General features: G+C 70.1%; 44 protein-coding genes and 2 pseudogenes (2 of these 46 cut by a window edge). 17 read left to right on the forward strand and 29 right to left on the reverse strand.

Annotated features, from left to right (window positions below):
- Positions 1–308: the 5' portion of a LacI family DNA-binding transcriptional regulator gene (locus ABT137_RS23985; RefSeq protein ID WP_351712081.1), read on the reverse strand. 715 nt of this gene lie to the left of the window's left edge; only the first 308 of its 1,023 coding nucleotides appear in the window; it begins with the start codon at positions 306–308; its stop codon lies off the left edge, out of view.
- Between the two features lie 313 nt (positions 309–621).
- On the opposite strand from ABT137_RS23985, the gene ABT137_RS23990 reads away from it, so the two are divergent.
- From ABT137_RS23990 to ABT137_RS24020, 7 genes are all read left to right on the forward strand, one after another.
- Positions 622–2,565 (forward strand): glycoside hydrolase family 127 protein, encoded by a 1,944-nt coding sequence (locus ABT137_RS23990; protein ID WP_351712083.1) that lies wholly within the window; start codon positions 622–624, stop codon positions 2,563–2,565.
- Between the two features lie 57 nt (positions 2,566–2,622).
- The gene (locus ABT137_RS23995; RefSeq protein WP_351712085.1) at positions 2,623–3,837 is read left to right on the forward strand and encodes a sugar ABC transporter substrate-binding protein; all 1,215 of its coding nucleotides are present in this window, start codon (positions 2,623–2,625) and stop codon (positions 3,835–3,837) included.
- Between the two features lie 7 nt (positions 3,838–3,844).
- Positions 3,845–4,804, forward strand: a complete 960-nt coding sequence (locus tag ABT137_RS24000) for a carbohydrate ABC transporter permease (protein WP_351712087.1) — start codon at positions 3,845–3,847, stop codon at positions 4,802–4,804.
- Positions 4,805–4,848: 44 nt separating this feature from the next.
- Positions 4,849–5,610: a carbohydrate ABC transporter permease gene (locus tag ABT137_RS24005; RefSeq protein WP_351712207.1), complete on the forward strand. Its 762-nt coding sequence runs from the start codon at positions 4,849–4,851 to the stop codon at positions 5,608–5,610.
- A 38-nt stretch (positions 5,611–5,648) separates the two neighbouring features.
- Positions 5,649–7,382, forward strand: a complete 1,734-nt coding sequence (locus tag ABT137_RS24010; RefSeq protein ID WP_351712089.1) for an RICIN domain-containing protein — start codon at positions 5,649–5,651, stop codon at positions 7,380–7,382.
- 222 nt (positions 7,383–7,604) lie between these two features.
- Positions 7,605–9,125 carry a serine/threonine-protein kinase gene (locus ABT137_RS24015; RefSeq protein WP_351712091.1) on the forward strand — a complete coding sequence of 507 codons (1,521 nt, stop codon included), beginning with the start codon at positions 7,605–7,607 and terminating at the stop codon, positions 9,123–9,125.
- A gap of 41 nt (positions 9,126–9,166) precedes the next feature.
- A complete protein-coding gene (locus ABT137_RS24020) occupies positions 9,167–10,132 on the forward strand; it encodes a pirin family protein (protein WP_351712093.1) in 966 nt (321 codons plus the stop codon).
- A 360-nt stretch (positions 10,133–10,492) separates the two neighbouring features.
- Here ABT137_RS24020 and ABT137_RS24025 read toward each other — a convergent pair whose 3' ends face one another.
- From ABT137_RS24025 to ABT137_RS24045, 5 genes and pseudogenes are all read right to left on the reverse strand, one after another.
- On the reverse strand, positions 10,493–11,308 hold the full coding sequence (locus ABT137_RS24025) for an ISAs1 family transposase (RefSeq protein WP_351712095.1): 816 nt from the start codon (positions 11,306–11,308) through the stop codon (positions 10,493–10,495).
- Positions 11,305–11,463 (reverse strand): hypothetical protein, encoded by a 159-nt coding sequence (locus ABT137_RS24030; RefSeq protein WP_351712097.1) that lies wholly within the window; start codon positions 11,461–11,463, stop codon positions 11,305–11,307. Before ABT137_RS24030 ends, ABT137_RS24025 begins: the two co-directional genes overlap by 4 nt.
- A gap of 125 nt (positions 11,464–11,588) precedes the next feature.
- A pseudogene (locus ABT137_RS24035) lies at positions 11,589–11,849 on the reverse strand (transposase family protein); the annotation flags it as partial.
- 99 nt (positions 11,850–11,948) lie between these two features.
- Positions 11,949–12,248 carry a macro domain-containing protein gene (locus ABT137_RS24040; protein ID WP_351712099.1) on the reverse strand — a complete coding sequence of 100 codons (300 nt, stop codon included), beginning with the start codon at positions 12,246–12,248 and terminating at the stop codon, positions 11,949–11,951.
- Between the two features lie 24 nt (positions 12,249–12,272).
- Positions 12,273–12,845, reverse strand: a complete 573-nt coding sequence (locus ABT137_RS24045) for a TetR/AcrR family transcriptional regulator (RefSeq protein WP_351712209.1) — start codon at positions 12,843–12,845, stop codon at positions 12,273–12,275.
- A 122-nt stretch (positions 12,846–12,967) separates the two neighbouring features.
- Here ABT137_RS24045 and ABT137_RS24050 point away from each other — a divergent pair, with 122 nt between their 5' ends.
- Complete coding sequence (locus ABT137_RS24050) at positions 12,968–13,864, forward strand: SDR family oxidoreductase (RefSeq protein ID WP_351712101.1); 897 nt, start codon at positions 12,968–12,970, stop codon at positions 13,862–13,864.
- A 929-nt stretch (positions 13,865–14,793) separates the two neighbouring features.
- On the opposite strand, the gene ABT137_RS24055 is transcribed toward ABT137_RS24050, so the two are convergent.
- The 10 genes from ABT137_RS24055 to ABT137_RS24100 form a co-directional block, all read right to left on the reverse strand.
- A complete protein-coding gene (locus ABT137_RS24055; protein WP_351712103.1) occupies positions 14,794–15,444 on the reverse strand; it encodes a CoA transferase subunit B in 651 nt (216 codons plus the stop codon).
- A 2-nt stretch (positions 15,445–15,446) separates the two neighbouring features.
- Positions 15,447–16,223, reverse strand: coding sequence for a CoA transferase subunit A (locus ABT137_RS24060; protein ID WP_351712105.1), 777 nt, complete (start codon positions 16,221–16,223; stop codon positions 15,447–15,449).
- Between the two features lie 11 nt (positions 16,224–16,234).
- A complete protein-coding gene (locus tag ABT137_RS24065) occupies positions 16,235–17,005 on the reverse strand; it encodes an SDR family NAD(P)-dependent oxidoreductase (protein ID WP_351712107.1) in 771 nt (256 codons plus the stop codon).
- A complete protein-coding gene (locus ABT137_RS24070) occupies positions 17,002–17,754 on the reverse strand; it encodes an SDR family NAD(P)-dependent oxidoreductase (RefSeq protein ID WP_351712109.1) in 753 nt (250 codons plus the stop codon). Before ABT137_RS24070 ends, ABT137_RS24065 begins: the two co-directional genes overlap by 4 nt.
- Positions 17,751–18,722 carry a fumarylacetoacetate hydrolase family protein gene (locus ABT137_RS24075; RefSeq protein ID WP_351712111.1) on the reverse strand — a complete coding sequence of 324 codons (972 nt, stop codon included), beginning with the start codon at positions 18,720–18,722 and terminating at the stop codon, positions 17,751–17,753. The genes ABT137_RS24070 and ABT137_RS24075 overlap by 4 nt, the downstream gene beginning before the upstream one ends.
- Positions 18,723–18,825: 103 nt before the next feature.
- A complete protein-coding gene (locus ABT137_RS24080; RefSeq protein WP_351712113.1) occupies positions 18,826–19,764 on the reverse strand; it encodes a VOC family protein in 939 nt (312 codons plus the stop codon).
- 4 nt (positions 19,765–19,768) lie between these two features.
- Entirely contained in the window at positions 19,769–20,767 is a 999-nt protein-coding gene (locus ABT137_RS24085; protein WP_351712115.1) for an amidohydrolase family protein, read from the reverse strand.
- Entirely contained in the window at positions 20,764–21,888 is a 1,125-nt protein-coding gene (locus tag ABT137_RS24090) for an FAD-dependent oxidoreductase (protein ID WP_351712117.1), read from the reverse strand. The genes ABT137_RS24085 and ABT137_RS24090 overlap by 4 nt, the downstream gene beginning before the upstream one ends.
- 23 nt (positions 21,889–21,911) lie before the next feature.
- The gene (locus ABT137_RS24095) at positions 21,912–22,868 is read right to left on the reverse strand and encodes a cyclase family protein (protein ID WP_351712119.1); all 957 of its coding nucleotides are present in this window, start codon (positions 22,866–22,868) and stop codon (positions 21,912–21,914) included.
- Positions 22,865–23,860, reverse strand: coding sequence for a fumarylacetoacetate hydrolase family protein (locus tag ABT137_RS24100; RefSeq protein WP_351712121.1), 996 nt, complete (start codon positions 23,858–23,860; stop codon positions 22,865–22,867). Before ABT137_RS24100 ends, ABT137_RS24095 begins: the two co-directional genes overlap by 4 nt.
- Before the next feature lie 131 nt (positions 23,861–23,991).
- On the opposite strand from ABT137_RS24100, the gene ABT137_RS24105 reads away from it, so the two are divergent.
- The 4 genes from ABT137_RS24105 (at position 23,992) to ABT137_RS24120 (ending at position 27,647) form a co-directional block, all read left to right on the forward strand.
- Positions 23,992–24,930: a LysR family transcriptional regulator gene (locus tag ABT137_RS24105; protein ID WP_351712123.1), complete on the forward strand. Its 939-nt coding sequence runs from the start codon at positions 23,992–23,994 to the stop codon at positions 24,928–24,930.
- Between the two features lie 293 nt (positions 24,931–25,223).
- The gene (locus ABT137_RS24110) at positions 25,224–26,543 is read left to right on the forward strand and encodes an MFS transporter (RefSeq protein WP_351712125.1); all 1,320 of its coding nucleotides are present in this window, start codon (positions 25,224–25,226) and stop codon (positions 26,541–26,543) included.
- 147 nt (positions 26,544–26,690) lie between these two features.
- Entirely contained in the window at positions 26,691–27,212 is a 522-nt protein-coding gene (locus tag ABT137_RS24115; RefSeq protein WP_351712127.1) for a nuclear transport factor 2 family protein, read from the forward strand.
- 39 nt (positions 27,213–27,251) lie between these two features.
- Positions 27,252–27,647, forward strand: coding sequence for an SRPBCC family protein (locus ABT137_RS24120; protein WP_351712129.1), 396 nt, complete (start codon positions 27,252–27,254; stop codon positions 27,645–27,647).
- An 87-nt stretch (positions 27,648–27,734) separates the two neighbouring features.
- Here ABT137_RS24120 and ABT137_RS24125 read toward each other — a convergent pair whose 3' ends face one another.
- From ABT137_RS24125 to ABT137_RS24160, 8 genes are all read right to left on the reverse strand, one after another.
- Positions 27,735–30,359, reverse strand: coding sequence for an RICIN domain-containing protein (locus ABT137_RS24125; RefSeq protein WP_351712131.1), 2,625 nt, complete (start codon positions 30,357–30,359; stop codon positions 27,735–27,737).
- A 112-nt stretch (positions 30,360–30,471) separates the two neighbouring features.
- The gene (locus ABT137_RS24130; protein ID WP_351712133.1) at positions 30,472–32,532 is read right to left on the reverse strand and encodes a beta-galactosidase; all 2,061 of its coding nucleotides are present in this window, start codon (positions 32,530–32,532) and stop codon (positions 30,472–30,474) included.
- 40 nt (positions 32,533–32,572) lie between these two features.
- Positions 32,573–34,546, reverse strand: a complete 1,974-nt coding sequence (locus tag ABT137_RS24135) for a hypothetical protein (protein WP_351712135.1) — start codon at positions 34,544–34,546, stop codon at positions 32,573–32,575.
- A gap of 32 nt (positions 34,547–34,578) precedes the next feature.
- On the reverse strand, positions 34,579–35,466 hold the full coding sequence (locus ABT137_RS24140) for a carbohydrate ABC transporter permease (RefSeq protein ID WP_351712137.1): 888 nt from the start codon (positions 35,464–35,466) through the stop codon (positions 34,579–34,581).
- Positions 35,463–36,449 (reverse strand): carbohydrate ABC transporter permease, encoded by a 987-nt coding sequence (locus ABT137_RS24145; protein WP_351712139.1) that lies wholly within the window; start codon positions 36,447–36,449, stop codon positions 35,463–35,465. Before ABT137_RS24145 ends, ABT137_RS24140 begins: the two co-directional genes overlap by 4 nt.
- Positions 36,449–37,849, reverse strand: coding sequence for an ABC transporter substrate-binding protein (locus ABT137_RS24150; protein ID WP_351712141.1), 1,401 nt, complete (start codon positions 37,847–37,849; stop codon positions 36,449–36,451). The genes ABT137_RS24145 and ABT137_RS24150 overlap by 1 nt, the downstream gene beginning before the upstream one ends.
- A gap of 276 nt (positions 37,850–38,125) precedes the next feature.
- Positions 38,126–39,289, reverse strand: a complete 1,164-nt coding sequence (locus ABT137_RS24155; protein ID WP_351712143.1) for a LacI family DNA-binding transcriptional regulator — start codon at positions 39,287–39,289, stop codon at positions 38,126–38,128.
- A gap of 439 nt (positions 39,290–39,728) precedes the next feature.
- Complete coding sequence (locus ABT137_RS24160; RefSeq protein ID WP_351712145.1) at positions 39,729–41,837, reverse strand: alpha-galactosidase; 2,109 nt, start codon at positions 41,835–41,837, stop codon at positions 39,729–39,731.
- Between the two features lie 227 nt (positions 41,838–42,064).
- On the opposite strand from ABT137_RS24160, the gene ABT137_RS24165 reads away from it, so the two are divergent.
- The 4 genes from ABT137_RS24165 (at position 42,065) to araD (ending at position 48,094) form a co-directional block, all read left to right on the forward strand.
- The gene (locus tag ABT137_RS24165; RefSeq protein ID WP_351712147.1) at positions 42,065–43,135 is read left to right on the forward strand and encodes a LacI family DNA-binding transcriptional regulator; all 1,071 of its coding nucleotides are present in this window, start codon (positions 42,065–42,067) and stop codon (positions 43,133–43,135) included.
- A gap of 953 nt (positions 43,136–44,088) precedes the next feature.
- Positions 44,089–45,771 (forward strand): ribulokinase, encoded by a 1,683-nt coding sequence (gene araB / locus ABT137_RS24170; protein ID WP_351712149.1) that lies wholly within the window; start codon positions 44,089–44,091, stop codon positions 45,769–45,771.
- Between the two features lie 50 nt (positions 45,772–45,821).
- A complete protein-coding gene (gene araA, locus ABT137_RS24175) occupies positions 45,822–47,339 on the forward strand; it encodes an L-arabinose isomerase (RefSeq protein WP_351712151.1) in 1,518 nt (505 codons plus the stop codon).
- A gap of 29 nt (positions 47,340–47,368) precedes the next feature.
- Positions 47,369–48,094 (forward strand): L-ribulose-5-phosphate 4-epimerase AraD, encoded by a 726-nt coding sequence (araD, locus tag ABT137_RS24180; RefSeq protein ID WP_351712153.1) that lies wholly within the window; start codon positions 47,369–47,371, stop codon positions 48,092–48,094.
- 552 nt (positions 48,095–48,646) lie between these two features.
- On the opposite strand, the gene ABT137_RS24185 is transcribed toward araD, so the two are convergent.
- Positions 48,647–52,390: an nSTAND1 domain-containing NTPase gene (locus tag ABT137_RS24185; RefSeq protein WP_351712155.1), complete on the reverse strand. Its 3,744-nt coding sequence runs from the start codon at positions 52,388–52,390 to the stop codon at positions 48,647–48,649.
- Between the two features lie 146 nt (positions 52,391–52,536).
- Positions 52,537–53,919, reverse strand: a complete 1,383-nt coding sequence (locus ABT137_RS24190; RefSeq protein WP_351712157.1) for a hypothetical protein — start codon at positions 53,917–53,919, stop codon at positions 52,537–52,539.
- A 677-nt stretch (positions 53,920–54,596) separates the two neighbouring features.
- On the opposite strand from ABT137_RS24190, the pseudogene ABT137_RS24195 reads away from it, so the two are divergent.
- Positions 54,597–54,768 (forward strand): annotated as a pseudogene (locus ABT137_RS24195) (salicylaldehyde dehydrogenase); the annotation flags it as partial.
- 105 nt (positions 54,769–54,873) lie between these two features.
- On the opposite strand, the gene ABT137_RS24200 reads toward ABT137_RS24195, so the two are convergent.
- The 3 genes from ABT137_RS24200 to ABT137_RS24210 form a co-directional block, all read right to left on the reverse strand.
- Positions 54,874–56,586 carry an FAD-dependent monooxygenase gene (locus ABT137_RS24200; RefSeq protein WP_351712159.1) on the reverse strand — a complete coding sequence of 571 codons (1,713 nt, stop codon included), beginning with the start codon at positions 56,584–56,586 and terminating at the stop codon, positions 54,874–54,876.
- Between the two features lie 101 nt (positions 56,587–56,687).
- Complete coding sequence (locus ABT137_RS24205) at positions 56,688–57,029, reverse strand: DoxX family protein (RefSeq protein ID WP_351712161.1); 342 nt, start codon at positions 57,027–57,029, stop codon at positions 56,688–56,690.
- A 1-nt stretch (position 57,030) separates the two neighbouring features.
- Positions 57,031–57,671, reverse strand: the 3' end of a protein-coding gene (locus ABT137_RS24210) for an acyl-CoA synthetase (protein ID WP_351712163.1). It continues 1,267 nt past the right edge of the window; only the last 641 of its 1,908 coding nucleotides appear in the window; its start codon lies off the right edge, out of view; its stop codon occupies positions 57,031–57,033.

A 57,671-nucleotide genomic window follows, 5' to 3' on the forward strand; every position in this document is an offset into this window, starting at 1 on the left:
ACCGAGATCTTCCCGGCGCCCAGCGCGTCCTCGGCACCCAGTAGCACCGGGGTGCTGAAGCGGCCGATGCCGTCCGTCGTCATCAGGCCGACCGTCCAGCTACGGCCGCTGTGCAGGCTCTGCGCGTGCTGGTTGGGCCGGAACCCGAGCGCCGCCACCGCGTCCAGCACCCGCTGCCGGGTTTCCGGGCGCATCCGGCCGGCGCCGTTCAGCGCCTTGGACGCCGTACCGACGCTGACACCGGCGAGCGCGGCGACATCGGCGAGCCGCGCCCGGCTGGCGGGCGGAGAGCCTGGAGCAGAGGTCACGGGCAAACCTTTTCCTGGACGGATCCTCGACACCGCCGTCGGCCTCCCGACGGCAGAGCCGCCCCACATCGTCGCAGCCGCCCACCCGAAGTACCAGTCCTGCCGGGCAACTTGAAAAAACTGCGCCGGGCGTCTTGACCCCTCCCTCCGGCTGCCCTGTACTTCTCAGCGAGAAAACGGTTGCTCAAAACGGTTGCCCGAAGCGGTTTCTCACCGCCCCTCCTCGCCGCCTTGTGTGCGACATTCCAAACAGCGTTCGGTATTTCGAAAGAGCGTTGCCCAGGCACCCCGTCCCTCCCCACCCCGGAGAACCATGCCCCGCACCCGTTCCGCCCTGCCCTCCCCCGCCGGCCCGGTCCGTCTCACCCCCGATGCCCGCACCGCGCTGCGCCCGGCGGCCGTCACCGTCGACGGTGGCTTCTGGCACGACCGGCGCGCGACCAACGCCCGTGTCTCCCTCCCGCAGGGCCCGGACCTGCTGGAGTCCGCCGGAAACCTGCACAACCTGCGACTGGCGGCCGGCACCGCCGAGGGCACGTTCCAGGGCGCGTACCCCTTCGTCGACACCGACGTCTACAAGTGGCTGGAGGCGGCCTCCTGGCACCTCGCCCGGAACACCGGCGGAGACACCGGCGAAGGCGCCGAGGCGGCTCTGGCCGCGGACGTGGCGCGGATCGCCGCCCTGGTGGCCGATGCCCAGCAGCCCGACGGCTATCTCAACACCTGGTTCCAGCTGGTCAAGGGCGGTGAGCGGTACCAGGACCTGCGCTGGGGACACGAGTTGTACTGCGCCGGCCATCTGATCCAGGCCGCCGTGGCCCACCACCGCTCCACCAGCCGCCCCGAACTCCTCGACGTCGCCCGGAAGTTCGCCGATCACATCGACTCGGTGTTCGGCCTCCCCGGCAGCGGCAGGCCCATCGACGGCATCGACGGCCACCCGGAGGTCGAGACGGCGCTGGTGGAGCTGTACCGGGAGACCGGCGAGCGCCGCTACCTCGACCTGGCGGGCTACTTCGTCGACCGGCACGGCCACGGCCTGCTCGGCGGCGATGCCTACTGCCAGGACCGGGTGCCGCTGCGCGCCGCGAGGAACGTCGAGGGCCACGCCGTACGGCAGTTGTACCTGCTGGCGGCGGCCGCGGACCTGGCGGCGGAGGCCGGGGACGCCGAACTCCGGGCGGCGGGCGAGCGGTTGTGGCACGCCATGACGACCACCAAGACCCACCTCACCGGCGGGCTCGGCGCACACCACGACCAGGAGGACTTCGGCGACCCCTACGAACTCCCCAACGAGCGCGCCTACTGCGAGACCTGCGCGGCGATCGCCTCCGTCCAGTGGAGCTGGCGCATGGCCCTGCTCACCGGCGAGGCCCGCTACTCCGACCTGATCGAGCGCACCCTCTACAACGGCTTCCTGGCCGGGGTCTCGCTGGACGGCGAGCGCTGGCTGTACGTCAACCCGCTCCAGGTCCGCGACGGCCACACCGACACCGGCGGCGACCAGTCGGCCCGCCGCACCCGCTGGTTCCGCTGCGCCTGCTGCCCGCCCAACGTGATGCGGCTGCTGGCGAGCCTGGAGCACTACCTCGCGTCCGGCGACGGACAGGGTCTGCAGATCCACCAGTTCGTCACCGGGACGTACGCGACCGACCGGGTCCGGGTGCGGGCCGAGACGGACTATCCCTGGCACGGCACGATCGCGTTCACCGTCGAGGAGACCCCGTCCGACGGCCCCTGGACGCTGTCGCTGCGCATCCCCGAGTGGTGCCGGGAGTTCCGGGTGCGGTGCGGCGCGGACACGTACGACTCCGCGGCGGACGACGGCTGGCTGCGGCTGTCGCGGAGCTGGACACCGGGCGACCAAGTGGTGCTGGAACTGGCGATGGAGCCCCGGCTCACCGCCGCCGACCCGCGCGTGGACGCGGTACGCGGCTGTGTGGCGATCGAGCGCGGGCCGCTCGTGCACTGCCTGGAGCAGGTCGACCACCCGGGCGGCGGTCTCGACGACATCGTCCTCGACCCGTCCCGGCCGCTCGCCGTGAAGCACCGCCCGGACCTGCTCGGCGGTGTCACCACGGTGGTGGCGGCGGGCCGGCGGCGCCGCGTCCCCGACCGGGGCTGGTGGCCGTACGCCCCCGCGACCGGTCCGGAGAGCGAACTCGACGGTGAACCGGTCGAGTTGACCGCGATCCCGTACCACGTCTGGGCCAACCGCGAGGACGGCAGCATGCGCGTCTGGCTCCCCACCTCCTGAGACACCCCCGTCCTACGACAACGAGGTCACCCCGTGATACCCACCCGCCGTACTCTCATGGCCCTCACCACGGCCGCCCTGCTCCCCCTCACCGCCTGCGGTGGCGGTTCCGGCTCCTCGGGATCGTCGTCCTCGGCCGGCGGGACGTACACCTTCTGGGACCCCTACCCGCAGTTCGACGCCTCCTCCGACTGGGGCAAGCGGGTCACCGCGTGCGGCACCGCGGCCGGGGTGAAGCTCAAGCGGACCGCGTACGACACCACCGACCTGGGCAACAAGGCGCTGCTGGCCGCGCAGCAGGGCAACGCGCCGGACGTGATGCTGGTCGACAACCCGGTGGTCTCCACGCTGGTGGAGGCGGGGATCCTCAACAAGACGAGCGACCTCGGGCTCGACACCTCGTCGATCCAGAAGAACATCATCGGCGCCGGCACGATCGACGGCGCCTCCTACGGCGTCCCGATCGGCGCCAATACCCTCGCGCTCTACTACAACAAGAAGGTCCTCTCCGCCGCCGGCGTGGACCCGGCCTCGGTCAAGGACTGGGCATCGCTCACGGCCGCGCTGAAGAAGGTCACGGCGGCCGGGAAGAAGGGGATCACCTTCTCGGCGATCAACACCGAGGAGGGCAGCTTCCAGTTCCTGCCGTGGTTCTGGGGCGCGGGCGGCGACCTCACCGAGCTCGACTCCGCCGAGGGGGTTGCCGCGCTGTCGCTGTGGAAGCAGTGGGTGGACGCGGGGTACGCGCCGAAGGACGTGCTGCAGAACACCCAGACCACCAGCTGGCAGGAGTTCGCCACCGGCGACTACGCGTTCAGCGAGAACGGCACCTGGCAGCTCGGCAACGCCGACAAGGCCGGGTTCTCCTACGGCGTCATCAACATCCCGGCAGAGAACGGCGGTTCGGCGCCGGTGCCGACGGGCGGCGAGTTCGTCACCGTGCCGGTGCAGAAGGACAGCTCGCGCTACGACGTCAGCAAGAAGATCGTCAGCTGTCTGACCATCGACTCCAGCCTGCTGGCCACCGACACCACGCTCATGTACGTGGCGCCGACCTCGGCCGTGCAGACCCAACAGGTTGCGAAGAACACGGAGTTGAAGCCGTGGGTGGCGGCGGTCGCGGCGGCCCGGGGCCGGACCAGCGGCGGTCTCGGCACCAAGTACCCGACCATCTCACAGCCGATGTGGACGGCCGTCCAGGCGGCGCTCTCCGGCAGCAAGAACCCCCAGGACGCCCTGGCCGCCGCCCAGTCCAGCGCGCAGAAGGGCTAGGCCCGCAATGACCGTCGCCCGGGTCGACCGACCGCGGCGAGCACCGGCCGCCGCGGCGCGGGCGAGCGACACCGGCGCCCGCTCCCTGCGCCGCAGGCGGCGGCTGACCGCGCTCGCCTTCGTGGCCCCGCTGATCGCCTACCTCGCCGCCTTCTACGTGTATCCGCTCTACCGCAACCTGGACCTCAGTCTGCGCGACTACACCGTGCGCTCCTTCGTGGCGGGCGACGCGCCGTTCTCCGGCTGGGACAACTTCCGGACCGTGCTGGACGATCCGACGTTCGGGCCGGCGATGCGGCACACCATGGTCTTCACCCTCGTGTCGATCGCCTTCCAGTACGTCATCGGGCTCGCCCTCGCGGTCTTCTTCAACCGGCACTTCCGGCTGTCGGCCGTGCTGCGGGCACTGTTCCTCATCCCCTGGCTGCTGCCGCTGATCGTGTCGGCGTCCACGTGGTCGTGGATGTTCAACAGCGAGTCGGGGGTGGTGAACTACTTGCTGCACTTCCTCGGCGTCGCCCCGGTCGGCTGGCTGACCTCGCCGGACTGGGCGCTGGTCTCGGTGATCGTCGCCAACATCTGGATCGGCATCCCCTTCAACCTGGTCATCCTGCACAGCGGCCTGCAGAACATCCCCGGTGAGCTGTACGAGGCGGCGGCGCTCGACGGGGCGGGCGCCTGGCAGCAGTTCCGCCGGATCACCTTCCCGCTGCTGCGCCCGGTGTCGGCGATCACCCTGCTGCTGGGGCTCGTCTACACCCTCAAGGTGTTCGACCTGATCTGGATCATGACCAAGGGCGGCCCGGGCGACGCCTCCTCCACCCTGGCCACCTGGTCGTACCAGCTGGGATTCGGCACGCTGCTGCCCAAGTTCGGCCCCGGCGCCGCGGTCGGCGACATCCTGATCCTGATCGCCCTGGTCTTCGGCCTCCTCTACATCCGCGTCCAGAGGAGGCAGGAAGCGTGAAGTCGCGCGGCTACACCCTGATCGGCCTCTGCCTCACCGCGCTGATGCTGTTCCCGGTGTACTGGATGGTCAACGTGTCCCTCACCCCGCAGCAGGACATGCGCAAGGACCCGCCGGACCTGGTCCCGCTGCACCCGACCTTCGAGGGCTACCGGGCGGTCCTCGACGACCAGCTCCCCTACCTGGGCACCAGCCTGCTGATCGGCATCGGCACGGTCGCCCTCACTCTCCTGATCGCCGCCCCGGCCGGCTACGCACTGGCGAAGCTCCGGCCGCGCGGCGGCGGGGCACTGAGCCTGGCCCTGCTGATCGCCCAGATGATCCCGGGCATCGTCATGGCGATGGGCTTCTACGGCATCTTCCTGGACCTCGGCCTGCTCAACTCCTGGTGGGGGCTGATCGTCGCGGACTCCACCATCGCCGTGCCCTTCGGCGTCATGATCTTCACCGCGTTCATGTCGGGCATCCCCGGCGAACTCGTCTCGGCCGCCCGGATCGACGGCGCCGGCACCTGGCGCACCTTCCGGTCGGTGATCCTCCCGCTGAGCCGCAACGCGATCGTCACCGTCTCGCTGTTCGGCTTCCTGTGGGCCTGGTCCGACTTCGTCTTCGCCAACACCCTGGACGGCGGCGGCAGTTGGAAGCCGATCACGCTCGGCATCTACAAGTACATCGGCAACAACAACCAGGAGTGGAACGCGATCATGGCCACCGCCGTCGTCGCGTCGGTCCCCGCGGCCGTCCTCCTGATCCTCGCCCAGCGCTATGTGGCCGCGGGCGTGACCGCGGGCGCGGTGAAGGACTGAACCCTCCCACTCGCTTACTTTTCGAGGAGATCCATGCCATGAGCCGCATCCCCCGCAGAGCCGTCCTCGGTGCCGTGGTCCTCACCGCCGCCGCCCTCGGCACCGCCGCCCCCGCCCAGGCGGCCCCCACCTCCGCCACCACCCTCGTGGTGAGCGCGAACCAGACCCTGCGCTCGGTCACCCACGTGGCCTCGGGCAGCCTCTACGGCCTGGACACGGCGAGCGTGCCGGCCGACAGCCTGGTCGAGCCGCTGAAGCCGAACACCTTCGTACAGATGGCGCCCGGCGGCAGCCAGTTGCCCAACGGCGAGTCCAGCCCCGGCGGTGACGCCCTGACCGTCGCCCCCGAGGCGGCCAAGGCCGGCGCGAAGGTCGTCGTACGAATGCCGGACTGGTACCCGGACTTTCCCTACAAGTGGGTGAGTTGGAGCGACTGGCTGTCGGCCGTGGACAAGCAGGTCGCGTCCGTGAAGTCCTCCGGGACCACCAATATCGCCGCCTACGAGCTGTGGAACGAGCCGGACTGGACCTGGAACACCTCGGCGGCCGGCAGCTTCGACTCCGGGTGGGCGACGACGTACAAGGAGGTCCGTGCGAAGGACGCCACCACCCCGATCCAGGGCCCGAGTCATTCGGCGTGGAACCAGAGCTGGATGAGCACGTTCCTGACGGACGCCAAGGCGAGCGGCACGGTGCCCGACATCATCTCCTGGCACGAGTTGCAGGGCTCGCAGGACATCGCCGCCCATGTCGCCGCCTACCGCGCCCTGGAGACCAGCCTCGGCATCAGTGCCCGCCCGATCGCCATCGAGGAGTACGGCACCACGAGCGAGGTCGGCGTCCCCGGGCCGCTCGCGAGCTACGTCGCCAAGTTCGAGCGGGTCGGCGTGCACGACGCCGAACTGGCCTTCTGGAACCACTACGGCACCCTCGGCGACACCCTCACCGACACCGGCGGCTCACCCAACGGCGCCTACTGGCTGTACAAGTGGTACGGCGACATGTCCGGGACCATGCTGGTCACCACGCCTCCGGCGCAGACCGGCATCGACGGCTTCGCCTCCCGCAACGGCGCGGGCAACCAGATCAGCGTGGTCACCGGCGGCTGCACCGGTTCGTGTGCCGTCACCGTCAACGGGCTGTCGTCGCTCTCCGCCTTCGGCAGCACCGTGCACGTCAGGCTGGAGTACACGCCGTCCAAGGGCCGGACGACCGCCGTCTCCGGGCCGGTGACGATCTCGGACACCGACTACACGGTCAGCGGCGGGTCGATCACCGTACCGGTGACGATGAACGCCTCCGACGGCTACCACCTGACCATCACCCCGAGCGGCACCGCCACCTCGCTGGCCGGCCGCTACCAGATCACCAACAGGAACAGCGGCCTCGCCCTGGACACCAGCGGCGCGGGCACCGCCCAGGGCACCGCCGTCGTCCAGGCCACCTCCACCACGGGCACCGACCAGAACTGGACCCTGGTGGCCGCGGGCAGCGGCCTCTACAAGATCAAGCAGCAGGCGAGCGGCCTGCTCCTCGGCATCACGAACGCGGGCACAGGCGACGGTGGCACCGCCCTGATCTGGGGCGACAACGGCACCGCCGACCACCTCTGGCAGCTGATCCCGTCCGGCGACGGCTACTACAAGATCGCCAACTACAACAGCGGCCTGCTGCTCGGGGTGACCGACATGAGCACCTCCTCCGGTGCCCAGGTCCTCCAGTGGGACGACAACGGGACCGCCGACCACCTGTGGAAACTGACCGCCCGCTGACGTACGCCACAGTGAACCCGAGCACACCCGTGCGGGGCGACGACCGGCATTCGTTGCCCCGCACGACCCTTTCCGATTGATTTGCAGCCGAGAAGACCAACCCGTCCCCATCTTCCCAGGAGCCCAGGTCGGGCGGCCGGCAGATCCGAACAGGTGCCCAGCAACGCGCGGTTATCGTGACGGGACTCATCGAACGCGGACAGAGCTGGCGGAGGACGGGCGGTGTCGGACGAGGGGCGGCTGGTCGCCGGGCGGTACCGGCTGACCGAGCGGATCGGACGCGGCGGCATGGGCACCGTGTGGCGGGCCGAGGACGAGGTGCTGGCCCGGCAGGTCGCGCTCAAGCAGCTGCACCCCCGCCCGGACCTGTCCGACGACGAGCTGGCCACCCTCTACGAGCGCACCCGCCGCGAGGCCCGCAGCGCCGCCCGGGTCGTCCACCCCAACGTGGTCGTCGTGCACGACGTGGTGGACGACGACGGCCGCCCCTGCATCGTCATGGAGTACGTCCCCGCGCCCACCCTCGCCGACCTCCTCGACGGCGGCCGTACCCTTCCGCCCGAGGAGGCCGCCCGGATCGGCCTCGGCATGACCGGGGCGCTGCGCGCCGCGCACGCCGCCGGTGTCCTGCACCGGGACGTCAAGCCCGGCAACGTGCTGCTCGGCCCGGGCGACCGGGTCGTGCTCACCGATTTCGGCATCGCGCTGACCGCCGGCTCGTCGACGCTCACCCAGACCGGCCAGATGGTCGGCTCGATCCCGTACATGGCCCCGGAGCGGCTGCGCGGGCTGACCCCGGGACCGGCCTCGGACCTGTGGTCACTGGGGGCCACGCTGTACCAGGCGGTGGAGGGCCGGCCGCCGTTCCGGCGCGAGACCGCGATGGAGACGGCGTACGCCATCGTCACCGACCCCGTCGAGCCGATGAAGCAGGCGGGCCCGCTGGAGCCGCTCGTCCAGCTGCTGCTCGCCAAGGACCCGGCGGACCGGCCCTCGGCCGAGCAGACGGAACGGGCGCTGCTGGCGACCTGGTCGGGAGCGGTGACGGTGGTGGCCCGGCGCCCGCCGACGGAGCCGCCACCGGCCACGGCCCGGGCGGCGGCCGCCGGCGCCGGGCGCCGGGGGCGGCGCGCCCGGCGTGGCCGGCTCGCCCTGACGGCCGGGGCGGTCGCCCTCGTGGCGGCCGCCGCGGTCACCGCCGCCCTCACGCTCCCGCGCACATCCGCCGGCAAGCACGACAGCCGTCCGTCGTCCTCGTCGGCGTCCCCGTCGACGACGGCGAGCTCGGCCGCCTCTCCCCTCCCCCAGGGCTACCGCCTCGTCACCGACAAGGCCCTCGGCGTCGCCTTCCCCGTCCCCGACGGCTGGACGGCCGCCACCCGCGCCACCGACGAGGTCACCTACAAGGACCCGACCGGCCTGGCCGGCGTCACCATCGGCATGGTGGAACCGGCCGGCGCGAACCCCGTCACGCACTTCGCCGACATCGAGGCCAACACCAAGGTCAACTACCCGACCTACCGGAGGCTGCGCATGCAGCGGACCGCCTTCCGCGGGCAGCCGGCCGCGGTCTGGGAGTTCACCTTCCGGGGCCGGGCCCGCGTCTTCCGCGCCATCGACCTGGGCTACGGCAGGGAGGGCGGCCGGGAGTACGACATCTACCTCTCCGCGCCGGACGCGACGTGGTCCGGCTACCGGCCGGTCTTCGACAACGTGAGGGACGGATTCCGTACGACCGGCTGACCGCTCGGCAACGGGGACCTTCGGCCGCTAAGTTGTCCGACATGAGCAACCTTGACCGCGCGCCCGTTCCGAGCGTGTGCGGCGGCCGCGGATTCGTCGTCGCCGAACCCGTCCGCGAGCTGCTGAGCCCCCGCCACGTGAAACTCGGCGAGTCGACCGAGGTGCGCCGGCTGCTGCCGAACCTCGGCCGCCGCATGATCGGTGCCTGGGCGTTCGTCGACCACTACGGCCCCGACGACATCGCCGACGAGCCCGGGATGCAGGTCCCGCCGCACCCGCACATCGGGCTGCAGACGGTCAGCTGGCTGCACCAGGGCGAGGTCCTGCACCGCGACTCGACCGGCAGCCTCCAGACGATCCGCCCCCGCGAGCTGGGGCTGATGACCTCGGGCCGGGCGATCAGCCACTCCGAGGAGAGCCCCAAGTCGCACGCCCGGTACCTGCACGGCGCGCAGCTGTGGGTGGCCCTCCCGGACTCCCACCGCCACACGGACCCGAGGTTCGAACACCACCCCGACCTGCCGACGGTCACGGCCCCCGGCCTGACCGCCACGGTCATCCTCGGCTCCGTCGACGGCGCGACGTCCCCCGGTACGACGTTCACCCCCATCGTCGGCGCGGACCTGGCCCTCGCCCAGGGCGCCGACCTGCGCCTGCCGCTGCAGCCGGACTTCGAGTACGGCGTCCTCGCGATGTCCGGCGAGGTGCACGTCGACGGCGTGCCGGTGCTCCCGGGCTCGATGCTCTACCTGGGCTGCGGCCGCACCGAACTCCCCCTGCGCGCGGAGTCGGACGCGTCGATCATGCTCCTGGGCGGCGAGCCGTTCGAGGAGGAGCTGATCATGTGGTGGAACTTCATCGCCCGTTCCCAAGAGGAGATCGTACAGGCCCGAAAGGACTGGGCAAAGGGCACCCGTTTCGGCGAGGTGAAGGGGTATGACGGGGCCCCACTGTCGGCGCCGGAGATGCCGCCGACACCGCTCAAGCCACGCGGACGGGCGCGCTGACCTGCGCATACGCCAGCTATCCCACCCAAGAGCCGAAGACCGCGCAACCACCCTCCACCTAAGGGTGATCATCGGAGGCAAGGGGCCTCGGGAGGTGCCTCAGCGGCACCTCCCGGGACTTCCTCGATTCCAAGGTGTGGGCATCTGTGGGCGGCTTTGCCAGAACCAATGCTGACCTAATGCTGACTTTCCTGACGCCACGTCAGCCTGACAGGAAGTCAGCTTGCCCAGCCTGCGCTGTCGGCACAGGCTGGGCCAGTTTGATGAGTTCGACGCCGGATCCCGCCCGGCCGGACGGCTGACACGGCCAGACAGGGGCGGTTAACGCCGCCGGAAGACGTTTGTCGGAACCCGCCAACTTCAGGGCCGGGGACAGGCCTCCTCCGGTGCACTCGGGAAGGTCGGACGCGCCGAGAAGAGCGGGTTCTCTTCACTGGCACCGGCCGGAGCGCCAGCACCTCTCGGATCGACGTCGCCACTGCCGAGGACGGCGAACGCTCCCGCCTGGTACGAGGAGCGGCACGAACTACAGCGCAAGGCGCAATCCTCACGGCGTATCCGCGTCGAGCACGGCATTGCCCACCTGAAGAACTGGCGGGCTCTCGCCCGCCACCATGGCCGACGCGAACACATGAGTGACATCGTCCAAGCCGTCGCCGGTCTGCTCTCACACCAGCGGACCGCCACCCTCGACCACGCCCTCCGAGCGTGAACACCAACAACGCCACACACCTCGATGTGCCACGGCCAACCGTGCACGAGGTCGTTAGTAACCGCGTAGACGGTCTTCGTCTCGACCTTGCTGGTCTTGCGGTGGGTGCGGCGGCGTTTGATCTCCATGGCCTGGACGGCGTGGGGGAAGAGCAGGCCCGGCTGGACGGTGCAGACCTTCAGGCGACGGACCTCTCGGCGGCCGTGCCCCGCCCCAGTGGTGCGGGCCTGGAGAGGGATTTCCCGCCAGGGCAGGCGCCGCAGTTGCCGACGCAGCTTCTTCTGGTTCCCTTTGACGACCAGGAGGTAGTGGCCGCCAGCCGTGATGACGTGCTCGGCGCGGGCGCGCTGGGTGTGCATCGCGTCGGCGGTGACGACGACGCCGCGCAGGTCGATCCGGTCCAACAGCGGGGCGAAAGCGGGGATTACGTTGCTCTTCGTGGCGACCTGGCGCTGGGCGATCACGGTCTGGCAGGAGTGCAGCGCGGCAGCCAGCAGGTGGACGCGCTGCTGTCGGTGCGGGATCCTCGCACGGTCTTGCCGTCGACGGCCAGGCCGACCAGCCTGTCGCCGAGTTCGTCGACCGGGTCGGCGGCGTACCGGGCGAGCCAAGCGCCCACGGCGTCGTCCAGGGCGTCGCCGTCCAGGCGGGACAGTCGTCCCAGCGTGGAGGCGTTCGGTGTGCTGGAGTCAAGTCCGAGTCGTTCGCGCAGACTGGAGTCGGCATCGACGGAAAGCGGGAGATGGCGGCCAGGGACGCGGCTCCGCCGAGGACGGCGACCAGACACAGCGCGAGCAGGGAGTCCAGGCGGTAGCGGCGGCCCCGGACCCGGCGGGGATCAGGTATCCGCTCCAAGACCTGGGCCAGGGAAGCGAACTGCGACGGTTCCGGATCCGGGCAGGCGGAGTCGATGCCCTCGTAGTGGCGCTGCAGGACACTGATCAGGGGGACAGCACGCGAACGCGACCCCTGTTCGTGATCAAAGGCTTCAGCAACCTTGATCATCGGGGGTCGCGTCTCTCGTTGCCGAACCGGGCGAACCGTCCCACGGGACCGCGCGTACGCAGGCGATCAGCTCATCTCGCCAACTGAGGTCAGAACGCATCAGCCCTGATCGTCCGACCTGAGTGCCGGCGCCACGCAAGGTCGCCACGCCGATCTGGCACGCCTCGTGCTGGGGAACCCGAAGGTGCCGGTGGACTGCGAACCGGCCGCCACACTGCCGGCGCTCACCTCATCGCACATCCGCAGGCTGGCCATATAGCCGGACGCCATCAGCTCGGCGGCCGGTTCGTCGACGCCATCCCTCTCGCCCACAGCGCGCACGACATGCCGGGCCGGCGCCGAGGTCCGAACGCAGTAGTGATCACTACCGCGAGGCCAGGACGTCGTCGGGTAGTTCACCCGGTTGGTCCATCGCTACACTGATCACGTCGCACCGACGGCCATCGCCACGAGCTCGCCCAACACCTCGCGCTCGATGTCGAGGAACGACCGCTCCTCACCCTCGGCGATCCACTTCCCGAAGGCTACGCCGAACACGGTCACCCCGGATTCCGCGGCGAGCGTGGCCGTCGCCTCGGGAACCTCCCGCGATCGGAGGGCGGCAGCGACCGCCGTGGCCAGCCCCGCCAACTTCAACAACTCCCGTTCCTGCAGCGCGGGATTCTCGGAGATGATCCTCTGCCGCCGCCTGGAGTGGTCGCGGCGCTCGGTCGAGAAGAACGGCGCCGCGGCCGACAGGGCGGACTCGACCATCTTGAGCGGTGACGCGTCCGGCGCAGCCGCAGCTACGCCGTCCAGGAACGCCTGCTCCAGCAGCTCCTGGCCGCTGAAAAGCACCTCACGCTTGTCGGCGAAGTGGCGGAAGAACGTTCGCTCCGTGAGACCGACGGCCTGGGCGATGTCGGCCGCGGTCGTCCTGTCGTAGCCGCGACTGATGTAGAGGTCCATCGCCGCTGCCTGTAGTCGTTCCCGCGCCCCGGGCTCCCATCGCACCATGCCCACCACTCTAGTGATGACAGCAGCTGACATGACAGCTACAGTGACGACAGTCACTGACGTCAGCAACTGACATCGCTTGCCTCGCTCACCAGGCTTGAGTATCGAAGGAGATCATTCACATGCGCGTCTTCGTCACCGGAGCATCCGGGTGGATCGGTTCGGCCACAGTCGACGAGTTGCTCGCCGCCGGCCACGAGGTGGTCGGGCTCGCCCGCTCCGATACCGCGGCCGAATCCCTCGACGCGAAGGGTGCCCAGGTCCGCCGCGGCGACCTCGACGACCTCGACAGCATCCGGGAGGGCGCCGCGACCGCTGACGCCGTCCTCCACCTCGCCAACAAGCACGACTTCAACAACCCTGCCGTCTCCAATCAGGCCGAACGGGCCGCCGTGCAGGCGATCGGCGACGTCCTGACCGGATCAGGCCGTCCGTTCCTGCTGGCGTCCGGCGTCGCCGGCCCGGCGCAGGGCCGGCTGGCGACCGAGGACGACAGGTCACCGTTCCACGGCCTGGAGTCCCCCCGAGGCGGCAGCGAGAACCTCGCGCTGGAGTACGTCGATCGCCGCGTGAACACGGTCAGCGTGCGGTTCGCCCCGACCGTGCACGGCGACGGCGACCACGGGTTCATCGCGACCCTGGTCGCGATTGCCCGTGAGAAAGGGGTCGCGGGCTACGTCGGCGACGGCACGAACCGCTGGCCGGCGGTCCACCGGTCAGATGCCGCGCAGATCACCCGCCTGGGACTGGAGAAGGCCCCGGCGGGAACGCTCCTGCACGCGGTGAGCGAGGAGGGAGTCCCCACACGGGAGATCGCACAGGCCATCGGACGAGGACTCGACGTTCCCGTGACCTCGATCGCACCGCAGGACGCACAGAAGCACTTCGGCTGGATCGGCCGCTTCTTCGCTATGGACATCCCCGCCTCCAGCACTCGCACACAGGAACTCCTCGGCTGGGCGCCAAGTGGGCCCAGCCTCATCCAGGACCTGGACGCCGGGTCCTACTTCCGCACCTGACGCACGACGCGCCAAGCGGTGTCGGTCTCGACAAGGACGACACGTGGCGGCGAGGACACGGAATCGACAGGGTTCGCCTGAACGGACGAAGGGCCAGCACGGTTCTGAGGGGAGGCCGGTGCAGTACTGCGCCGGGACTACCAGGCTGGCCTGCGGCTGCAGGAACGCAGGCGATCAGCTCATCTCGCCGACTGAGAACGCATCAGCCCTGACCCCTGTGCAAGCAAGCTTGTGACACCGACACCGACACCTGCCCGCCGGCTCAGCGCTGCCGAGCCCCACACTTCGCGCACGCGCCCCAACGATCCTTGCCCTCGCGCCGAGCGCCGCAGCTCGGGCACCCGTCCTTGACCGGCATGATGACCCCACTCTCAGGCGCCCTCGTTTACCCGCGCCCGGAGCCTACCCAGGAGGCCGGAGCAGGTGCGGAGCCCCGCGGGCAACCCCCTGGGAGTGAACGGTCAGCGCAGAGCCTCCGGGGCCGATATGGTCCGCGCATGAGCCGAGAAAATCAGGGCAAGCCGCGCAAGTCGGACAAGCAGGCGCCCTGAGTCGTGGACATGTCGAACGTCTCCGTGACGATGAAGAAGAACGTCATCCTCAGTCACATCATGTCGGCCGAGGATCCGACGGGGCGAATGTTCCGGGAATTCGCGAAGCGTCAGTATCGCGATCACCAGCGCCGCCAGGTGGCCGGATGCGTCGTCTTCGCCTCGCTGACAGGCAGTCCCCAGCGCAAGCTGCCTGCGGTTTTCGGCGTGTGCGGAGCAGGCTTCCTGCTGATGATCCTGGGCCACGACGCCGTGCTCCTGGTGCACGCGGGCGGGCTGCTCACCTGTGTCGGCACCGGCCCCCTGCTGCCCATCCTGCGCCAGGCTCGGAACGCGCAGGAGAATCCCGTCCTGACTTCGTCCGGCGTCCCCGATGTGTCAGCAGGCGGCGATGGCCGCGTCGATGTGCAGCGAGGCCTCGGTGCGGGCGGTGATGTCCTCGACGGTCACACCCGGGGCGGTCTCGACGAGGGCGAGGCCGTGCGGTGTGACATCGAGGACGCCCAGGTCGGTGACGATCCGATGCACGCACCGCTCACCGGTCAACGGCAGCGTGCACTCTTTGAGGATCTTCGGACTGCCGTCCTTGGCGGTGTGCTCCATGAGCACGATGACCCGGCGGGCGCCGTGGACGAGGTCCATCGCGCCGCCCATGCCCTTGACCATCTTCCCGGGGATCATCCAGTTGGCCAGGTCGCCGATGGCCGAGACCTGCATGGCACCCAGCACGGCGGTGTCGATGTGGCCGCCGCGGATCATGCCGAAGGAGAGCGCCGAGTCGAAGAAGGAGGCGCCCGGCAGGACGGTGACGGTCTCCTTCCCGGCGTTGATGAGGTCCGGGTCGACCTCGTCCTCGGTCGGATACGGGCCGGTGCCCAGGATCCCGTTCTCCGAGTGCAGGACGACATGCACGCCGGGCGGGAGATGGCCCGGGATCAGGGTGGGCAGGCCGATACCGAGATTGACGTAGGAGCCGTCGGTGAGTTCGACGGCGGCCCGGGCGGCCATCTGTTCGCGAGTCCAGCTCATGGTCATACCGTCCCTCGGGTCGAAGACGCGGAGATCGCAAGGCGTTCGATGTGCTTGTCGATGGCCTGGTCGGCTGTCAGATGGACCACCCGTTGGACGAAGACGCCCGGCAGGTGGACCTCGTCCGGGGCCAGCTCACCCGGCTCCACCAGCTCCTCGACCTCCGCGACCGTCACCCGGCCGGCCATCGCGGCCAACGGGTTGAAGTTGGCGGCGGCACGGCGGAAGACAAGGTTGCCGTGCCGGTCGCCGCGCCAGGCACGGACCAGGGCGAAGTCGGTGGTGATGCCGTGCTCCAGGACATACGAACGCCCCTTGAAGGCACGGACCTCCTTGGCCGGCGAGGCCACCGCGACAGTGCCGTCGGCCGCGTACCGCCACGGCAGGCCGCCGTCGGCGACCTGGGTGCCCACGCCCGCCGGGGTGTAGAAGGCGGGGATGCCGGCGCCTCCGGCGCGCAGCCGCTCGGCCAGCGTGCCCTGCGGAACCAGTTCCAATTCCAGCTCACCGGCCAGGTACTGGCGGGCGAACTCCTTGTTCTCGCCGACGTAGGAGCCGGTCACCCGCGCGATGCGGCCCGCCTCGAGCAGCACGCCCAGACCGCGGCCGTCCACCCCGCAGTTGTTCGACACCACCTCCAGGCCGCTTGCGCCCTGGTCGTACAGGGCCTGGACGAGCACGGCGGGGATGCCGCTGAGTCCGAAGCCGCCGACGGCCACCGTCGCGCCGTCGGAGATGTCGGCGACCGCCTGCTCGGCGCTCGCGCAGACCTTGTCCATAACAGGTCCTTTCAACCGGGGAGTACGGTCGACCAGCCGCCGTCGACGACGAGGTTGGCGCCGGTGATGTAGGAGGCCTCGTCGGAGGCGAGGAAGACGGCCGCGTTGACCACCTCGTCGGGGAGGCCCACCCGGCCGAGGGGGATGTGGCGGGCGATGGCCCGCATGGGGTGGTCCTCGGCGAGCAGGTCGCCGCGCGAGCCCTCGGTGTCGATCATGCCGGGGCTGAGGCAGTTGGCGCGGATCCCGTGCGGGGCGCCCTCGGCGGCGAGTTGCCGGGTCAGGGCGATGACGGCGCCCTTGGAGGCGGAGTGCGCGGTGCGCCGGTTGGTGAGCGAGCCGGTGAGACCGGCGGTGGAGCCGACGGTGAGGACGCAGCCGCGGCTCGCGGCCAGGTGCGGCCAGGCGACGTGCGCGGCGAGCCACACGGAGTCCAGTTCGGCGCGCAGGGTGAAGGCGAAGTCCGCGTAGGGCTGGGTGTCGACGGCTCCGAAGCGGACGGCGCCGGCGTTGGCGTAGAGGATGTCGACCCGGCCGAACGCGGACACCGCCTCCGCCACCCAGGCCCGGACGGAGTCCTCGTCGGTGACGTCCAGCGGGCCCGGGGTGAGGACGGTGCCGCCCGCTTCCGTGACGAGGCGCTGGGTCTCCAGTGCCGCCTCGTGCAGCACGTCGCCGCCGACGACGACCGCGCCCTCGGCCGCGAACCGTAGCGCGGCTGCTCTCCCCTGACCTCGGGCCGTTCCCGATATCAGGGCCACCTTGCCGTCCAGTCGCCTCATGAGCCGCTCCCGAGCAGTGCGTCCGAGATGGACTTGACGCCGCCGTGCGCGGTGAGACCACCGTCGACCGGGATCTCGGCGCCGGTGATGAAGGAGGCGTCGTCGGAGAGCAGGAACACCACGAGTGGGGTGACCTCGTCCACCGCACCGGTGCGACCGAGCGGGGTCTCCCGGATGTTCGCCTCACGGAAGACGGGGGCGGCTGAGGCCGTCATCTCGGTCTCGATGAAGCCGGGGTGAATGGTGTTCACGCGGATGCCGCGCGGGCCGAGTTCGGCCGTCGCCGCCTTCGACAGGCCGCGCAGTGCCCATTTGCTGGCGGTGTAGGCGACCGGGTAGTGGCCGGTGAGCGCGGCGGTGGACCCGACGTTCACGATGGACGAGCCGGCCGGCATGAGCGGGGCGAGGTGCTGGATGCCGAGCAGCGGGCCGGTGACGTTGACGGCGTGGACGCGGTCGAAGTCGTCGGGACGCACCTCGCCGAGGCGGGCGCGCCAGGTGATGCCCGCGTTGTTGACCAGGCCGTGGATCCGTCCGTACGACTCCTGGACTTCGGCGGCGAGTGCGGCCCACTCCTTGTCGCTGGTCACGTCGAGCCGGCGGCAGCCGAGGGCCTCGACGACGTCGGTGGCGATGACCCGGGCGCCCTCCCGGGTCAGTGCCTCGGCCTCGGCGGCGCCCTGGCCGCGCGCGGCGCCGGTGACGACGACGACCTTGCCGAGGAGCCTCTTGGGGCTGAGATCGGTCACGACCGCTCCCGGGTACGGCGGCGCGCGGTCGGCAGCGGTACCGGGTCGGCGCCGGCGACCACGGTGTTGGAGACGGTGCCGATGCCCTCGGCGGTGAGGGTGACGGTGTCGCCGGGCTTCAGCGGCGGGGGGTCCTGGGTGCCGCGTATCCCCCACAGTTCGGCCAGGCAGCCGCCGTTGCCGCAGGTGCCCGAGCCGAGCACGTCGCCGGGGCGCACGGAGGTGCCGCGCGAGGCGTAGGCGACCATCTCCTCGAAGGTCCAGCTCATGTTGGAGAGCAGGTCCTCGCCGACGACCTCGCCGTTCACCGAGGCGGTGAGTGCGAGGCGCAGGAACCCTTCCGGGTCCCGGTACTTCTCCAGTTCGTCGGCGGTGACGAGGTACGGCCCGAGGGTGGCGGCCGTGTCCTTGCCCTTGCACGGGCCGAGGCGGACCTGCATCTCGCGGGACTGCAGGTCGCGCGCGGACCAGTCGTTGAGGATCGTGTAGCCGATGATGTGGTCGCGGGCCCGCTCGGGGGTGAGGTCCCGGCCCTCCCTGCCGATGACCGCGGCGATCTCCAGCTCGAAGTCGAGGACGAGGGAGCCAGGCGGCACCGGCACGTCGTCGTGGGCGCCGACGATCGCGTACGGGTTGGTGAAGTAGAAGGTCGGGGCGTCGTACCAGGCCTCGGGCACCCCGCCGCCGCCGTCCACGGAGCGCCGTACGCCCTCGACGTGTTCCTCGAAGGTCACGAAGTCGCGCACGGTGGGCGGCTGGAGCGGAGGGAGCAGCCGTACCTCGGAGACGTGCGGCCCCGGTGGGACGTCGAGGGTGGCCGCGCCCACGTCGAGCAGCGCGTCGAGCCCGTCGCCGGAGCCGATCAGCTCCGTGAGCGAGCGCGCTCCGGGGACCGGGTGGAGGATGCCGTCCTCCTCGACGACGGCGACGCCACGTCGTCGGTGATGTTCATAACTGGCGAAACGCATGTACGGCTCCAGGCTCCGACGGGCGACGGAAGAAGGGGCCGGGGACACGGCGTGGGAGTCAGGGCAGTTGACAGGGCCGCCGCGTCCCCGGGACTCGGGGGAATCAGACCGGTGGGGCGACGAAGCAGCCGCGGTCGACGTCGTTGAACGACTCCTTGGCGATCAGCTCGTTCATGGGGTTGGCGGTGCCCCACTGGTCGGTGACCTCGGGCTGGGAGAAGTCGTAGACGTGCGGGTGCCAGGTGTCCTCGTCCAGCGTCTCCAGCTCGGTCGTGTACTCGATGGTGTTGCCGTGCGGGTCCAGGAAGTAGGTGAAGGTGTTGTCGCCGGCCAGGTGCCGGCCGGGACCCCAGACCTTCTTGAACCCGGCGCGGATGACCCGGCCGGAGCCGCGCATGTACTCGTCCAGGCCGCGCATCTCGAACGAGACGTGGTGCAGTGCGGTGTGCGGGCCCTGGGCGATGGCCATGGAGTGGTGCTGGTTGCTGATGCGCATGAAGTGCATCGCCTCACCCATTTTCGGGTGCATGAGGGTGTCGGAGAGCCGGAACCCGAGGTGGGTCTCGTACCACTGCCGGGTGCGGTTCAGGTCGGGGGAGTTGAGGACGACGTGCGACAGCTTGACCGGGATCGCCTCCTTCTCCTCGATCTTCCGGTGCTGCCGCACCTGCACGTCGGCGGAGACCTCGATGGTGCGGCCGTCGACGTCGAAGAAGCGGATGCCGTAGCCGCCGCCGGGCGTGTCGAGCTTGCCGGGCTGCGAGATCAGCCGCACTCCCCCGGCGAGCAGCCGTTCGGCGAGCGTGTCCACGTCGGACGCGCTCGCGGCGCCGTAGGAGACCAGGTCGAGGCGCTTCTCCTCGGCCTTGCGCAGCCGGACGACGTACTGCTCGGGGCTGCCCTCTGCGGCCAGGAAGGAGACGCCGGAGTCCTCGGCGGTCTTCGTCAGGCCCCAGACGCCGGAGTAGAAGTCGAGCTGCTTGTCGTAGTCGGGCACGGCGAGGTCGACGTGCCGCAGGTGGGTGAGCAGGCGGTCGCTCATGGTCTCAGTCCTTCCGGAGGAGAGCGGCGGCATTGCCGCCTCGTACGGCGTGGAAGTCACGGTCGGGCAGCCGGGCCGCGCGCAGGGCGGCGACCGGGTCCTCGGTGCCCATGTCGAAGGGGAAGTCGGACCCGAGCAGGACGCGGTCGGCGCCCACGGCGCGGACCAGTTCCCGCAGCACGTGCGGGTCGTGCACGAGCGAGTCGAAGTAGATCCGCCTGAGGTAGCTGCTGGGCAGGTGGGCGCAGTCCGCGCCGGCGTCGGAACGGGCCGCCCAGGCGTGGTCGGAGCGGCCGATGTGGGTGGGCAGGTAGCCGCCGCCGTGCGCGGCGACCAGCTTCAGCTCCGGGTGCCGGTCCAGGACACCGGAGAAGATCAGATGGGAGAGGGCGACGGCGTTCTCCGTCGGCTGGCCGACCGTGTTGGAGAGGTACCACTGGTCCAGGCGCTCGTCGAGCGTGCAGCCGAAGGGGTGGAGGAAGACGATCGCGCCGGTCTCCTCGGCACGGGACCAGAAGGGTTCGTATGCCGGGTCGGACAGTTCCCGGCCCGGGGCGTGGCTGGAGATCTCGACGCCCGACAGGCCCTGGTCCAGGGCGTGTTCGAGCGCGTCGACGGCCTGGGCCGGGTACTGGAGCGGGGCCAGCCCGAGCCCGTGCAGCCGGTCGGGCGCCTGGGCGCAGTGTGCGGCGGTCGCCTCGTTGGCGAGCCGGTACAGCTTCTCGGCCGTGTCCTCGTCGGTCCAGTAGTGGTAGTGCGACGGGGACGGGCTGACCAGCTGGATATCCACGCCTTGCTCGTCCATCGCGGCCAGCCGTACGGTGACGTCGGTCAGCCGTGGAATCCGCTCGCGGACCATCGGCCCGCTGACGGCCAGGGCGGCGGGGCCGTTGCGCCGGGCGTCCAGCGCCCTGGCCTCGGCAAGACCTGGCAGGCCGGCGACGAGGGCCTCGACCTCGGGGAGCAGGACGTGTGCGTGCACGTCGATGGTGGGCGTCGTCACGGCAGTTCCTTGAGCGCGGTCATGGCGGTGGCCATCAGTCCGGCCACGTCGCCGCGTTCGCCGTCCAGCTGCCACTGCCCGATCTGCACCGATGCCTCGACGACCGTCCGGACCCGCTCGACGCGCCTCTCGTAGTAGCGCGTGAGGAGTTCGTCGTCCCATGCCGCCCCACTGGTCAGCAGCTGGGACAGCACCCAGGAGTCCTCCAGGGACATCGCCGCGCCCTGGGCCATCGTGGGCGGGCAGCAGTGCGCCGCGTCCCCGACCAGGACGACCCGGCCGCGGTGCCAGGAGCCCTCGACCAGCATCCGGTCGAACCAGGCGTAGTTCACCTGCGCCGGGTCGGTGATCGAGGCGCGGATCTCCTCCCAGGCGCCGCCGTAGCCCTCGGCGAGGCGGCGCATCTCCCGCGCGTAGGACTCGGGCGGGATGGTCGCGCGGTCGCGCTTGGGCTCCACCAGGTAGGCGTAGAGGGTGTCCTTGCTGGTGGGCGTGTAGCCGGCGATGTAGCAGGACCCGCCATGGGCCAGGTCGGTGCGCTCGACGCCGGCCGGGCGGGGCGCCGGGACGCGCCAGATGGCCATGCCGGTCGGCTCCGGCTTGGCGTCGATACCGATGGCGGCGCGGGTCGCGGAGTTCAGGCCGTCGGCGGCCACGACGAGGTCGTAGCTGCCCTCGGTGCCGTCGCTGAAGCGGACGCCGACCCCGGTGTCGTCCTGGGCGAGGATCTCGGCGGTGGTGCCGAGCCGGACGTTCGCGCCGGATGCCCGTACCGCGTCGATGAGGATGCGCTGGAGCACCGGGCGTTGCATGCCCAGGGTCGCCGGCAGGTCGTCGCCGCCGGTGCGGATGTCCTCGCTGACGTGCAGCACGGTTCCGTCGGGCGCGGTCAGCCCGAAGGAGTCGAACCCGAATCCGTGCGCGTTCACTTCGTCCCAGACGCCCAGCTCGCGCAGCACGCGCAGGGCGTTGCCCTGCAGGGTGATGCCGGAGCCGCGCACGTTCCAGTCCGGTTTGGCCTCGACGAGGTCGACCTCGATACCGGCCCGGTGCAGCAGCACGGCCATGGCGTTGCCGGAGGTGCCCCCTCCGACGACCAGGACGCTTCTCTCTCTTGCCATGGCCAACTCCTTCGTTGGGCGGGTCACTTGACAGCAACCGGGTTGACGGGGGAGCCGACGGCTCCGGTGATGGGTAGGGGGGCAGCTGTGAGCCAGAACTCGTACCTGCCGTCGGCAGCACAGTCCGCGGCGAGGGCGTCCAGGTCCCACATCTCCCCTATGAGCAGGCCCATGTTGGGGATGGCGACCTGGTGCAGCGGCTGGAAGGCCTGCTCGAACTCATTGGGCCGCACCTCGAAGCCCCAGGTGTCGGTGGCGATCGCGGCGATCTCGGTGCCGTGCAACCAGCCGGCGGTGGTGAAGGACAGGCCGGGCGAGTCGCCGCCGGCGTAGTCGCCCCATCCCTCGCGCCGGGCCCGGGCCAGCCGGCCGGTCCGTACGACGACGATGTCGCCGCGCCCGACGGCCACGCCGTGCGCCTCGGCGGCCGCCGTCAGGTGCTGCTCGGTGATGGCGAACCCGTCCGGCAACTCACCACCGGTTCCAAGCACTTGGCCCACGTCCAGCAGCACCCCGCGCCCCGCGACATGCGGCGCCATGTGCTCGATGCCGGTGACGAGGTCGCCGTCGGAGGTGACGACCCTGGCGGCGTCCCGGCCGTTCCAGGCCCTGCCGTGGTCGAAGATGTGCCCCAGCCCGTCCCACTGGGTCGAACACTGGAGCGGCATCGCGATCACGTCGTCGGCGCCGCCGATGCCGTGCGGGAAGCCCTGGTTGCCGAGAGCCGCGTCAGTGCCGGTGTCCAGCATGGTGTGCACCGGGTTGGTGCGCCGACGCCAGCCCTTCTGCGGGCCGTTCATGTCGAAGGCCTGGGAGAGCGAGAAACTGACGCCTCGTCGCACGAGTGCGGCCCCCTCGCGGCGCTTGGCCTCGTCGAGGAAGTTGAGGGTGCCGAGCACGTCGTCCGCACCCCAACGCCCCCAGTTCGAGTACGCCTTGGCGGCGTCGGCGATGGCGCCTTCAGGGTCGTGCCGGTTCACGAGGCGTCCTCGGCGACACAGCGGGTGCGCTGCGTGCCGAGCCCGGTGACGGCCCCCTCCATCACGTCGCCGTCGCGCAGCAGCCGTCCCCAGTGCATGCCGTTCCCGGCCGGACTGCCGGTCAACACCAGGTCACCGGGGAGGAGTCGGGCGGTCTGCGAGATGTACGACACCAGCCGGGCGACCCCGAAGAGCATGTCCTTCGTCGACTCGTCCTGCATGGTGTCGCCGTTCAGCTTCAGTGTCACCCGCAGGTCACCGGGGTCTGCGATCGAGGAGGCCGGGACGATCCAGGGCCCGAGCGGGGTGAACCCGGGCGCGTTCTTGGAGCGCAGCCAGTCCGTCCCGATGGCCTTCATGTCCCGGCGGAACACGGTCGCCCGGTCGGTGAGGTCGTTGGCGATCGCGTACCCGGCGACATACGACAGGGCCTCCTCCACCGGTACCCGGTGTGCGGGCCTGGCGATGACGGCCGCCAGCTCCAGCTCCCAGTCCGGCTGTTCGGCCCAAGCGGGGAGCACCACGTCGTCGTACGGTCCGGCGACCGTGCTCGGCAGCCCGATGAAGACGTACGGCAGGTCCTCGGCGGCCCGCCGGTCCATCACCGCGGCGATCTCCGCACGCGCCTCCTCGACCGTGCGCGGGTCGTCGGGAGAGCGGTGGGCGACCTCCAGATCGATCACGTGCTGCCGGTAGTTGGCACCGGACTGGAAGATCTGCCGGGGCTCGACCGGCGCATGCACCCGCAGACCTTCCAGTGGCTGCCAGGCGCGGTCCGCGTCGTCCGCCAGGGCGCGCAGGCGCGGGAGCGCCGCGTCCCAGTCGTCGAGGATCTCCCGGCTCGTCAGGGCGGGTTCATCGAGGACCGAGCGCAGGTCCAGCACGCGGCCCCCGGGGATCACGAGACCAGGGAACGGTGCCTGGCCAGGAGCGGAGAGGGTGCCGAGGGCAAAGGGCCCGGCGAAGGACGCGGAAGGGGCTGCGGGTTTCACGGGAATGTCCTCCAGATTGCGGTGCGACTAATCTGGCCTCGCATCCCGCAATCTGGGAAATAGATTCTTCTGATGTTGATCATCAGCCGCATGGATCTCGTAGCACTGTGCGGTCTCGCTCTGGAGGCGTCGTGTCCCTCTCCGGCCTCGATCTCAATCTGGTCCTGTCCCTGCGCGCCCTGCTGGAGGAACGCAACGTCACCCGCGCCGGGCAGCGCGTCGGGCTCAGCCAGCCCGCGATGAGCGCGGCCCTGGCCCGCCTGCGCCGGCACTTCGACGACGAACTGCTCTCCCGCGTGGGCGGACAGTACGAGCTGACCGCGCTCGGCCGCGCCCTCCTCGACCGCACCGCCACCGCCTGTGACCTGCTGGAACGGGTCTTCAGCAGCAGGGCCGACTTCACGCCCGGCGCGGAGGAGCACGAGTTCACCCTGCTCGCCTCCGACTACGCCGTCACCGTGTTCGGTGCCGAACTCGCCCGGACCGTCCACGCCGAGGCCCCGGGCGTGCGGCTGCGCTTCCAGCGGACCCCGCCCGACGTCACGGAGGACACCGGGACGTTGCTCAGCACGGCCGACGGGCTGCTGATGCCGCACGGCGTCATCAGCGGCTTCCCCGCCGTGGAACTGTTCGGCGACCGCTGGGCCTTCCTGGTGGCCGAGGCCAACGACGAGGTCGGCGACCGCCTGGTCATGGCCGACCTGGCACGGCTGCCCTGGGTGATCTACCAGCGCATGTACGACGCCCCGGCCGCCCGCCAGCTGAGCATGCTCGGCGTCGACCCCCGTCCCGAGGTCTTCGTCGACAGCTTCCAGGCACTGCCGTTCCTGGTCGCCGGCACCCGCCGGATCGCCCTGGTGCAGCGGCGGCTCGCCGAGCGGCTGAGCGGGGTGGCCGCCGTACGCGTGCTGGAACCTCCCTACGAGGCGGTCCCGCTGCAGGAGGCACTGTGGTGGCACCCGGTGCACACCCACGACGCGGCCCACATCTGGCTGCGCGAGACCGCCGCCCGGGTGGGAGCGGAGCTGACCGCGTCCGGGCCCGGCCGGAGCGCCGTCCCGGCCCGCTAGCGCGCTCACGCGGGGGCTCAGGATCCAAGACACGGATGATCCGCATCTTCGATCTCGATCAGCGGGGGGCTAGGCACGGCCTGCCCGGTGACCCATAGTCGTCTCAACCCGGCGCCGGAGCCGCATCACCACACCGCCGCCGAGACTGCGCGGGCACCCGAGAGCCGACCCTTCGCACCGCCACGGCAGTCACCGGCCCGTCTCAGCGCGCCCGGTCCCCGTCCGGGGCTCCGGTGCGACCGCGCGGAGACGGCCGCACCCCGTCCCCTCCCGACACGCCAGGTGGAGCCCTCATGCCTGCACCCGTGCCCCCGCTCCCGTCGTCCGCAACCGTCGAAGATGCCCCGGCCGAGCAGACCGTGTCCGGCCCCGGGCACCGGATACGCATCACCCTGCTGATGGCCGGCAGCTGTCTGCCGATCCTCGGCGCCGTGCTCATCGCGCCCGTCCTGCCGAAGATGAAGGACCATTTCGCGGGCGTGCCGGGCGTCGACGCGCTCGTCCCGGTCTCCCTGACGATCCCGGCACTGTCCCTGGCGCTGCTGGCCCCCTTCGCGGGCGTCGTCGTCGACCGGCTCGGCCGTAAACGCCTGCTCGTCGTCGCCACCGTGCTGTACGCACTCGTCGGCACCGCGCCGCTCTGGCTGGACTCGCTCGGCGCCATCGTCGCCAGCCGTGCCCTCGTCGGCGTCGTCGAAGCCGCCATCATGACCTGCTGCACCACACTGATCGGCGACTACTATTCCGGCAGACAACGCGACCGCTACCTCGCCATGCAGACCATGTGTGCCTCCATCGCCGCCACCGCCTTCTTCGTCCTGGGCGGCGCGGCCGGATCGGCCGGCTGGCGGGCTCCTTTCTGGGCCTACGCCGCGAGCCTGCTCCTCGCCCCCGCCATGGCCGCCTTCCTGCCCAAACCGTCGCGGACCCAGCCCTCCGTCACCGAGGCGACCGCCCCCACGGAGCCGACCGGCCGAGGCGCCTTCCCCTGGAGGCCCCTGGCCGGGATCTGCGCGCTGACCGTCTTCGGCGCCGTCATGTTCTACACCGTCCAGGTGGAGATGTCCTTCCTGCTGGACGACATGGGCGTGACCGACACCGGCATCATCGGGCTGGCCATCGCGGCCTCCAGCGTCGCCACGGTGGTCGGCGCGGTCGTCTTCACCAAGTCCGGCCGGAGCCCGCGGTCCTGGCTGCCGATCGCCTTCGGGCTGTGCGCCGCCGGCTTCGCGGTGATCTGGATCGCCCCGAACCCCGTCGTGCTCACCGCCGGCGCCGTGATCAACTGCCTCGGCGGCGGCATCATGCTGCCGAGCCTGCTCACGCTCGCCCTCTCGAAGCTGGAGTACGCCGACCGGGGCCGCGGCACCGGGCTGTGGATCGGATGCTTCTTCACCGGCCAGTTCATCTGCCCGCTGGCGGTGCTCGCCCTCACCGCCGCCGTCGGCAGCCTGCCGAACGCGGTGGGCGTCCTCGCCCTGGCCGGAGCGCTCGGCGCCGCGGGGCTCGGAGCCGCCGCCCGCCGACTGCCGACGGCAGCCGCCCCCGTTCCGGCGGGGCGGACCGTGCCGGCGCCGGTCGTGGCCGACGCCTCGCCCGCCGGCGAGTCGTAGGCCATAGACCGTTCCGGTGGCAGTGACGTCACCCTTCCACGCCGAGGAGGCGGCGGGAGGGTGACGTCATTGCCGCGTTGCCATCCTGAACCCCGGTGCCCCGCCTCCCGGGCAACCGGCAGACTCTTCCGCACAGGAGTACAGAGCATGTCCACACCCGATTCCGCCCGTCCGACGGCCGAGAGCGCGCCCGCCGCGGGAATGCCGAAGCCGCCGTCCGACCCCGCCGCCCAACTCCAGTGGCTGGTCGACCGCGCGGCCATCGGCGACCTGCTGATCGAGTTCGCCCACGCGCTCGACACCCAGGACTGGGACGCATACGTCGCGCTCTACGTGCCCGAGGGCAGCATGTCCCCGTCCGAGTCGATCCGGCTGGTGGGTCACGAGCAGTTGCGGGGCGTGGGCAGCAGCCGGCAGCTGGGCCGCTACCGGGGCACCTGGCACCTCAGCTCGAACCACGCCATCCACCTCGACGGCGACACCGCCCGCACCCGTTCCTATCTGCTCGGCGTGCACATGCTCGGCGAGGACACCTTCCGCCACGCGGACGGCGCCGGCTGGTACGACTGCACGCTGCGCCGCACCCCCGACGGCTGGCGGTTCGTCACGGTCCGCGTCCACGAGGTATGGAACGCGGGCGAGCCGCTGCCGCACGCGCCGCGCCCGTAAGAGCGTCCCGAACCCTGTAGCCCCCGTAGAAGGAACGACGTGACAACTCTTCGATTCGACACCCGCGTCGAGCAGGACCCCGACCGTGTGTGGGCCGTGCTCACCGACGTGAACACGATCCCGCAGTGGTTCCCCGCCGTACGGGAGGCGTACTTCGACGGCGTCCACCGCCACCTGAGCACCCCCCAGGGAACGCTGAAGGCTCTCGTGGTCACGAAGAACGACGAACTGCGGCGGTTCCAGTACCGGTTCGTCGAGGGACTGCCCGAGCCAATCGAGTTCCACCTCGGCACCATCGACGTCCTCCCCGACGGCGACGGCTCACGGGTGGTCTACAGCCAGGAGATCCTGCCCGAGAGCCTGGCCCCGATCGTCGAGCGGGCGGTCGGCGAGGGAATCGCGGGCATCGCCCGGTACTTCGCCACACACCCCTGAGGAACGGAAAAACCCGCGCGGAGCGCCGCTTCCCCTTGAAACGGTGCTCCGCGCGGTGCTGCCGTACCTACCGGCGTCCGCGTTCCGCTACTGCGGGACGATGCGGAACTGCTGGTTGGTACTGGTACTGGAGCTCCACTGGCCGAGGTTGGAGCCGCTGGAGGTGCGGCCCATGCCGTCCAGGTAGAGCCCGGTCGCGCGGTTCTTCAGCCGGACGTAGTCGCCCGACGTCACCTCCATCCAGTCCTGCGAGGTGGCGGTGCTGTCGGTCGCCTGGCCGGCGTTCGAGCCGTTGGCGGTGGCGCCCAGGCCGTCGAGGAACAGCCCGGTGGTGTGGTTCTTGAGGCGGATCCAGCTGCCGTCGGGAACGACCGACCACTCCTGGTTCGTGGTCGAGCCGACCGGCCACTGGGTGACCGTGGAACCGCTGGTCGTGACCCCTGCCCCGTCGACGTCCAGCCCGCTGGTCCGGTTCTGGAGCTTCAGGTACGACGTGCTGGAGGAGGCGATCGCCGGGGCGAGCAGGATCTTGTCGAGGTTGGGGGCGTAGGCGGAGTTGTTGCCGAACTTGATGGTGTTGGATCCGGCGGTCAGGTTCACGTCGACCATCACGGACCAGTAGTTGGACCAGCCGCCGGAGTTGCGGAAGTACACGCGCTGCGCGGTGCCGCCGTTGACGGAGATGTCCGCGTACCGGTTGATGATGTTGTAGGTGTTGCCGCCGTCGCCGCGGTTGTCGCCGTTGGCGTAGGTGACGACCATGCGGTAGAGACCCGAGGACGCGGCCGTCACGTTGTTGAACGTGAGGCTGTTGGCCGAGCCGTTGCCGAGCTGGTCGACGTACTTGCCGCCCGACGCCGCGGTGTCGGTCTCGATCGTCGCGGTGCCGCCGAGGGTGTTGGCGGAGGCCTCCGCCTCGTAGCTCGCGGTCGAACCGGTGGTCGACGTGGTCACGTCGATCGAGTCGACGGCGATGTTGTCGCTGTCGTCGCTGGTGTAGGCGCCGTAGTTGATCCGGTTGATGCCCTGGTCGAGGTACATGGTGACCGTCTTGGTCTTCCACGTGTTCCAGTCCGCCGTGCCGGTCAGCGACAGGTCGGTCAGCTTGGACCCGTTCACCGTCACCCGGGTGCTGCGGTCGGTCGGGGCGCCGCTGCTCGGTCCGGCCGAGTAGCGCAGCGTCACGTCGTAGTAGCCGGCGGTGGGCGCGCTGACCACGAAGTTGGTGCTCGCGTTGCTCGAACCGAGGTAACCGTCGACGTAGTAGGTGCCGGAATAGCCGGTGTTGGAGCCGTACGTCACCCGGGCGCTGCCGCTCAGGTCGGCGTACTCGGCCTCGTACCGGGTCGGCACGTCGGCGGCGGAGGTGCTGGTGGCCGGCGTGATGATCATCTGGTAGGCGGAGGTCGCCGTCATGCTCGGCACGGTGACCGTGATCTGGCCGTTGCTGACCGGGTAGTCACCCTCCTGCACGACGTACGGGCGGCCGGAGGCGGTGTCGGTCCCGGTGCTGTCCGTGCCCTCGACGATGGCGTGGACGGTGCTGCCGAGGTACGACGCGGAGCCGAAGCCCTTCACGACGACGTCGGTGCCGCCCGAGGTGCCGCCGAAGACGACCCGCGCCTGCTTCTTGGCGGAGTCGAGCGTGGCGATGCCCTGGAGGGAGCCGTTCTGGGTCGGCGGTGTGACTGTGACGGTGTTGCCGGTCATCTCGCCGTACCAGTTGTAGAGCCACCAGGCGCCGGTCGGCGCGTTGTTGTGGGTGGTCAGGCCGTTGAGCGTGCCCTCCGTGACCCAGTAGGCGAGGTCACCGCTGACCTTGGTGTTCTCCAGGCGGGTGATCCACTGGATGAGCTGGCCCGGGATTCCCTCGTCGCCCGAGGAGCGGGTGTACTCGTTGAGGACGATCGGGATCGGGGAGAGACCGAGCGAGGTCTCGATCGCGCGGTAGTTGCTGTAGTTGGTGTAGTAGTCGGTGAAGAAGCTGTTCTGGAGTTCGTGCCAGGTGATGACGTCGGGGACGACGTTGTTCGCCTTGGCGTAGGTCATGAAGTCGGTCATGAACTGGTTGTTGTAGACGCTGATGTTCGGACCGGCGATCTTCGTCGTCGGGTCGAGCGCCCGGATGTGGTTGTAGACCGTCTTCCAGTCGGCGAAGAACTGCTGCTCCGTCGTGGAGTTGGTGAACATCCCGCTGTACCAGATCCAGTCCGGCTCGTTGAACGGGACGTACACGTACTTGCCGTAGTTCGGGTCGGCCTTCACCGCGGCGACCATGGTGTCGATCTTGCTCAGGTAGTCGGTGAGGCCATTGTTCTCGTACGGCCAGTACCGGTACATGTCCTGGAGGTAGATCTGTATCTGCTTGGTCCCGGCGTTCAGGTAGTCGGGAGCCACGTCGAACGCGTCACCGCTGGGATGCTGGAGCCCGCCCTCCGGCTTCTGCGCCGCCTGCTGGGGGTGCAGGGGCTGGAGCAGGTTGTCGGTCGGTACGCCCGGGTTGCCCAGGCCGTACAGGAACCCGGAGGCACCGTGCGAGATCGCCCCGGTGCTCTGGGACAGATCGACGCCCAGCTGCGCGTTGGCCGCGTAGCTGGTGCCCGGGAACAGGAGCCCGCTGATCATGAGCGTGCCGGCCAGCAGTCCCAGTGCGGCGCGGCGTATCACCTTCGCGAGTGTGTGCCGCCTGTCGGCGGCCGGGGGTCTCCACATGGCTGTACCTCGTCCTTTTTTTCGTCGGCTCTGGGAGTCGGTGGAAGGGATAGGGGTTGTGTCGGTTCTGGGGGGTGGCAGTGAGTGGGTCCCGGTCCGTCGGTTCCCGGCTCTAGGAGCTGGCGGTGGGGACGTCGCGCAGGACCGCCGTTCCGTACGGCGGCAGGCGCAGGGAGCCGCCGACGTGGGCCGGGGTGTCCCCGGCCAGCAGGTCGACGGTCCGCGAGGGGCGGTCGCCGAGGTCGACGGTCACCTCGTCGGCGGTGTGGTTGAGCAGGAACAGGTGGTCGTCCCGGCGGACGGCCTCGACGCCCTCCGGGGTGTCCAGGACGGGCACGATGCCCGCGTCCGCGACGCTGTCCAGGAGGAGGCGGCGCAGGGTCTCCCGGTCGGGTGCGGTGCCAAGGTAGGTGGCGGTGCCGGTGCCGAAGCGGTGCCGGGTGGCGGCCGGTGCGCCCTTCAGCTCGCCGCCGGTGTAGGTGGCGAGGGCCTCGGCGCCGGCGAGGTCGATGATGTCCTGCCAGTCGGTGGCGGTACCGGTGTGGCCGGCGTGGCGCAGCCCGCAGCTGTCCCCGGGCTGCATGGGCGCGAACTCGTCGATGTCGATGCCGAGCAGCTCGCGGAAGGCGCCGGGGTGGCCGCCGGGCCGTACCCGGTCGTACTCGTCGACGATCCCGGAGAAGTACGACATCAGCAGGTGGCCGCCCGCGCGCACGTACGCGGTGAGGTTGTCGGCGGCGGCGTCGTCGACCAGGTAGAGGTTGGGCACGACCAACAGCCGGTAGCCGCTCAGGTCGTCGTGCGGGCGGACGAAGTCCGTCGCGATGTTGGCCTGCCACAGCGGGCGGTAGTGGTCCATGAGGCGGTCGCCGATCCGCAGGTCGTTGGCGGGGTGGTCGGGGCCCTCCACGGCCCACCAGCTCTCCCAGTCCCACACGATCGCCGCGTCGGCCCGCTCGCCCACGCTGCCGCTCAGGCCGGCCAGCCGGGCCACGTCCTGGCCCAGGGCGGTCACCTCGCGCCAGGTACGGGTGCGAGTTCCGCCGTGCGGGACCATCGCGGAGTGGTAGCGCTCGGCGCCGGCCCGGGAGGCCCTCCACTGAAAGAACATCACCGAGTCTGCGCCGCGGGCCACCGCCTGCAGCGAGCGGGACCTCAACTGCCCTGCCGGGCGCGCGTAGTTGCGGCCCTCCGTGAGGTTGTTGCCGGTGGCGGACTCCAGCATCAGCCAGGGCTTGCCGCCGCGCAGGGAGCGCATGAGGTCGAAGTTGTAGGCGGCCAGTGCCGGGCCGTCCGGGTCCCGGGGGCCGGCGTAGATGTCGAGGGAGACGACGTCCTCCTCGGCGGCCCACCGCCAGTAGTCCAGGTGCTTGTAGGAGCCCATGAAGTTGGTGGTGATGGGCAGGTCGGGGCTGTACCGGCGGACGATGTCGCGCTCGGCGAGGTAGCACTCCAGGGCGGCGGCGTCGCTGAAGCGCTGGAAGTCCAGCAGCTGGCCGGGGTTCGGGCCGGAGATCAGCCGGGTGCGTGCGGCCGGCGTCCCGATGTGGTCGAAGGAGTCGTAGCGCTGTCCCCAGAAGGCGGTGCCCCAGACGTCGTTGAGGGCGTCGACGGTGCCGTAGCGGTCGGCGAGCCAGCGGCGGAAGTGCGCGACAGAGGCGTCGCAGTGGCAGCCGAAACCGCCGTACTCGTTGCCGATGTGCCACATGGCCAGCGCTGGGTGGGTGGCGTAGCGCTCGGCGAGACGTTCCGTGATCCGGGCGGCGTAGTACCGGAAGACCGGGGAGGACGCGCAGTACTGGCAGCGGGAGCCGAAGGCGATCCGGCGGCCCTCGCCGTCCACGGGCAGCGTCTCGGGGTGTTCGTGGGCGAGCCAGGACGGCGGTGCGGCGGTGGGCGTGGCCAGGTCGACGCCCACCCCGGCCTCCGCCAGCAGTCCCAGCACCTCGTCCAGCCAGCCGAACTCGTAGTGGCCAGGGCGGGGTTCGAGCTCCCCCCAGGACCAGACGCCGACGGTGACCAGGTTTACCCCAGCCTCGCGCATCAGGCGGACATCCTCCCGCCAGGTAGCCGCCGGCCACTGCTCGGGGTTGTAGTCGCCGCCATAGGCAAGGCCCTGCAACCGCTCGCGCAGGCCGGCCAGACGCGCGTCGGCGAGGTCGAAACGGGACACGGAAGAGCTCCTTCGGATGGGTGAGGGGGACGGCGCAGCGTCAGCGGTCGGCGCTGGAGCGCAGCAGCAGGGCGAGGGCCCAGTCCTGGTCGTTCATCAAGGGGTCCGCGCGGTGCGCGGGACGGCCGTCCACGCAGCTGGGCATCACGAACGCGCAGGTGGCCAGGCCGTCGGGGGTGAAATCGACGAGGTTGGCGCCGAAAATCGCGTCGGCGACCCGCTCGCTGTCCGCGTCCCGCAACGGCTCAGGCAGCTGCCGGAGCGCGATCGCCGTGAGCACGCTCCAGTAGTGCGGGAACGTGTCGCCCCACAGCCGCTCGATGCCGAACCAGTACCCGTCCCAGTGCCGGATGCCGATGTCGCGCAGCCGGACGTGCGGCTGAGGGCCGCCGAACGCGCGGAGCCAGGGCAGCGCAGTCCGCATCGCCGTCAGCAGCCGTTCGTCCGGGGCCAGTTCGTACGCGGTGGCGAGCAGGCTCACCAGCGGTCCGACCATGGACTGCTCATAGCTGACCTCGTGTCGCGGCAGCGCGGTACCCCGCCCTGCGAACCCGAGCGCATGCTCGGCCAGCAGCTCCCGCAGCCGCTTCGCCCGCTCCTCGTGGCCCTGCTCGTCGAGCGCGGCGGTCACCGCAGCCAGCGCCTCGGGGTGGCCGATGAGCAGGTGGTCGCGGGCCCCGAGGTCGTACGTCGCCTCAAGGAGCCGGGCCGCCAGGTCCAGGTCGGCCGGATCGCCGTACAGGGCGAACTGGTCGTGGAAGAAGTGCACCAGCCACGGGGAGTTGTACAGCCGCAAGGGCTCGGAGGTCGGGTGGCCGGCACGGCGGACGGAGCCGTCGGGCTCCACCAGGCACTCACGGGCGAACCGGGCGAAGCCGTGCAGCGCCTCGTCGAGCACCTCCGTTTCGCCCCAGCCCCGCCATCGGGCCTGCTGCAGCAGCACGGCCATGCCGACCCGTTCCCCGGCGTCGGTCCAGTCCTGCCAGCCGTTCTCGGTCTGCGTCAGGCCGGTGCGTACGTCCACCGGCAGGAACGCGTACCGCTCCGGTTCCGGCCGCTCGTGCGGGCGGTGCTGGGCGAGGATCCGGGTGAGGCGGGCCTCGACCAGCTCCCGAACCGGGGCGAGGAAGGCGACGGCGGTTCTGCCGCGGCGGCCGTCACGCTCGACCTCGATGTGCCGGACGCCGTGCGCGGACGACGGCACCGGGGAGGTGAGCACGGCGCCCTCGGCGAGGCGCACGTCCAGGTCGGCGCCCACCGGCGCGGTCAGCGACGGCAGTTCGGCCGGGGCGTCGGTGGCGGCAAGGAACGCCGCCCGGTCCTCGTACCAGCCCAACTCCCAAGTGAGGACGTGCTCCTCCCCCGGCGCGAGGTCCAGCACAGGCTGGCCGCCGAACGCCTCGGGGTTGCGGGCGTGGTCGGTGGGATGGACGACGAGGTGGCCACGGATGTCCGACCAGGTGACGGAGTTGCGGGACTCGATCGAGTACGCCCACAGGGCGCCCGTCCGGACGATCGCGCCGAGCAGCGGCGGGGTGCCGGACATCGGCTCGGCCAGGACCCACGACCACGCCCCGCCGGTGAAGACATGGGCGTGGCAGCTGCGCGCGAGCGCCCCCACCGCACTGTCGTACACGTCCCTGACCGGGACGTTCACGCCGAGCCCTGTGATCCGCAAGGGCTCGTCGCCGGTGTTCGTCCAGGTGTACGTCTCGGTGTAGCGCTCCTCCGTGACCTGACGCCGGACCGCCAGTTCCAGCCCGGGTACCGGCCGGTGCCTGGCGGTCACGCCGTCGGCATACCACTCGGTCTCCCGCGGTGTCTGCCAGCGGCCGGAGCCGCGCGAGGTGATCGCGAAGCCGGCGCCCCAGCCGTGGTCCGGGCCGTGCCAGGTGTCGACGGTCTCGTCGAGCAGGTAGAGCCGGTCCGGATCCGACGCGTGCGCGAACGCCACGGGTGCGGCGTCGGCGCCGAGTACCACCTGGCCGGCGCCGAAGCCGAACCGATGCCTCAACCGCGTTCCTCCGCCCGCGGAGTTCGGCCCGGTCATCCGTTGAATCCCGATCCGACGAACGTGGGGCGCCAGTGCTTCTGCAAAGCGAAGAAGCTCACCGCGAGCGGCACGATGGAGACCAGCGAACCCATCATGACGATGCTGATCAGCTCCGGGGAAGCACCCACGGTACGGGTCTGGCCGTTGAGCATGTCCAGCCCCAGGGTGACGGGGTACAGCGAGGAGTTCTTCAGCATGACCAGGGCCAGGAAGAAGTTGTTCCAGATGGCGACGACCTGGAAGAAGAAGATCGTCACCAGTCCCGGCGTGAGGGTGGGAAGCACCATGGACCGGAAGATCCTGAACTCGCTGGCGCCGTCGATCCTGGCCGCGTTGAGCAGGTCGTCCGGGACCATCGACTGCACGTAGATGCGGGCCAGGTACACCCCGAACGGGTCCACGATCGCGGGCAGCAGGACGGACCAGTACGTGTCGGTCAGATTGGCCGCGCTCATCATCAGGAACAGCGGCAGCACCAGGGCCGCCTGCGGGACCAGGACACCGCCCAGGACCAGGGTGAAGAGGAAGGAGCGGCCGCGGAACTGGAACTTGGCGAACGCGTATCCGGCCGCGGCGGCGAGCAGGGTGGCGACGACTCCGCCGATCACCGCGTAGCCGATGCTGTTGAGGAGCCAGCGCAGATAGATGCCGTGCTCGTAGGAGAACGTCAGCCGCAGGTTGGCCAGGATCCGGTCGGGCCCGGCGAACCACAGGCTGAAGCTGGAGTACAGCGTGCCGGAGTCCTTGGTGGCCGCCACGATCAGCCACCAGACCGGGATGATGAAGTACAGGGCGAACAGTCCCATCGCCAGCCCCACCGGGACGCGCCCGATCATCCCCTTCGAGCGGCCGGGAGGTGCCGGCCGGTCGAGAACGCTCATGATCCCTCCTTGGAGGCGGACAGGCCGGCCGCGCGCGAGGTCAGGCGCAGGAACCCGAAGGACAGCACGAAGGCGATCAGCGCCAGGGAGACCGAGATGGCGGCTGCCAGCGGCTCGTCGTTGTTCCCGTAGGCGGCGTTGTAGGCCATCATGTTCGGCGTGTAGTTGGTGCCGATGGCGTTGGAGATGTCGGCCAGCACGATCGGTTCGTTGAAGAGCTGGAGCGTGCCGATGATGGTGAACAGGCAGGTCATCACGACGGCCGGGAGGACGTTCGGCAGCTTGATCCGCAGCGCGATCGTGATCTCGCCGGCGCCGTCCATCCGGGCCGCCTCGATGACGCTGGCGGGGATCGACTGCAGGGCCGCGTAGATGATCAGCATGTTGAAACCGGCTCCGGCCCAGATCATGATGTTGCCGATCGAGGGCAGGACCAGGTGGGCGCCGACGAGGTTCACCTCGCCGAGTCCCATGGCCCGGGTGGCCGAGTCGATCGGGCTCAGTCCGGGCTGGTAGAGGAAGCCCCACAGCAGGGCGGCGATGACGCCCGGCACGGTGTAGGGGAGCACGTAGACAGCTCTGAAGAACCGCTTCATGGATGCCAGCCGGGAGTCGAGCAGGAGCGCCAGCACGATCGCCAGGCCGAGCATCAGGGGGACTTCCACGACGCCGAACGTGAGCAGCCGCAGCACGCCGTTGTAGAAGTCCGGGGTGGTGAAGACGGTGACGTAGCTGCTCAGTCCGACGAACTTCAGCGTGGAGCCGCCGTAGCCGAGGCCGCTGAAGGTCTGGCGGAACAGGCTCGTGTAGACGGCGTAGCCGATCGGGAAGAAGAACAGGCCGGCGAAGACCAGCGCGAACGGTGCCAGGAACCCGTAGGCCGTCCGGCTCTGCCCGCTGTTGCGGCGCCGTCGTGGCAGCCGGGCTTTCATCGGCTCCTCGCGCCGGTGGGCGCGAGGAGCACTGTCGATGGTGGTCGTCATCAGGGAGCCTCGACGCTCAGTCCCTGCTTGCGCATGTAGGCCACGACCGAGTTCTGCGTCTGCTGGAGCGCTTCGGCCACGGTGATCTTCCCGTTCACCGCCTGGCTCAGGTAGTTCTGCTCGGTCGTGAACCATTCGTTGGCCACCGGCCCGTAGTTGAAGTTGTGCGCGACGGCGTGGTTCGAGGCGGAGATCGTGTCGTAGATCTTCTGGCCCCCGAAGAAGCTGTCCGCCTTGCTGAGCGCCGCGGACTTCTGGGCAGCGACGTTCGTCGGGTAGAGGGTGATCTTGGGGATCCAGTACTGCTGCCACACCTGCTGGTTCGTGGTGAGGAACTTGGCGAACTCCAGCGCCTGCTGGGGGTACTTGGTCGACTTGAAGACGGCCACCGAGGACCCGCCCCAGTTGCCGCTGGAGGTCACGCCCGGTGTCGACTGGGGCATGGCGGCGACGGCCCACTTGCCGGCGGTCTTCGGCGCGAACGACTTCAGCGGGCCGGGCGCCCAGGCCGCGCTCATCCAGGAGGCGAGCTTGCCGGTGTTGTAGGCCTGCGACCACTCGCTGGAGAACTGGGGCAGCGTCATGACGGACTTGTCATCGATGAGCTTCTGCCAAGTGGCCGCGGCCTTCAGCGACTCGGCGCCGGCGATGTCAACCACCCAGCTGTTGCCCTTGACCTTGAACGGGGTCGCTCCGGCCGCCCACGCCATCGCCGTGAAGACGGACGCGTCGTTGGTGGGCAGGTCCGCCAGGTACACGCTGGGGTCCTTCTTGTGCAGGGTGGCGGCCGCCTGCACGTACTCGGCCATGGTCGTCGGCACCTTGATGTGGTACTTGGCGAACAGGTCCTTGCGGTAGTACAGGTTGAGCGGGCCGGCGTCGATCGGCAGTCCGTACAGGCCGTCACCGACGTGGACCGTGCTCCAGGCCCACGACTCGAAGTCGGAACTGAGCGAGGAGGCGTTGCCGCCCTTCACGGTGTTGAGGTCGAGCACGGAGCCGGTGGTGACGAACTGCGGCAGGTACTCGGTGTCGAAGGTCGCGACGTCGGGTTCGCGGTGCGCCTTGACGTCAAGCAGCAGCTTGGCCTGCGGGATGGTGTTGCCGCTGGCGGAGACGACCTCCAGCTTGATCTTGATGTCCGGGTGCTGCTTCTTCCACAGGTCGAGCAGGACCTTGCTGTCGGGGAACGGCGACTTCACCCAGTACGTCAGGGTGACCGGTCCCTTGGCGGCGTCGCTCGACCCGCCCGAGCCACAGGCGGCGCTCGTCAGCGCTATGGCCGAGGTGAGGGCGATCGCGGCGAGGCGGCGGCGCTTCGGCGCGGACCGCCGCCCGAGGCTCGCAGACGTGGCCTGTCTGGCGGGCTTGGGCGAAGTCTCGCGCTCAGGGTTCGACACTGGTGGCTCCTTCATATTCAGTACAGCGAGGGTTCGTTGGTGGTTGTCTGTTCTGATCTGATTCAGGGCGTGGTGTACAGGCTGTATCGCCGCACTCGGGGTGCGCCGGGCTGCGGTGCCTCGCAGGTGGCCCTTCGCGGTGCGGCAGGCACAAGCCACTTGCGGATGCGTGTCGATACGCATCGACGGGTGAACGGTCGTCGATACGCATCGACAGCCGGATTGTCGTCGGGTGGTCGTTCTGGGCCCTTTCCGCCGGGGCGGTCGCCTCGCGGTTCAGGGGTGGATGGCGGTGACGGTCGTCTGGCGGCGGGTCAGCCGCGACGGGACCCTCTCGACGCTGTGCGGCGGCGGGTTCCCGCCCTCGTCGTCCAGTAAGGCGAACAGGGTGCGCATCGCACGCCGGGAGATCTCCCGCGGCGCGTGGGAGACGTTGGTGACCGGCGGTTCCATCTCCTCTGCCGCCGCGTCGGTGCAGTGTCCGACGACCGAGATGTCACGGCCGGGCACGATCCCGCGCTGGTGCAGGGCGGCCAGCACATGCGGGATGGCCGAGGTGTGCGGCACGATCAGCCCGTCGGGTCGCTCGGCTCTGCTCACCACCCAGTCCACCACCGCGCGGGCGCCGGACGGCGTGGACTCCGGCAGCTGGACGAGTCCAGTACGAATGCCGGCGGCTGCTGCCGCCTCATTGACGCCGCGCTGGAACTGGCCCACGAAGCTGTTGCCGCGGGCCACCGTGTGCGGCGGGTGCCCGACCACCACGATGCGTTGGTGCCCCGTGCCGACCAGCTCCTGGACCGCGAGCCGCCCCGCCTGCTCGAAGTCGATGTCCACGCAGTGCAGTCCGGCGGGATCGTCGGGGACACCGATCAGCACCACCGGCACCCGCAGCGAGGGGATCACCTGGATCCGCTCGTCGTGGGCCGTGATGACCATGAGCACGATCGCGTCGCACAGCGATCTGCCGTCGAGCCGGGTCAGTCCCGCGGCCCCCTCGTCGGCAGTGACCAGCAGTACGTCGTAGTCGGCCTCCCGGGCGCACTGGGTGATCGTCTCCAGGAACGGCACGACACCGGTATTGCCCAGGTCCCCGCCGACCGGGACGACCAGGCCGATGACCTTGGTGCGACGGCTGGCCAACGCCTGTGCCCCCGCGTTCGGTTGGTAGGAGAGCAGGTCCATCGCGGCCTGGACCCGCTTGCGGGTGTCCTCCGAGATCGGGCGCTTCCCGGTCATCACGTAGGAGACGGTGCTCTGCGAGACGCCGGCCAGGCGGGCCACATCCTTGCTGGTGAACATGAGTTGGCACCTCCTGACGTCGTCGATACGGATCGATTGAGTTTCGCGAGAGTAAACACAGGCCGCCAGCGGAGCAAGACCTCGTGTGCCACGTTCCGGGAACCCCGTCCAGGTCCGCCGATGGCCGCCCGTCGTCATGTGTGACCGGTCACAGCCATGCGAGAAATTGTGAGCGGTCACAACGGTGGCGTCAAGAGATGGAAACCAGCGATTTACGCAACGATCACACCTCCGGCATCACGCGGGCCGTCCGATGCCACGGACGTGGCCGACGCCGCACCGCGAAAGCTCGTACGCCGCGGAACGGGAACCGACCGCGGTCCGCGGGCAGCCGTCACCGACGGACGGTCCACGCCTGGTACCCCGTCGGGCACGACGGCGCCGGCCGCCGGGCCCTCGGGCAACCCGGCGTCGCGCGGAACGAGTCCGGCGTAAGGCGGATGCGCTCGCCCCGGACATCCCCCACGCGGCGGCCATGCCCGCGCGGGCGCACGGGACGCGCGTGCTCAGGACGCCGGTCCGCCGGCTACTCCGCGCCGTCGCCAGGCCCGCTCGTTCACCGCCGGCCCCACCGGGCTCACGCGCCCAGGCGGATGAGCACGGCCGTGTCAGGCCGGGGAAGGCAGACGGTGAGGTGTCCCTCGTCCGGGTCCCAGGTCGCCGTGGCACCGGCCTCGGCCGGGAAGAGCACTTCGGGACGCGGCCGTCCGCCAAGGAGGTGAGGGATCCGGAGCGTACGGCTGTGGTCACCGGCGCCGTCGGCTGCAGCCCGCTGCAGGCCTCCGTCGGCTCGCCGCGGGGACGGCTGCCGCCGCCACACCGCCACGTACGTCGCGGAGTCGGCACGCAGTCCGTGGGCCAGCCATTCGTCCTCCCAGGACGGCAGGCCGATCGGCCAGAAGGGCAGAGCGCCCGCGATGTCCGGCCGGATGCGCTTGTAGACGTCGACACCCGAGCGGACGAGCGCGGACCGGGCGGCGTCCATGCGGTTCAGGAAGCCGGACAGGTGCACGCGGCCCAGCAGTGCCGTGGTCATCGTGAAGGCGATCTCGTCCGCGTCGAAGTGCGGTTGGGGATAGGCCCAGACGGCCGCCTGCTCGGGCGTCACGGCGGTGGCCGCCGCTGCCGCGATGGGCGGATAGCGCAGGGGGTCCTGCTGGTCACTGGTGGACTGCAGCTGGGCGACGGCCAGTTGTGCGTAGTCCATACGTAGGCCTCCCGATCCGCAGTTCTCCAGGATCAGGCCGGGGTGCCGGTCCAGGAGGGAGCCAAGCCAGTCGAGGTGGGCGCGGTGGTGGCCGAGCAGCCCGGCGCCGGCGCTCTCGGCGTCGGTCTCGGTGCCGGATCCGGCGTTGACGTTGTAGTCGAGTTTGAGATAGCCCACGCCCCACTCCCCCACGATGCGGTCCACGACCCGGTCGAGGTGCGCGCGGGACGCGGGGTGGCGCAGGTCGAGGTGGTGCCGGCCGTGCTCGGTCACTTGGACCCCGTTCCTGTGGAAGAACGCCTCGGCTGGCAGCGTCCGGGCTAGTGGGCTGCGGACGCCGACGACCTCCGGCTCCAGCCACAGCCCGGGGGTCATGCCGTGCTGTCTGATGGCGTCCAGTACCTCCTGTATGCCGCCTGGGAAGCGGCGCCCGGCCGGTTCCCAGGCGCCCACGGCGTCCCACCAGCCCTGGGCGTCGTCGTCGTACCAGCCGGCGTCGATGACGAAGACCTCCGCGCCCGCGTCACCGGCCGCCTCGATGAGCGGCAGGAGCTTGTCCGTGGTGGGGTCACCCATCAGGGTGTTCATGTAGTCGTTGTAGATCACCGGGAGCACCCGATGGTCGGTGTGGGCGCGGCGGATGCGGCGGCGGTAGGAGGTGAGCTCACCGAAGGCCGCGTCCAGGCCGCCGGCTGACGCGCGTACCAGGACGGCGGGCACGGTGGTGAACTCCTCGCCGGGCCCGAGCGTGCGCCGCCACTGGTGGTGCGCGTCGTCGGGCCCGAACAAGGCGAGGTAGGCGGCGCCCTCGCGCTCCCCCGTCTCGTAGCGCCAGCCCGCGCTGGATTCGATCTGCCACAACCAGGCGCCCTCAGCGCCGTCGGTGAGCGCGGCGACGGGCAGGTGCCGGCCGGTCGACCAGGTGCCCTGTGAGTACCGCTCGAAGCAACCGCGGCCCTCGTGGCCGTGCGCGGCCCGGTTCAGCGGGACGACCTGGTCCCGGAACGGCGCGTGGCGCCAGCGGCACTCGGCGAGCCAGTCGTTGTCCGCCCAGTGCAGGGTCAGGGCGTCCAGGCCGCCCGCCCGGTCGACGATGCCGCCGAGGGCGAGAGTGGACACGCTCTCCACGTGCACGGGCGCGTCGCCCTCGTTGACCAGACGTACCTGCGAGCGAAGGAACCCCGCGCCGGGTACGGAGCTCAGGACGACGTCGGCGGCGAGACCGGTGTCGGGGTCGACCAGCCGGATCGTGGTGCGCCGCCACTCGCCGTCCTCGGCCGTCTGGTGGCCGCGCAGCACCAGGCGACCGCCGACGGCCGTGTCGATGAAACGCTCCCCCGACCAGGTACGTCCGTGCCCGGTGAGGACGATCTCGACGACGGGGACGAGGCAGTCCGCAGGTAGGTCGGAGGTCGCGAGTCTTACCGAACCCGTGCCGTCCACGACGGCGCGCAGGCCGAGGACTTCATGAGTCCACAACGGAGACCCCTGGGCGGTTTCGACAGCAGCAGTCAACGCGTTCCCCTTCTGGGACAGATGATCGGCTCCGGTGGTGTCGCACAGGTCGTTTCCGGGAGGGCGGGCGCAGATGGCGCGGCGCTCTGGGGCCGGCGGACCGCCGGGGAAGGCGCCGCGTTCGCCCCGAGGAAGTAACGCCGTGGTTGCACCCACTTGACGCCTGTGTTGTGACCGCTCACAATCCTGACATGTCTGTGACCGGTCACACAAGCTTCGGAGCCCACGCCGACCCCCCGGGGAGCCAGCAGAAGCCCGCCAGCATCCGCGACGTCGCCCAGGAGGCCGGCGTCTCCTACCAGACCGTTTCGAGGGTCATCAACGGCCATCCGAACGTCAAGGAGGAGACCCGCCACCGGGTCGAGGAAGCCATCGACCGGCTCGGCTTCCGGCGCAACGCCACCGCGTTCGCCCTGGCCAGCGGTGTCACCAAGTCGGTCACGGTACTGACCTCCAACACCGTCCTCCACGGCTACGCAGCAACCCTGCAGGGGCTGGAGGAGGCCGCCCGCGCCGCGGGGTACTCGGTCGGCGTCCGGGTGCTCACACCCGAGGACGACCTGGACCGCACGGTCGCCGAGGCCACTGCGGCCGGCGGTGGGATCATGGTCATCGGCTTCGACCGGCTCGGAGCGGCGGCCCTGGACAGCATTCCACCCAACGTGCCCTGCGCCGCGGCGGTCGAGGCACCGCCGCCGGGCCGGACACCCTCCCGTCCGGCGGTGTGGGTCGACGACCGTACGGCGGCCCGCACGACGACCGAGTACCTGCTGGGACTCGGGCATGCCACGGTGCACTATGTGGCGATCCCGGCGTCCACGGGCTCCGGGCGCTCGCCGTCACCGCGTGCCGAGGGCTGGCGCCAGGCCCTGAGGGCAGCGGGAGTCACCCCGCCGTCGCCCACGGGCAAGGGCTGGGACTGCCAGGCCGGCTACGACGCCGGACGCAGACTCGCCCGCGATCCGGGCGTCACGGCAATCCTGTGCGGCAACGACGACCTGGCGCTGGGCGTGCTGCGTGCCCTGCACCACGCCGGGCGGGCCGTGCCGGGCGACGTAAGCGTCGTCGGCTTCGACGACGCCCCGCACTCCGGATTCGTCACCCCCTCCCTCACCACGGTCCGCATGGACTTCCAAGGGCTGGGCCGCGCCGCCTTCGAGCTCCTCCGCGGCCAACTGGAGTCCGACTACCAACCGCAGGAACCGAAGCTCGTCGGTCCCGATCTCATCCGGCGCGAGAGCTCGGGGGTCCGGGACGCATGACCCGGACTCATCCCTGCCCCCGCTTCGCCCTGGCCATCACCCGCCGCACACCACAGCGCCACCGCCTCTTGTACGCCTGAGGACAGTTCCATGCGAATACGCGCTTCCTCCACCGTCGTCATCCGTGCCCTCGCCCCGGGCGCCACGGCAGCGGTCGCACCTCCGGTCCCGGCACGCTCGCCTCCCCGAAGGAATCACTGAGCCCGACGGCGAGCCTAAGGGGGGGTCGCCCGAGGACGTGGGCGGCGGCAGCGTCCGCTGCCGCCGCCCACGAAGAGCACCGGCGTCACGTACCGCAATGGGCAGAGGGGCCAGCCACAGTCAGCCGCCGGGTCATCCCGTAGCCGTGACCGGTTGCGCCGGCGGCCACGCCCGGCGCGGTGTCGTCGCCGGCACCTGCGACAGTCCCGCGCACACGAGCCCCGGGGCGCGACTCCCCGCGCGCCCCGGTCCCCCACTTCCGGCTGCCACGCATGTTCGTCCCACAGCACGTGGGAGGCGGAGGACGCACATGCTGCGAACGGACCACGGGTCCACCCGCATACCGCGTCCCGCAGAGGCCACCGGACCACCCGTCCACGACGAGATCCAGCCGAGCATGCCAGGCGCCCGGCACGGATCCCCGACCCCGGTTCCCCGCTGAACCTGTCATGCCCGCTCCACGGTGTGCGCGTCGTGCCCTGCCACCCGACGCGTACACCGTGGCCCCAACCAAGCGCGCGAGGTCGCGCTCGGCAAGGCTGGCCGCACCTGAGGCCGCCCGCCGGCCAACTCCCCGGAGTACGTCCCCGGCACCTGCCGTCCCGCGGTGGCGCCGACCCACCGATCGTCCGGCTGCCGTCACCGAGGCCAGGCCGGCTCGGAAAGCAGACGAGGAAGCACTCTTCCCTCATTCGCGCGCCCGAACCATGAACGAAATACCGAAAGCGAACTACTGAAAGGAACGGCCTCTCGTGCCGAACGTCGAACGCAGCGCGCCCCCGCACCCAGACCTTTGCGTCGTCGGAGTCGACTACGGCACGCTCTCCGGGCGGGCCGTGGTGGTCCGGGTCCGCGACGGCGCGGAACTGGGCAGCGCCGAACACCCGTACGCCCATGCGGTCCTGGACCGTGAATTGCCCGACGGTACCGGGTTGCCCCCCGACTGGGCCCTGCAGGTACCCGACGACTACCTCGACGTGCTGCGCCGGGCGGTGCCCGAGGCTCTCGCCCGCGCCGGGGTGTCGTCGGACCGGGTGATCGGCATCGGCACGGACTTCACCGCGTGCACCGTCCTCCCGGTGCTGGCCGACGGCACCCCGCTGTGCGACCTGCCCGAGTACGCCGGCCGCCCGCACGCCTACGTCAAGCTGTGGCGCCACCACGCCGCGCAGGGCCAGGCCGACCGGATCAACGCGCTGGCCGCCGAACGCAAGGAGCCGTGGCTGGAGCGGTACGGCGGAAAGATCTCCTCGGAGTGGGAGTTCGCGAAGGCACTGCAACTCCTGGAGGAGGACCCGGAGATCTACGCCCGCACGGAGCGGTGGGTGGAGGCGGCCGACTGGATCGTGTGGCGGCTGTGCGGCACGTACGTCCGCAACGCCTGCACCGCCGGCTACAAGGGCCAGTACCAGAACGGCGCCTACCCCAGCCGCGACTACTTGTCCGCCCTCCACTCCGGCTTCGCCGACTTCGTCACCGACAAGCTGGACCAACGGATCGCTCAGCTCGGTGCCCCTGCCGGGATCCTGACGGCGGAGGCGGCAGCCTGGACGGGCCTGCCCGAGGGCATCACGGTCTGTGTGGGCAATGTCGACGCCCACGTGACGGCGCCGGCGGCGGCAGCGGTGGAACCGGGTCAGATGGTCGCCATCATGGGCACCTCCACCTGCCACGTGATGAGCTCCGACCAGCTGGGCACGGTGCCGGGCATGTGCGGGATCGTCGACGGCGGCATCCTGCCAGGTCTGTGGGGCTACGAGGCCGGGCAGAGCGGTGTGGGCGACATCTTCGCCTGGTTCGTCCGTAACGGCTTTCCCGCGGAGTACGCCGAGAAGGCCGCGGCCCTCGGGCAGAGCCCGCACGAGTACCTGACCGACCTGGCGGCACGTCAGCAGGTCGGTGAGCACGGGCTGATCGCGCTGGACTGGCACAGTGGCAACCGCTCGGTCCTGGTCGACCACGACCTCAGCGGCGTCCTGGTCGGACAGACCCTCTCCACCCGCCCGGAGGACATCTACCGGGCCCTGCTGGAGGCCACCGCGTTCGGCACCCGCACCATCATCGATGCCTTCGAGGCGGCCTCCGTGCCCGTCGAGGAACTGATCATCGCCGGCGGTCTGACAAAGAACGCCCTGCTCATGCAGATCTACGCGGACGTCACCCGCCGTCCGCTGGGTGTCATCGGCTCCGCCCAGGGCCCGGCTCTGGGCGCCGCCATGCACGCCGCGGTCGCGGCCGGCGCGTATCCCGACATCCGGGCCGCCGCGCACGCCATGGGCCAGGTCCACCGCGGTGTCTACCAGCCCGACCCCGAGCGCGCCGAGGCCTACGAGCGGCTCTACGCCGAGTACCGGTTGCTGCACGACTACTTCGGCCGCGGCGCCAACGACGTGATGCACCGGCTGCGCCGTATCCGGGCCGAGGCGACCTCCTGACCAGCCACACCCTGCCCTTCGCTCCCCAGCCCCTGAAAGGGAACAGCTCCATGACCACGCCCACCCAGCCCGATCCGAAACGGGAGATCTGGTTCCTGACCGGCAGTCAGGGCCTCTACGGCGAAGACACCCTGCGACAGGTCGCCCATCAGTCCCAGCGGACTGCCGAACGCCTCGACGCCGCCGCCGAGATCGCCCTCCCCATTGTGTGGAAGCCGGTCCTCACCGACGCCGAGTCCATCCGCCGTGTGTGCCAGGAAGCCTCGGCCACCGACGACTGCGCCGGTGTGATCATCTGGATGCACACCTTCTCGCCGGCCAAGATGTGGATCGCCGGGCTGAGCGCCCTCGACCGGCCCGTGCTCCATCTGCACACCCAGTACAACCTGTCGCTGCCCTGGACGAGTATCGACATGGAGTTCATGAACCTCAACCAGGCCGCCCACGGCGACCGCGAGTTCGCCCACATCGAGTCACGCCTCGGCGTCGTCCGCAAGATCGTCGCAGGCCATGCCACCGAGCCCCGGGTCGTCAATCGGGTTGCATCATGGTCCCGGGCCGCCGCCGGCGCCCACGCGGCTCGCACTCTGAGGCTGGCGCGCTTCGGTGACAACATGCGGGACGTCGCGGTGACCGAGGGCGACAAGGTCGAGGCGCAGCTGCGATTCGGTTTCTCCGTGAACACCTACGGGGTCAACGACCTGGTCGCGGCTGTCGACGCGGTCGAGGACAAGACGATCACCGAGCTCGCCGCGGTCTACGTCGACGAGTACGACATACATCCCGCCCTACGCCCGGACGGCATCCGCCACGACTCACTGCGCTACGCCGCCCGCCTGGAACTCGGACTGCGCGCCTTCCTGGGCGAGGGCGGCTTCACCGCCTTCACGACCAACTTCGAGGACCTGGGCGGGTTGCGCCAGCTGCCGGGCATCGCCGTCCAGCGTCTGATGGCCGATGGCTACGGCTTCGGGGGCGAGGGTGACTGGAAGACCTCCGCGCTGCTGCGCACGATGAAGGTCATGGGCGCAGGGCTGCCCGGCGGCACCAGTTTCATGGAGGACTACACCTACCACCTCGGCCCGGGCGAGCCGCGCATCCTCGGCGCCCACATGCTGGAGGTCTGCCCCTCCATCGCGGCCGACCGCCCCTCCTGCGAGATCCACCCCCTGTCCATCGGCGGCCGCGAGGACCCCGTCCGCCTGGTCTTCGACGCCGCCCCCGGCCCCGCCGTGGTCGTCGGCCTCTCCGACCTCGGCGACCGCTTCCGCCTCACCGCCAACACGGTGGAGGTGGTGCCTGCTCCCCAGCCACTGCGCCGGCTGCCGGTGGCCAGGGCCGTGTGGAAGCCGTACCCCTCACTCGCGGAGTCGGCCGAGAGCTGGCTGCTCGCCGGTGCCCCGCACCACACCGTGCTCAGTTCCGCCGTCGGCGTCGACACGCTCACCGACTTCGCCGCCATGACCGGCGTCGAACTGCTGACCATCGACGAGAACACCACCACCGAGCAGTTCACCAAGGAAATCCGCTGGAACGCCGCCTACCACCGGCTCTCCCAGGCCCTGTGAAGCACCACCGCTACGAAGGAGAACGAAACATGACCGCCACTGTCCGCGACGGCCTGCGGCAGGAGGTACTGGAGGCGAACCTCGCGATCCCTCAGGTCGGCCTCGCCACGTTGACCTGGGGAAACGTGAGCGGTATCGACCGGGAGGCAGGGCTCTTCGTCATCAAGCCCTCCGGTGTCCCCTACGAGGACCTCACCATCGACCACCTGGTGACGGTACGCCTGGCCGACGGCGCCGTGGTCGAGGGGGACCTGCGCCCGTCCACCGACACCGAGACCCATCGCTGCCTCTACCTGGCGTTCCCGTCCATCGGTGGCGTCACCCACACCCATTCCACCTACGCCGTGGCCTTCGCCCAGGCCCGCCGCGAGATCCCCGTCCTCGGCACCACCCACGCCGACACCTTCAACGGCCCGATCCCCTGCACCCCCGACCTCACGCCGGAGCAGTGCGCACAGGACTACGAATACAACACCGGCCGCGTCATCGTCGACATGCTCGAAGAGAACAACCAGAAGGCGCTGGAGGTCCCCGCCGCCCTGGTCGCCAACCACGGTCCCTTCACCTGGGGGGCGACCGCCCGTAAATCCCTCGAACACGCCATCATCTGCGAGGCCGTGGCCGACATCGCCATCCAGACGCTGACCCTGGTCCCGGCAGGTCCGCCGCCCCGTCATCTGCTGGACCGGCACTACACACGCAAGCACGGCCCGGGCGCCTACTACGGCAACCCGGACCCGGCGGTCTCCGGATAACTTCGGGTTGCCCATGCGGGGTTCGTCAACACCTGACGGCGGTTCGAGGGTCACGGCATGTGGCGTCCGAAGGCATCGCAGAGAGCACGTCGGCTCGTTGTCCGGCGAGGCGCAGGAAGGCCTGGGTGCGGTGCTGTCCTCGAGCGATTTTCTCGCCGTGGGACCCGCGAGTGCGGGCCGAACGGCGCCTGGGCCAAGCGGCGGCCGACTATGGCGGCGGGTGGAAGCCCATCGACGATCTGATGGTTCTCGCCTACGACCACTATGTGATGGAGCGGATGACTCTGCCGCACGCCCCCGTGCTGGTGAGTATGTTCGCCGAGCCAAGGCGCTTGACGGGCGTCGTGTCCCGGTGGCGGACTGTCGGACCCGTTCCAGGGGCAGGGTGTCATCGGTACTTCCGGGGCACCTGAGCCCGGACAACCGCACCGACGGTGAGACCTGCTGGTCAGGCAGCACTACCGGATCAGGAGGTCCGTGGGACCGGGCTCAGGTCTCGCCTGTCGGCTGTCGGTTCACAGTGCCCCGGCGTGATCGACACAGGACAGTAGGTCATCCGCTCCGGGCGGACGGGGGGCAGAGCTTGCGGTAAGGCGCGTCAGGGATGGCGGCGTGCCACTCGGTCGGCGTGAGAGCGGACTTCGTGGCCGTGCAGATGAACTCCGCAATGGAGTCTGGAGTGATGGGATAGCGCTGGAGCGAGGCGTGGAGGCTACTGGCGTACAGGGCCTCGCTGTCAGGGGCGAAGGAGAGGGAGATGATGCTCTCGCCGAGGCTGACCAGGTTGGTCCCCAGCGGCTCGTCGCCGGTGGTGTCCCAGAGTTGGATGCTGCCGAAGCGGCCTCCGACCGCGAGGGTGGTGCCGTCGGGGCTGAAGCTGAGAGCGCTGACCGCCTCTGCCGGCTCGCCCACGGGGGCGGGGAAGGTGCTCGGCAGGGTGCCGATGCTGTGGCGAGCGTCGCTGTCCCAGAGGGTGACGCGCCCGGACGCGTCGCCCACTGCCAGCTTGCTGCCGTCCGCGTCGAAGGCGAGGGCCGTCACCTCTTCACCCCGACCTAGGGCGCGAAAGGCTGTTCGCCCGACCGGGAGTTCGGCAGTCCCGTCGGCGCCGACGAGCAGCCGCCCGTCGGGTCTGATCGTCGGGGAGGCGGTGTCCAGGCCCGGTAGGACGGCAGTTCTACGGCCACGCTCGGTTTCCCAGACCTCACCGTAGCGGCCGCTATCGTCCATGCGTGTGGTCAGCAACATCGTGCCCCCGGGGCTGAGCGCGACTCCCGTGACCGCGGGGGCCGGCCGCGGTGCGACGTCAACGACAGCCTGTTGGCGTGCCTGTGGGACGTCCCAGAGGGTGAACGTTTGCCGCGCCGCCGTACGACCGGGGGCAGTGATGCCGTATGTGAAGGTCTTGCCATCCGGACTGAAGCCCATGACGGCGGTCATGCCCCCGGGGGCGACCGGCCCGGAGCCGACGGCGGGCGGGGACGGGGCGGGGAGCGTGTGCGCCGGCTGCCCGCCGCCAATGTCTCGCAGTTGGACGACATAGTGGTCACCGGTGCCCACGGCGGTGGCAACCGTGCGGCCGTCCGGGCTGAGCAGGGTGCTGTCCGAAGCCTTGGCATTGCCTGCCGGGGTCAGGCTCGCTGCCAGGTCGAAGGTGTGGACGGTCCCATCCGCGAGGTAGCGGAGCAGGGGGTGGCGGGCGTCCCAGGCGAGGCCGGCCACCTGGTGGCCGGGCACGGAGTGCCGGAAGACGGGCCTGACTGTCGGCAGGTTCCACACGGTGATCTCGTCTGGCCCCGCGGCAGCGAGGAACTCGCCGCCGCCGCCGAACACTATGCGCTCGATGCCGGGAGAGGAGAGGTCGGCGAGCAGTCGGCCCGAGGTCAGGTCCCACACCCGCACGCCGTTGTCGGACACGGCGGCGAGCCGCTTGCCGGCGGGGTCGAACGCAAGTTGTGAGCCGGCGTCGCCGCAGGTGTTCCCACCCGTGCTCGTCCAAGCACCCGGGACTGGGTGGTTGCCGCCGAGGTCCTGGACGACGAGTGAGCCACCGGCGAGGCATGCGGCCACCAGCCGATTCCCGGGACCGACGGTCACGTTCGCCGGGCTGTCCGCCGCCGCCTGGTACAGCAATCGGCCATCCGACACGGCGCGTACCTGGACCTGGGACCGGCCGACGGCGCTTACCAGGTAGCTCGCTCCGGAGGCGGGAAAGCCGGGCAGGTAGGAGTCCTTGGACAGCTCGTTCACGGATCCCGTCCAGACATGGGTACGTGTGTCCCACAGCCGCCAGCCGGTGCCGCTGTCGAGGGCGACCACACGGCCGTCGGGGTCAGCGGCCAACACGGTGCCGGGCAATCGCCCCGAGGCACGCTCGGCGTGTGTGGCCACGTCCCAGGTATGCCACGACCTGTCGCGCACACTGAGCAGCGTCCCGCCGGACTCGACGAGGAACCGCCGGCTCCCGACGCCTGCCCCGGGGTCACTGAAGGCGTCCGACTCGCGCTGCGTGAGGGCACCGAACAGAGCGGCTCGTGCTTCGGGTATCGGCGCGATCCGCCAGGCGGCAAGGCTGAGGAGCAGGGCGGTTCGGGGGTCGGTGGTCCGGGCTGCGGCGGCCAGTTCGGCGACCCGAACGGCGGTGGCCGCGCTCTTATCCCGTTCAGTGGTGAGGTGCTGTTGCCAGGCGACCATACTGACGATCAGGGCGATCGCCAGCATGGCTGAGAATGCGGCGACCAGGCGCCGTGTCCGCGTCCTGGCACGGGCGGTGGTGCGTTGCTCAGCCGCGCGGGCATCGAGGGCTGCGGTGAGATAGGCCTTCTCGACCGGACAGAGGTCGTGGTCCCGGTCAGACGGCAGAAGGATCTTCGCGACCGGCTCCAGCTGGTCCCCCGTGTACAGGGCGCCTGGGTCGCGTCCCATGTCGTGCCACGTCCGTGCGGCATCGGTGAGCCGCTGGCGCAGGCTGAGCCGCTCACGGTCCTCGTCGATCCAGCGTTGCAGTCGGGGCCAGCCGGTGATCAGGGCCTCGTGCGCCAGTTGCACCGTGTCGCCGTCGATGGTGAGCAAACGGGCGGCGGCCAGCCGCTCGACCGCCGTGTCCAGCTCGGGGCAGTGCCATGCGTCCAGTTCGGTCCGGCGGGCGGGACGGCTGGTGTCGGGAGCGCCGTCACCCGGGACGATCAGCCGCAGCATCAGGCGGCGGGCGGCGCCCGCCTGGCCGGTGGAAAGCTGCCCGTACACACTCTCGGCTGTGGCGGCGATGGCCCCGGTGATGCCTCCGGCCGCCTCGTACGCCTCCAGAGTGAGCACGCACCCGCGCCGCCGCCTCCAGGTCTCCAGAAGTGCGTGCGAGAACATCGGCAGGGCGCCGGGACGGTCGACGACCTCCTCGACGATGCGGGCGGTCAGCTCCCGTTCGACGCGCAGCCCCGCGGCGGCGGCCGGTCGGGTGACCGCTTCCTGCAGTTCCAGGGTGCTCATCGGTCCCATGAGCAGGCCGGAGCGACTCAGTGCGTCGGCGAGCCCGGGGTGCTCGGCACACCGCGCATAGAAGTCGGCGCGCATGGCGATCACTGCGTGCAGTCGGGATTCCGGCTCCCGCGCGGTGAGCAGCAGGTCGATGAAGCGTGTTCGTTCCTGTTGGTCCGGGCACAGGGTGAACAGTTCCTCGAACTGGTCCACGATCACCCAGCTATCCGGTTCATCCGCTTTGGGTGTCAAGAGGTGGCCGTAACGGGAGACAGGACGTTCTCCCGGCGTGAGAATCCTGATCGCGGCGGGCGTGGCCGCCTCCTGCGCGAGTTCCTGGAGGCGAGGGACGAGGCCCGCGCGCAGGAGTGAGGACTTGCCGCTGCCGGAGGCGCCGAGCAGGGCAGCGAAGCGGTTCTCCCGCACGAGCACGAGGGCGTCCTTCACGAAGCGCTCCCGGCCGAAGAACCCGGCGCGGTCCTGCGGCTCGTAGCGCGCCAGGCCCCGGTAGGGCGCCTGGCTCTCCCGGTCCTGGTGTGCGGCCTCCGGCACGCCCGCGACCGCGTCTGCCGCCGCCTTCCACCGCTGTTCCCATTCCTCGGGATCGGCGCCGCAGACCTCGGCGTACGCCAGCACCACGGCCAGTGAGGGCAGACGGGTGCCGGCCGCCGCCTGGGACAGCGTCGTCACGGAGAACTCGCCACGCTCGGCCATGTCCCGGTAGGAGGGATTCCCCGCGCGCTTGCGAAGCGCACGGAGTTCGTGAGCGAGACGTTGGACCGGCCCCGCAGCGGGATCGATCACCCGTTCGGGCCTTCCCATGACGAACCCTTCATGGCTGACGGTTTCTTCACATTCTCGGCACTATCAGCGACGGCGATGGGTGATCGCAAGAGCCGGATGGGCCGAGGGCCGGTGACATCCGTCACCGGCCCTCGGCTTCATGGGGTCAGAACGCTATGTGCCGGTCAGGCGTTCTCGTAGATGCTCAGGTCGTTCTGCCAGTTGGTGATGGTGTCGGGGTAGACGGTTCCGTCGATGGGCGGAGTGACGATGAACTGGTCGTCCTTGTCGCCTTGGGCGGCGAAGGTCTCGTAGTTCAGGCCGTCGCAGTCGGCCAGCCAGCGGTTGCCGTCGGCGCCTTCGTCCATGCACTCGCCGTTGTAGGCCATCAACTCGTCGCCGTCCATGAAGAACACCTGGTGCGAGTTGGTCGCGTAGTCGCACGTGGCCAGTTCGACCTTGCTGTAGCTGCCCGCGGCGTTGAGGCACTGGTTGCCCTGGGAGATCGCGTAGGCGATGGCGCCGTCGCTGTTGGTGTACCCCAGCTTGGTGATGGTCCACGTGTAGTACTCGTTGCTGCCGCTGCCGGAGTGCAGATCCGTGTGGTCGTAACCGGTGTGACGGGAGTCGTCCACCGCACGGATCTCGACATTGGTGGCCGACTTCGTTGTGGCGGCAGCCTGCACGACGGAGCCGTGGCCGTCGGCGGTGGCGGGACGGACGGAGCCACCGCCGGTGTAGCCGATGCCTGCCACCGGGCTCCACCAACCGGCCGCCACGAGGACGTTGCTGTTGATCCAATCCGCCGCGTTCTGCATGTAGGTGATGAAGCCGGAGCCGAGACCGCCGATCCGGTTCCCCACGGACGTCACGGCCTTGCCGGCCTCGCCCAGCGTGGACGTCACACCCTGCTCGATGTAGTGCTCCGAAAGCGAGTCCAGCCCGGAGAATGTCAGCATCGAGACCATCGCGTCCAGCAGGGCGTAGCCGGCGGTCTTCCAGTCGACGGTTCCGTCGGTCAGGTACTGGAAGACGAAGGACCCGACGAATCCGCCGAGGAACGCGGCGACGCGGACGCCCCACTTGCAGGCGGCCGGAGCGAGGTAGCAGATGATGGTGCTGGCCAGGACGGTAATGGTCGCGTCCACCGCGATCTCGACCGCCCGAGCGCTGATGTAGGACCACACCGTCTGCTGCGCGCCAAGCTTGCCCCTGCAGTCGGCGACCGCCTTCTGCCGGACGGTGCGCAGGGCCGCGGCCTGCTGGACGGTGAGCGTGCGGGGGGCCGCGGCCTGCTGGACAGTGACAGTGGCAGGGCCTGTCTGGGCCGACGGCCCGGGCTTGCCCGGGGGCTGTACGCCGTAGGACGCCTCGATGGAGTCGGCGGACTGGTCGCAGAGCTGTGTGATCGAGACCTTGTGCAGCGTGGCCCTGTGCGTGGGCATCGTCGGGCCGAGCACGGCGGAGGTCAGGGCGAGGGCCAGGATGGCGATCAAGGCCGTCTTCCACAGGGAGATCTTGGTCGGCCCTCTGCGAAGCATCGGGCTCATGCGGATTATGGACTGCACAGCGGCAACTCCTTGTCACAGCCGGGAGGAATGGGCACTCGTGCGGGGGTGCTCCAAGGGATGAGGTCAGATCCTGTTGCGCAAGGAGTTGTTCGGCAACGCCGGACGTGGGGCAAACAATTGCCTCCGCCCAGCGGCTGACCAGGCATTCTCCGGTGGGCGAAGAACATGTGCCGCATGATCCGCCGTGGACCTCCGGCGGCAACGCTGGTGTGGAGCGTGAACCGGAGAATACGACGGCCCATCCGGGAGCGACCGTCGCAATCCGGCGTAGGAACGGAGCCGGCGTCCCACAGACGCCTGCTCTCCCCCAGAGGCAGTGCTCAGCACCTCACGGCCAGAAGCACCAGATGGGTTCCCGCTACGCGCCTGGCGTAGTCGACCGCGCTGCGGGTGGCCGCGAAGTGCAGCTCCACTTTGCGGAAACGGACGACAGCGGAGCGCACATCGGGCCCCTGATGCGGCGTTCAGCGCGAGGCATCCCGCGTGCGGCAGCAGGCCTTGGGCCGCACGGTAGGTAGGCAGGGTGGCGAAACGTAACCATCTGCCCAGCGACCGGACCGACAGCAGAACGACCTCTGCAACACGCCCGAGGCGCTCGCCGAATCAGTCTTCGCCCCATTCATGAACCGCCGATTTCTCGGCATCGTCCTGTCCGTCGTGTCTCTTTCCTGAACGGCGTCCGCCCGGTCGCCGCGCCGCTGGCGGCCGGCCACACGGTGCTCCTCAAGCCCAGCGAAGAAGCTTTGCGGGCCTGCGGGCCGTTCATCGCCGACGTGCTGCGCGACGCCGGGCTGCCGCGCCGACCCCAAGGTACGGACGGTGAACTTCACCGGGTCGACCGACGTCGCCGCGTCATCGGCGCCGGATGAAAACCAAGTACTTGCACAAGAACGCTGACACGCCCGGGATGACTCTCGGGCGAGGCCGTTGATGTCTTTCTGATGCAGCGGCTCAGCTGTGGACTCCCCGGATACGGTCAATCACACGAAGGGGCTCCGCGGGTGGAGCGTCTCCGCGCCAGACGACGTGCTGGTCGGGGCGGACGAGGACCAGGTCCCGCTCGTACAGGGCACGGGCGTGTCCGTCGCGTACGTCGACGACCCCGAGAGGGACGTCTCGTGCGGCGGCGGCGTCGGTGAAGGCACTGACGTCGTGGTCGGCGAATCGCAGCAGGGTGAACCCACGGTGGAAGAGGTCGAACAGGGCACGGCCGTCCTGCAGAAGCACGCTCGGTGGTCTGGCGCCCGGCCAGGTGCTCGGCGTGTACTCAGCCGTCGTCTGAGGCGGAGCCTGGCCACCGGCTTCGTGACACACCGCGGGCGAGGTGTCGTAGCGATAGCCGAGTTCGATGCCGAGGGCCTCGTTCTCCAGGTTTCCCAGGTCGCTGATCTCACGACCGAGCCTTTGGCGGGCGCGTGTCCCGAGCCACCGTTCGCTGCGCGCTGCGGTCCGGTAGGCCGCCTTCACCGCTCCCCGGACGACGCTGTGCCGGACGGCGGCCGCACGGTTGCGCAGCGCCACAGCCCGGCGCTCGTGCTCGTAGGCATGCAGCAATCCGGGCGTCCCCCACCCCTGGACTACCGCGGCCAGCGCCCAGCCGAGTCCGGCGGCGTCGCCGACGCCGGTGTTCATGCCGTAACCGCCGGTGGGGGGCACCTGGTGGACGGCGTCCCCGGCGAGCCAGACCCGGCCGCGACCATAGGAGTCGGCGACGGTGAGCCTCGGCCTCCAGGCGTTGGCGACCAGGACGTGCATTTCGAACCTGCGACCGACGCGGTCGTAGACGAACTCCCGGGGATCGATGCTGTCGGCGTCGGTTCCGACCCCCAAAGGCGCGTGGAGGGTAAAGGTGTCACCGTCGTTCTGTGAGATCAGCGTCCATCCCTCTGGGGACTGGAGGTGCCACACGTTGCCGAAACGGCGGAAGACATCTGTGTCGGGCGTGGTGAAGTGCACCAGGTAGAACCGACCGTCCATGGGCCGTTCCCGGGTGGCTTTGTAGGCCCGCGCCATCGTCGCCACTGTCCTGGGAAGCCCCAGCTCCTTGATGAGCGTCCGCCGCAGGTCGATCTCGTCCAGGCCGATGCCGAGCTGTGCGCGGGTGCGGCTGCCGGCGCCGTCGCATCCGGCCAGGTACTGCGCGCGAACCGTGCGCCGGCGGCCGCCGTCCGCGGAGACCAGCTCGGCCGTGACGCCCTCGGTGTCTTCCTCGAAGCTCTCCAGTGCCCAGCCGTACTCCACCTTCACGTGCTGGGACCGTGCCTTCAGCAGGTCCCGCAGCGCCGGTTCGAGGACCACCTGGGACACCCGCATCCACGGTTCGAGTGGGAGGGTGCCGTCGTTGCGCTCGCGGATCGCCTTACGCGTCTCCTCGACGCTGCCGTACTCGAACGAGGCGAGTTCCCAGCCCACCGCGTCGGTCGCCCATGTGACCTTGGTGCGGTGATCGGCCGGGATGGCGATCTTGCGCAAGTCGTCGGCGACACCCAGGCGGCGGTACAGCTCCATGCTTCGCCCGTTGGTGACATCCATCTTCGGGTGCCGGGTGGTCGAGGCATTGCGCTCCACGAGCAATGCGTCCACGCCGTGGTGTTCCAGTTCCATGGCCAGTGTGAGGCCGACCGGCCCCGCGCCGATCACCAGCACCGACGTGGTTTCTAGCACCGCAGCTCTCGGTCCTTGCCGCCGTCCCGGGGTTGTCTGCTTGGCCATCTTGCGACTCATTTCTTGTGCGGCTCTGTACAGAAGTTGACCAGGGCTGTGGTCTAGAGGAGAACGGTCAGGTAGCCCGCCACCAGGGCGGCCGAGACGATCACCGGTACCAGCGCAGGAGGTCGGTCTCCGGCACGCAGATGTGCCAGGGCAGCACCGGTGAGCAGTAGCAGGAATCCGGCCGCAGCGGCGACGCCCACGCCGGTGACCATCCATCCGACGAACAGGCCGAGCACACCGGCGAGTTCGAGAAGGCCGATGATGCGGTAGCCACCGACGGTGAACCCCACGTGGGCGGCCCGCTCGGCCATCGCAGGAAGGCCGAGGACCTTTCCGGCGCCCAGCAGCACGAACCACACGGCCAGGATCGAGGTGAGGACGAAGAGCGCGATCATGTCAGTCGTCCTTCGGTTTCCGTTGCAGGATCCGGCATGGCACGGTGAACTTGCCGACCCGGCCTTCCACTTCCGCGGTGGTGTCGGCCGACGCCGAGGCACGCAGCCACACGATGGCCTCAACCGACCCGGAGTCGGCTTCGACGCTGATCTCCTCGACGTCGTGGATGTCGGCGAGGGCATCGCTCAGCACACGGCGGGTGGCGTCGGCACGCAGCGGAAGCTTGTACGGCTTGCCGACCGCGGTCACGGGCAACGCGGCGACGACGCGGACGGCCTTGGGGACAGCGGCCGCCTCGCTGGCGTGCGCCCTGGCCCAGGCGCGAAGTTCGTCCTCGCTGACCATGCCGTGGGCGAGAGTCACGTAAGCCACCGGTACCTCTCCCGCCCGCTGGTCCGGCTGCCCGACGGCCAGCGCACCCGTGACCGCGGGATGGGAGAGCAGCGCGTCCTCGATCACTCGGGGGTCGATGTTGTGACCCCCTCGGATGATGAGGTCCTTCGCGCGTCCGGTGAGGTAGAGGAAGCCGTCCTCGTCGACATGGCCGAGGTCACCGGTGTCCAGCCAGCCGTCGACCACCTTGCCCCGGCCGCCGATCCGGTAGCCGTCATGGTCGCGGCCCTCGACGTAGCCGGGGAAGA

The organism is Streptomyces sp. NPDC001980, from assembly GCF_040296885.1.
GTDB lineage: Bacteria > Actinomycetota > Actinomycetes > Streptomycetales > Streptomycetaceae > Streptomyces.

Excerpts from the sequence above, each read along its gene's own strand:
- ABT137_RS24115 (WP_351712127.1), top strand. The coding sequence starts at position 26,691 with ATGTCCACACCCGATTCCGCCCGTCCGACGGCCGAGAGCGCGCCCGCC.
- ABT137_RS24185 (WP_351712155.1), bottom strand. The coding sequence starts at position 52,390 with ATGGGAAGGCCCGAACGGGTGATCGATCCCGCTGCGGGGCCGGTCCAA.
- ABT137_RS24020 (WP_351712093.1), top strand. The coding sequence starts at position 9,167 with ATGAGCAACCTTGACCGCGCGCCCGTTCCGAGCGTGTGCGGCGGCCGC.
- ABT137_RS24140 (WP_351712137.1), bottom strand. The coding sequence starts at position 35,466 with ATGAGCGTTCTCGACCGGCCGGCACCTCCCGGCCGCTCGAAGGGGATG.
- ABT137_RS24055 (WP_351712103.1), bottom strand. The coding sequence starts at position 15,444 with ATGAGCTGGACTCGCGAACAGATGGCCGCCCGGGCCGCCGTCGAACTC.
- ABT137_RS24165 (WP_351712147.1), top strand. The coding sequence starts at position 42,065 with ATGTCTGTGACCGGTCACACAAGCTTCGGAGCCCACGCCGACCCCCCG.
- ABT137_RS24050 (WP_351712101.1), top strand. The coding sequence starts at position 12,968 with ATGCGCGTCTTCGTCACCGGAGCATCCGGGTGGATCGGTTCGGCCACA.
- ABT137_RS24060 (WP_351712105.1), bottom strand. The coding sequence starts at position 16,223 with ATGGACAAGGTCTGCGCGAGCGCCGAGCAGGCGGTCGCCGACATCTCC.
- ABT137_RS24125 (WP_351712131.1), bottom strand. The coding sequence starts at position 30,359 with ATGTGGAGACCCCCGGCCGCCGACAGGCGGCACACACTCGCGAAGGTG.
- ABT137_RS24065 (WP_351712107.1), bottom strand. The coding sequence starts at position 17,005 with ATGAGGCGACTGGACGGCAAGGTGGCCCTGATATCGGGAACGGCCCGA.
- araA (WP_351712151.1), top strand. The coding sequence starts at position 45,822 with ATGACCACGCCCACCCAGCCCGATCCGAAACGGGAGATCTGGTTCCTG.
- ABT137_RS23995 (WP_351712085.1), top strand. The coding sequence starts at position 2,623 with ATGGCCCTCACCACGGCCGCCCTGCTCCCCCTCACCGCCTGCGGTGGC.
- ABT137_RS24045 (WP_351712209.1), bottom strand. The coding sequence starts at position 12,845 with ATGGTGCGATGGGAGCCCGGGGCGCGGGAACGACTACAGGCAGCGGCG.
- ABT137_RS24075 (WP_351712111.1), bottom strand. The coding sequence starts at position 18,722 with ATGCGTTTCGCCAGTTATGAACATCACCGACGACGTGGCGTCGCCGTC.
- ABT137_RS24080 (WP_351712113.1), bottom strand. The coding sequence starts at position 19,764 with ATGAGCGACCGCCTGCTCACCCACCTGCGGCACGTCGACCTCGCCGTG.
- ABT137_RS24110 (WP_351712125.1), top strand. The coding sequence starts at position 25,224 with ATGCCTGCACCCGTGCCCCCGCTCCCGTCGTCCGCAACCGTCGAAGAT.
- araD (WP_351712153.1), top strand. The coding sequence starts at position 47,369 with ATGACCGCCACTGTCCGCGACGGCCTGCGGCAGGAGGTACTGGAGGCG.
- ABT137_RS24205 (WP_351712161.1), bottom strand. The coding sequence starts at position 57,029 with ATGATCGCGCTCTTCGTCCTCACCTCGATCCTGGCCGTGTGGTTCGTG.
- ABT137_RS24155 (WP_351712143.1), bottom strand. The coding sequence starts at position 39,289 with ATGACGACGGGCGGCCATCGGCGGACCTGGACGGGGTTCCCGGAACGT.
- ABT137_RS23990 (WP_351712083.1), top strand. The coding sequence starts at position 622 with ATGCCCCGCACCCGTTCCGCCCTGCCCTCCCCCGCCGGCCCGGTCCGT.
- ABT137_RS24145 (WP_351712139.1), bottom strand. The coding sequence starts at position 36,449 with ATGACGACCACCATCGACAGTGCTCCTCGCGCCCACCGGCGCGAGGAG.
- ABT137_RS24090 (WP_351712117.1), bottom strand. The coding sequence starts at position 21,888 with ATGGCAAGAGAGAGAAGCGTCCTGGTCGTCGGAGGGGGCACCTCCGGC.
- ABT137_RS24000 (WP_351712087.1), top strand. The coding sequence starts at position 3,845 with ATGACCGTCGCCCGGGTCGACCGACCGCGGCGAGCACCGGCCGCCGCG.
- ABT137_RS24005 (WP_351712207.1), top strand. The coding sequence starts at position 4,849 with ATGCTGTTCCCGGTGTACTGGATGGTCAACGTGTCCCTCACCCCGCAG.
- ABT137_RS24010 (WP_351712089.1), top strand. The coding sequence starts at position 5,649 with ATGAGCCGCATCCCCCGCAGAGCCGTCCTCGGTGCCGTGGTCCTCACC.